Origin of the sequence: Veillonella sp. AS16, from assembly GCF_000517785.1 — a bacterium.
GTDB lineage: Bacteria > Bacillota > Negativicutes > Veillonellales > Veillonellaceae > Veillonella > Veillonella denticariosi.
The window spans coordinates 173015-230685 of sequence record NZ_AZYX01000019.1; the positions used below are offsets into that span (position 1 = coordinate 173015).

53 protein-coding genes, 1 tRNA gene and 2 riboswitches (1 of these 56 cut by a window edge) are annotated in these 57671 nt (G+C 44.9%); of the genes, 10 read left to right on the forward strand and 44 right to left on the reverse strand.

Features of this window, described 5'->3' with window-relative positions:
* Positions 1-39 precede the first annotated feature (39 nt).
* The 5 genes from HMPREF1521_RS06830 to HMPREF1521_RS06850 form a co-directional block, all read right to left on the reverse strand.
* On the reverse strand, positions 40-837 hold the full coding sequence (locus tag HMPREF1521_RS06830; protein WP_038117418.1) for a hypothetical protein: 798 nt from the start codon (positions 835-837) through the stop codon (positions 40-42).
* Between the two features lie 457 nt (positions 838-1294).
* Complete coding sequence (gene pta, locus HMPREF1521_RS06835; RefSeq protein ID WP_038117423.1) at positions 1295-2293, reverse strand: phosphate acetyltransferase; 999 nt, start codon at positions 2291-2293, stop codon at positions 1295-1297.
* Positions 2294-2351: 58 nt separating this feature from the next.
* Positions 2352-3524 (reverse strand): ATP-binding protein, encoded by a 1173-nt coding sequence (locus HMPREF1521_RS06840; RefSeq protein WP_232203205.1) that lies wholly within the window; start codon positions 3522-3524, stop codon positions 2352-2354.
* Positions 3496-3798 carry a helix-turn-helix domain-containing protein gene (locus HMPREF1521_RS06845; RefSeq protein ID WP_051435769.1) on the reverse strand — a complete coding sequence of 101 codons (303 nt, stop codon included), beginning with the start codon at positions 3796-3798 and terminating at the stop codon, positions 3496-3498. Before HMPREF1521_RS06845 ends, HMPREF1521_RS06840 begins: the two co-directional genes overlap by 29 nt.
* 412 nt (positions 3799-4210) lie before the next feature.
* Positions 4211-5560: an NAD(P)-dependent oxidoreductase gene (locus HMPREF1521_RS06850; RefSeq protein WP_038117428.1), complete on the reverse strand. Its 1350-nt coding sequence runs from the start codon at positions 5558-5560 to the stop codon at positions 4211-4213.
* 278 nt (positions 5561-5838) lie between these two features.
* Here HMPREF1521_RS06850 and HMPREF1521_RS06855 point away from each other — a divergent pair, with 278 nt between their 5' ends.
* Positions 5839-7041 carry a MalY/PatB family protein gene (locus HMPREF1521_RS06855; RefSeq protein ID WP_038117430.1) on the forward strand — a complete coding sequence of 401 codons (1203 nt, stop codon included), beginning with the start codon at positions 5839-5841 and terminating at the stop codon, positions 7039-7041.
* Here the strand turns inward: HMPREF1521_RS06855 and HMPREF1521_RS06860 are convergent.
* From HMPREF1521_RS06860 to HMPREF1521_RS06895, 8 genes are all read right to left on the reverse strand, one after another.
* Complete coding sequence (locus HMPREF1521_RS06860) at positions 7028-8674, reverse strand: DUF438 domain-containing protein (protein WP_038117432.1); 1647 nt, start codon at positions 8672-8674, stop codon at positions 7028-7030. The genes HMPREF1521_RS06855 and HMPREF1521_RS06860 overlap by 14 nt on opposite strands.
* Before the next feature lie 334 nt (positions 8675-9008).
* Positions 9009-9638 carry a superoxide dismutase gene (locus tag HMPREF1521_RS06865; protein ID WP_038117434.1) on the reverse strand — a complete coding sequence of 210 codons (630 nt, stop codon included), beginning with the start codon at positions 9636-9638 and terminating at the stop codon, positions 9009-9011.
* A 335-nt stretch (positions 9639-9973) separates the two neighbouring features.
* Positions 9974-11278 carry a phosphomethylpyrimidine synthase ThiC gene (gene thiC, locus HMPREF1521_RS06870; RefSeq protein WP_038117435.1) on the reverse strand — a complete coding sequence of 435 codons (1305 nt, stop codon included), beginning with the start codon at positions 11276-11278 and terminating at the stop codon, positions 9974-9976.
* A gap of 79 nt (positions 11279-11357) precedes the next feature.
* Positions 11358-11464, reverse strand: a riboswitch (TPP riboswitch).
* Between the two features lie 50 nt (positions 11465-11514).
* Positions 11515-11985 carry a hypothetical protein gene (locus HMPREF1521_RS08835; protein ID WP_051435770.1) on the reverse strand — a complete coding sequence of 157 codons (471 nt, stop codon included), beginning with the start codon at positions 11983-11985 and terminating at the stop codon, positions 11515-11517.
* A gap of 99 nt (positions 11986-12084) precedes the next feature.
* Entirely contained in the window at positions 12085-12624 is a 540-nt protein-coding gene (locus HMPREF1521_RS06880; protein WP_038117436.1) for a cysteine hydrolase family protein, read from the reverse strand.
* 87 nt (positions 12625-12711) lie between these two features.
* Complete coding sequence (locus tag HMPREF1521_RS06885; protein ID WP_038117437.1) at positions 12712-13224, reverse strand: phosphatidylglycerophosphatase A; 513 nt, start codon at positions 13222-13224, stop codon at positions 12712-12714.
* Positions 13225-13386: 162 nt separating this feature from the next.
* Positions 13387-13731 (reverse strand): zinc ribbon domain-containing protein YjdM, encoded by a 345-nt coding sequence (locus tag HMPREF1521_RS06890; RefSeq protein WP_038117438.1) that lies wholly within the window; start codon positions 13729-13731, stop codon positions 13387-13389.
* Complete coding sequence (locus HMPREF1521_RS06895; RefSeq protein ID WP_038117441.1) at positions 13732-14091, reverse strand: MerR family transcriptional regulator; 360 nt, start codon at positions 14089-14091, stop codon at positions 13732-13734.
* A gap of 51 nt (positions 14092-14142) precedes the next feature.
* On the opposite strand from HMPREF1521_RS06895, the gene HMPREF1521_RS06900 reads away from it, so the two are divergent.
* Together HMPREF1521_RS06900 and HMPREF1521_RS09165 are read left to right on the forward strand one after the other, a co-directional pair.
* Positions 14143-14535: a carboxymuconolactone decarboxylase family protein gene (locus HMPREF1521_RS06900; protein WP_232203200.1), complete on the forward strand. Its 393-nt coding sequence runs from the start codon at positions 14143-14145 to the stop codon at positions 14533-14535.
* 613 nt (positions 14536-15148) lie between these two features.
* Positions 15149-15220: a putative holin-like toxin gene (locus HMPREF1521_RS09165; RefSeq protein ID WP_369759715.1), complete on the forward strand. Its 72-nt coding sequence runs from the start codon at positions 15149-15151 to the stop codon at positions 15218-15220.
* 175 nt (positions 15221-15395) lie between these two features.
* Here the strand turns inward: HMPREF1521_RS09165 and HMPREF1521_RS06905 are convergent, their stop codons facing one another.
* On the reverse strand, positions 15396-15893 hold the full coding sequence (locus HMPREF1521_RS06905; protein WP_038117443.1) for an ECF transporter S component: 498 nt from the start codon (positions 15891-15893) through the stop codon (positions 15396-15398).
* A 249-nt stretch (positions 15894-16142) separates the two neighbouring features.
* Here HMPREF1521_RS06905 and HMPREF1521_RS06910 point away from each other — a divergent pair, with 249 nt between their 5' ends.
* Positions 16143-16709: an NAD(P)H-dependent oxidoreductase gene (locus HMPREF1521_RS06910; protein WP_038117444.1), complete on the forward strand. Its 567-nt coding sequence runs from the start codon at positions 16143-16145 to the stop codon at positions 16707-16709.
* Positions 16710-16760: 51 nt separating this feature from the next.
* Here the strand turns inward: HMPREF1521_RS06910 and HMPREF1521_RS09170 are convergent, their stop codons facing one another.
* The 6 genes from HMPREF1521_RS09170 to HMPREF1521_RS06935 form a co-directional block, all read right to left on the reverse strand.
* Complete coding sequence (locus tag HMPREF1521_RS09170; RefSeq protein WP_038117449.1) at positions 16761-17345, reverse strand: sugar O-acetyltransferase; 585 nt, start codon at positions 17343-17345, stop codon at positions 16761-16763.
* A 3-nt stretch (positions 17346-17348) separates the two neighbouring features.
* Positions 17349-18197: an aldo/keto reductase gene (locus HMPREF1521_RS06920; protein WP_038117450.1), complete on the reverse strand. Its 849-nt coding sequence runs from the start codon at positions 18195-18197 to the stop codon at positions 17349-17351.
* 56 nt (positions 18198-18253) lie between these two features.
* Positions 18254-18643, reverse strand: a complete 390-nt coding sequence (locus HMPREF1521_RS06925) for a MerR family transcriptional regulator (RefSeq protein WP_038117456.1) — start codon at positions 18641-18643, stop codon at positions 18254-18256.
* Positions 18644-18896: 253 nt separating this feature from the next.
* Complete coding sequence (locus HMPREF1521_RS08995) at positions 18897-19043, reverse strand: hypothetical protein (RefSeq protein ID WP_156924916.1); 147 nt, start codon at positions 19041-19043, stop codon at positions 18897-18899.
* Positions 19040-20257, reverse strand: coding sequence for an ATP-binding protein (locus HMPREF1521_RS06930; RefSeq protein ID WP_038117458.1), 1218 nt, complete (start codon positions 20255-20257; stop codon positions 19040-19042). The genes HMPREF1521_RS08995 and HMPREF1521_RS06930 overlap by 4 nt, the downstream gene beginning before the upstream one ends.
* A gap of 247 nt (positions 20258-20504) precedes the next feature.
* A tRNA-Arg gene (locus HMPREF1521_RS06935) sits at positions 20505-20581 on the reverse strand.
* Between the two features lie 110 nt (positions 20582-20691).
* Between HMPREF1521_RS06935 and HMPREF1521_RS06940 the strand changes: the two genes are divergently transcribed.
* Positions 20692-21438: a hypothetical protein gene (locus HMPREF1521_RS06940; RefSeq protein WP_038117459.1), complete on the forward strand. Its 747-nt coding sequence runs from the start codon at positions 20692-20694 to the stop codon at positions 21436-21438.
* 137 nt (positions 21439-21575) lie between these two features.
* On the opposite strand, the gene HMPREF1521_RS06945 is transcribed toward HMPREF1521_RS06940, so the two are convergent.
* The 7 genes from HMPREF1521_RS06945 to purB all read right to left on the reverse strand — a co-directional run bounded on the left by HMPREF1521_RS06945 (position 21576) and on the right by purB (position 30096).
* Positions 21576-23039, reverse strand: coding sequence for a catalase (locus HMPREF1521_RS06945; RefSeq protein ID WP_038117460.1), 1464 nt, complete (start codon positions 23037-23039; stop codon positions 21576-21578).
* A gap of 322 nt (positions 23040-23361) precedes the next feature.
* Positions 23362-23646: a hypothetical protein gene (locus tag HMPREF1521_RS06950; protein WP_038117461.1), complete on the reverse strand. Its 285-nt coding sequence runs from the start codon at positions 23644-23646 to the stop codon at positions 23362-23364.
* A gap of 124 nt (positions 23647-23770) precedes the next feature.
* Positions 23771-25177, reverse strand: a complete 1407-nt coding sequence (gene dinB, locus HMPREF1521_RS06955) for a DNA polymerase IV (protein ID WP_198014216.1) — start codon at positions 25175-25177, stop codon at positions 23771-23773.
* A 3-nt stretch (positions 25178-25180) separates the two neighbouring features.
* On the reverse strand, positions 25181-25525 hold the full coding sequence (locus tag HMPREF1521_RS06960; RefSeq protein ID WP_038117462.1) for a helix-turn-helix transcriptional regulator: 345 nt from the start codon (positions 25523-25525) through the stop codon (positions 25181-25183).
* Between the two features lie 528 nt (positions 25526-26053).
* Positions 26054-27337, reverse strand: a complete 1284-nt coding sequence (locus HMPREF1521_RS06965; RefSeq protein WP_038117464.1) for an adenylosuccinate synthase — start codon at positions 27335-27337, stop codon at positions 26054-26056.
* A gap of 71 nt (positions 27338-27408) precedes the next feature.
* Complete coding sequence (locus tag HMPREF1521_RS06970; RefSeq protein ID WP_038117466.1) at positions 27409-28554, reverse strand: MFS transporter; 1146 nt, start codon at positions 28552-28554, stop codon at positions 27409-27411.
* Between the two features lie 246 nt (positions 28555-28800).
* Positions 28801-30096, reverse strand: coding sequence for an adenylosuccinate lyase (gene purB / locus HMPREF1521_RS06975; RefSeq protein ID WP_038117469.1), 1296 nt, complete (start codon positions 30094-30096; stop codon positions 28801-28803).
* A gap of 572 nt (positions 30097-30668) precedes the next feature.
* Between purB and HMPREF1521_RS06980 the strand changes: the two genes are divergently transcribed.
* Positions 30669-31079, forward strand: a complete 411-nt coding sequence (locus tag HMPREF1521_RS06980; RefSeq protein WP_038117470.1) for a hypothetical protein — start codon at positions 30669-30671, stop codon at positions 31077-31079.
* Positions 31080-31230: 151 nt separating this feature from the next.
* Here HMPREF1521_RS06980 and HMPREF1521_RS06985 read toward each other — a convergent pair whose 3' ends face one another.
* Genes HMPREF1521_RS06985 through HMPREF1521_RS06995 form a run of 3 tightly spaced genes read right to left on the reverse strand, consistent with a single transcriptional unit; the run spans position 31231 to position 33110 of the window.
* On the reverse strand, positions 31231-32100 hold the full coding sequence (locus HMPREF1521_RS06985; RefSeq protein ID WP_038117471.1) for an energy transducer TonB: 870 nt from the start codon (positions 32098-32100) through the stop codon (positions 31231-31233).
* Positions 32101-32103: 3 nt separating this feature from the next.
* Positions 32104-32508: a biopolymer transporter ExbD gene (locus tag HMPREF1521_RS06990; protein WP_038117472.1), complete on the reverse strand. Its 405-nt coding sequence runs from the start codon at positions 32506-32508 to the stop codon at positions 32104-32106.
* A complete protein-coding gene (locus tag HMPREF1521_RS06995) occupies positions 32505-33110 on the reverse strand; it encodes a MotA/TolQ/ExbB proton channel family protein (protein ID WP_038117474.1) in 606 nt (201 codons plus the stop codon). Before HMPREF1521_RS06995 ends, HMPREF1521_RS06990 begins: the two co-directional genes overlap by 4 nt.
* 237 nt (positions 33111-33347) lie before the next feature.
* On the opposite strand from HMPREF1521_RS06995, the gene HMPREF1521_RS07000 reads away from it, so the two are divergent.
* Positions 33348-33524, forward strand: coding sequence for a type II toxin-antitoxin system HicA family toxin (locus HMPREF1521_RS07000; RefSeq protein ID WP_038117476.1), 177 nt, complete (start codon positions 33348-33350; stop codon positions 33522-33524).
* Positions 33525-33533: 9 nt separating this feature from the next.
* Complete coding sequence (locus HMPREF1521_RS07005) at positions 33534-33911, forward strand: type II toxin-antitoxin system HicB family antitoxin (protein WP_038117478.1); 378 nt, start codon at positions 33534-33536, stop codon at positions 33909-33911.
* 194 nt (positions 33912-34105) lie between these two features.
* On the opposite strand, the gene meaB is transcribed toward HMPREF1521_RS07005, so the two are convergent.
* Genes meaB through HMPREF1521_RS07020 form a run of 3 tightly spaced genes read right to left on the reverse strand, consistent with a single transcriptional unit; the run spans position 34106 to position 39708 of the window.
* Entirely contained in the window at positions 34106-35359 is a 1254-nt protein-coding gene (gene meaB / locus HMPREF1521_RS07010) for a methylmalonyl Co-A mutase-associated GTPase MeaB (RefSeq protein ID WP_038117479.1), read from the reverse strand.
* Positions 35352-37541 carry a methylmalonyl-CoA mutase gene (gene scpA / locus HMPREF1521_RS07015; protein WP_038117481.1) on the reverse strand — a complete coding sequence of 730 codons (2190 nt, stop codon included), beginning with the start codon at positions 37539-37541 and terminating at the stop codon, positions 35352-35354. Before scpA ends, meaB begins: the two co-directional genes overlap by 8 nt.
* Before the next feature lie 4 nt (positions 37542-37545).
* Positions 37546-39708, reverse strand: a complete 2163-nt coding sequence (locus HMPREF1521_RS07020) for a methylmalonyl-CoA mutase family protein (protein WP_038117485.1) — start codon at positions 39706-39708, stop codon at positions 37546-37548.
* A 257-nt stretch (positions 39709-39965) separates the two neighbouring features.
* A riboswitch (cobalamin riboswitch) is annotated at positions 39966-40141 on the reverse strand.
* A gap of 177 nt (positions 40142-40318) precedes the next feature.
* Between HMPREF1521_RS07020 and rarD the strand changes: the two genes are divergently transcribed.
* Entirely contained in the window at positions 40319-41203 is an 885-nt protein-coding gene (gene rarD, locus HMPREF1521_RS07025) for an EamA family transporter RarD (RefSeq protein WP_038117488.1), read from the forward strand.
* A 146-nt stretch (positions 41204-41349) separates the two neighbouring features.
* Here rarD and HMPREF1521_RS07030 read toward each other — a convergent pair whose 3' ends face one another.
* From HMPREF1521_RS07030 to HMPREF1521_RS07075, 10 genes are all read right to left on the reverse strand, one after another.
* Positions 41350-41964: a tetratricopeptide repeat protein gene (locus HMPREF1521_RS07030; protein ID WP_038117490.1), complete on the reverse strand. Its 615-nt coding sequence runs from the start codon at positions 41962-41964 to the stop codon at positions 41350-41352.
* Between the two features lie 116 nt (positions 41965-42080).
* Positions 42081-44903: an FAD-binding and (Fe-S)-binding domain-containing protein gene (locus HMPREF1521_RS07035; RefSeq protein WP_038117491.1), complete on the reverse strand. Its 2823-nt coding sequence runs from the start codon at positions 44901-44903 to the stop codon at positions 42081-42083.
* 462 nt (positions 44904-45365) lie between these two features.
* Positions 45366-46688 carry a hypothetical protein gene (locus HMPREF1521_RS07040; RefSeq protein ID WP_051435772.1) on the reverse strand — a complete coding sequence of 441 codons (1323 nt, stop codon included), beginning with the start codon at positions 46686-46688 and terminating at the stop codon, positions 45366-45368.
* Positions 46681-47517, reverse strand: coding sequence for a DNA adenine methylase (locus tag HMPREF1521_RS07045; protein ID WP_038117493.1), 837 nt, complete (start codon positions 47515-47517; stop codon positions 46681-46683). Before HMPREF1521_RS07045 ends, HMPREF1521_RS07040 begins: the two co-directional genes overlap by 8 nt.
* Before the next feature lie 122 nt (positions 47518-47639).
* Positions 47640-48434: a sulfite exporter TauE/SafE family protein gene (locus HMPREF1521_RS07050; protein ID WP_038117495.1), complete on the reverse strand. Its 795-nt coding sequence runs from the start codon at positions 48432-48434 to the stop codon at positions 47640-47642.
* 39 nt (positions 48435-48473) lie between these two features.
* Positions 48474-49832: a nickel pincer cofactor biosynthesis protein LarC gene (larC, locus tag HMPREF1521_RS07055; RefSeq protein WP_038117497.1), complete on the reverse strand. Its 1359-nt coding sequence runs from the start codon at positions 49830-49832 to the stop codon at positions 48474-48476.
* Positions 49833-49863: 31 nt separating this feature from the next.
* The gene (gene larB, locus HMPREF1521_RS07060) at positions 49864-50643 is read right to left on the reverse strand and encodes a nickel pincer cofactor biosynthesis protein LarB (RefSeq protein WP_038117652.1); all 780 of its coding nucleotides are present in this window, start codon (positions 50641-50643) and stop codon (positions 49864-49866) included.
* A complete protein-coding gene (gene larE, locus HMPREF1521_RS07065) occupies positions 50643-51386 on the reverse strand; it encodes an ATP-dependent sacrificial sulfur transferase LarE (RefSeq protein WP_038117499.1) in 744 nt (247 codons plus the stop codon). The genes larB and larE overlap by 1 nt, the downstream gene beginning before the upstream one ends.
* A gap of 77 nt (positions 51387-51463) precedes the next feature.
* Positions 51464-52738 carry a nickel-dependent lactate racemase gene (larA, locus tag HMPREF1521_RS07070; protein WP_038117501.1) on the reverse strand — a complete coding sequence of 425 codons (1275 nt, stop codon included), beginning with the start codon at positions 52736-52738 and terminating at the stop codon, positions 51464-51466.
* A 455-nt stretch (positions 52739-53193) separates the two neighbouring features.
* Positions 53194-54741 (reverse strand): ClC family H(+)/Cl(-) exchange transporter, encoded by a 1548-nt coding sequence (locus tag HMPREF1521_RS07075; protein ID WP_038117503.1) that lies wholly within the window; start codon positions 54739-54741, stop codon positions 53194-53196.
* Positions 54742-55078: 337 nt separating this feature from the next.
* Between HMPREF1521_RS07075 and larA (HMPREF1521_RS07080) the strand changes: the two genes are divergently transcribed.
* Positions 55079-56356, forward strand: coding sequence for a nickel-dependent lactate racemase (gene larA, locus HMPREF1521_RS07080; protein ID WP_038117505.1), 1278 nt, complete (start codon positions 55079-55081; stop codon positions 56354-56356).
* 264 nt (positions 56357-56620) lie between these two features.
* Here larA (HMPREF1521_RS07080) and fucO read toward each other — a convergent pair whose 3' ends face one another.
* Positions 56621-57671 carry the 3' portion of a lactaldehyde reductase gene (gene fucO, locus HMPREF1521_RS07085; RefSeq protein WP_038117506.1) on the reverse strand. It continues 101 nt past the right edge of the window, so only the last 1051 of its 1152 coding nucleotides appear in the window; its start codon lies beyond the right edge, outside the window — the gene reads right to left on this strand; its stop codon occupies positions 56621-56623.

The window sequence follows — 57671 nt, forward strand, 5'->3', positions numbered from 1 at the left end:
ATCTGAAACTGACAAAAGGGTCGCTTTATGCGACTCTTTTTATATTTCCACCAGGCTTTTTACATCATATCCAAAGCCTGCCGTCTTTTCAGCAGCTATTTTTTGCCATTCTGTAGGCGCTGTCCCATCTTTTTCAAGGAAGAATCCAGAGTCGAGGTAACGAATAATGATATAATTGGAATCCTTTTGATCAAAACCGTTACCACGGGAGAAATCGATGCCATGGCCTGTATTGCGCGTTACGATGGCTTCTAATAACGGTAAGGTAATGGCGTTCAACGTGATTTTCATATCAGGGGAATCAAAAATCTTTTTAAGGAAAGAGCTGGGCTTTTCTTCCTTATATACTAAAAGCTTGCTAATCGTACCATTAGAGGCACATACTACGCGACGGATTTCATTGATAGGGATATCTACCTTGCCATTTGAGATAACACCGTTTTTAATGGTAATTTCTCGTTTACCCATAATGGAATAATCCAACGGTAATTGAAGGGTATCCAAGTTTGCAGGGAAGTCCGCCGTCAATTTATGGCGAGCAAAAGCGGCAATAATCGCTTTTGTTTCGCTAATATTATGACCGGTATTATAATCTTTACGATCAGTATCTAGATCTTGGCCTTCCATATTTTTCCAATTGTGATCTCGAAACATAATCGTATAATTACAGTTTGAGTTTAAATATCTTGTAAGATACAGCTCATTTACATCATCAAAATCAATGTCAGTTATAACTGTACCATTTGCATCTTTGCAGAGCACACCATTATAACTAATTGTTAAAGTACGATCAGTGTCTTCAAAAACAACAGGATTCGTGTCGAATACAGAAATCATAGCTCTCTCCTTTTACGACTTCAAACATAACTACATTTACACATATCAAGTACATTCCATGCACATAGTAAGCCCATACAACAACTATATGTATGCATGGATATATTAATGATAAGTGTTAAGTACTCACATTAATTATATGTATCCAATACAAGCATTGATTAAATACATTAATCAAATATACTCAATCTAATAATACACCTTCTATATTGATTTACACAAATGCTATATTTCACTGACAATCAATGGCAATCAATTTTCTAAATCGATTTTTCAAACGCTCCATATGCGTTCAACAACGTGTTGATAGTAATAAAGATATTTACATAAACAAAAAAGCTGATTCCGAAGAATCAGCTTTCAGTATTTCGTTGAAAGTGTTGAACTCATTGAAAGATATGAACTCATTAAAAACTTTGAACTCGTTGAAATCTTTCAAATAAAGTTATCGTTGAAATCAGATGCTTTCAACAGCAGCAATAGCCGCAACGTCTACAACGTCCTGAGCGGAGCAACCGCGGGAAAGGTCATGAACCGGTTTAGCCAAGCCTTGAATCAATGGTCCAAGAGCATCAGCGCCGGCAAAGCGTTGTACCAATTTGTAACCGATGTTAGCAGCTTGAAGATCAGGGAAAATCAAGATGTTAGCTTTACCTGCTACATGAGAACCGGGCGCTTTCTTTTCTGCTACGGAAGGAACGATGGAAGCGTCCAACTGTAATTCACCGTCGAATTTAAAGTCAACATTGCGTTCTTTCAAAATATTAACGGCTTCAACCACTTTGTCTACTTCCGGAGTGGACGCGGAACCTTTAGTGGAGAAGGACAACATGGATACGCGAGGGTCAGCCATACCGACAACTTTGCGGGCTTTTTCTACAGTGGATTCCGCGATATCGGCCAATTGTTCGCTAGTCGGATTAGGCAACACGCCGCAATCGGAGAATACGAGCATACCGTCATCGCCATATTCTTTTTTGCTTGTAAACATGAACATGGAAGAAGATACAGTTTTAAGACCCGGTTTAGTGCCCACAACCTGCAATGCAGCACGCAATACGTTTGCAGTCGGAGATGCGGAGCCGGCCACCATGCCGTCAACAACACCGAGACGAACGAGCATAGCACCGAAGAACAGGCAGTCGCCTTTTAAAGTTGCGTCAGCTTTTTCAGGTGTCATACCTTTTTTAGCGCGCAATTCTACGAATGTATCAACCATTTTCTGGTAACGATCGTAGCCCGCAGGATCGATGATTTCAGCACCTTCGATGGATGCGCCTACGGCTTTAGCAGCTGCAGCGATTTCAGCAGGATTACCTACGAGCACCGGTGTGCAGAAACCTTCCTTCAAGATGATTTCAGTCGCTTTCAATACGCGTTCATCCTTGTATTCCGGCAAGACGATTTTTTTACCTAACGGTTTAACTTTGTTTTTCAAATTTTGAATCAAATCCACGATTTTGCCTCCTTAACATTGGCTATTTATGCCATATCAATACTATTATTATAGCAATTTACGGTTCCTCTAACAACCATTCTAATACATTTCGTTGTTGAATTCCGTCATAATTAGCATTTTTATTCAATTCGTCTAAGGTCAGCAAAAATTTAGGATATTGATCCTGCACGGCTTTGAGAGATGCCAATTCACGATGCAACGTATTCGGATCAAGTACGGTCTCACAGACTTGATAATATTCGGTGATTCCCGGTTTCTGTGCCACAAAATCGATTTCCCCCTTCGCCAGCTGTCCTACATACACGGTATAGCCCCGACGAAGAAGTTCAAGGAATACAATATTTTCAAGAATATATCCCGTATCACGACCCGTCTGCCCAACCAGCAAATTCCGCAACGCCACGTCGACACTGTAATACTTCGCATTGATGCGCAGTAACTCCTTGCCTCGCACATCGTATCGATTGACCTTGTATAGCAGCAAGCTATCCTGTAGACCCTGTAGATACCGTTCCACCGTTTTATTATCGATCTTCCGCCCCGCGCTGACGAGAGAATTCGCAATTTTGTTTGGTGAAAGCAGGCTTCCCACATTCGCCATCATATATCGAACGATATCCTGAAGTATAGTTACATCATTTATCTTAAGGCGGGCCACCACATCATATAGCAGCAACGTATTATAAAGTCCGCGTAAATATTCCTGCACATCAAAGTCCTCACCGCCCAGCTGTTGCGCATAAGGAAAGGAGCTTTCACGAACATATGCCTCATAAGCGGGAATCAGCGAGTACTGAGGGCTGTCATATTTACTGTCATAAAATTCTCTGAAAGATAGCGGCAACATTTGAATTTCCACATAGCGCCCCGTCAGTAATGTGGCGATATCCGATGACATAAAGTATGCATTGGAGCCCGTAATATAAAGGTCCGTGTTATTTTTTACAAACAAACTGTCAACGACGCGATGAAACTGATCGACATGCTGAATCTCATCAAGGAAAATATAGTTCATCTGATCCGGCTGCATACGTTCCAAAATGTAATTGTACAGCGCACGATAATCACATAGGTGTTCGTATTCCAGTTCCTCAAAATTAATGGAGATAATCTGCTCCGGTGCAATGCCTTCCGTCAATAACTCATCTCTAAAGAGGCGAAACAAGGTCGACTTGCCACAACGGCGAATCCCCCCTCCTCTAATGCAGCCCCTGTTTCCTATCCGCATCGGCAACACCGCACGAATACAGCTCACAAGGTCCATGCAGAAATTCCTGTATTGTCAGATTTCCTAAACCGTATACGATTTTATAGATGGTTGACCATCTGGGGTCAATGGATCCGCTTTCAAGGTCGCTGATATAGGACTGAGCGACCCCGGACTGATATGCCAGCTGGTATTGAGTCATACCCAGTCGCCTACGCCACAACAGTATTAACATACCGAGTCTATGTGCTTCTTGCCGGGCCCGAACGTCCCGAGAACATATGATAGGATCCATACCAGCCTCTCTCTACTCTCATTCACAACACATGCCCGTATGTCTCCACAATACATCTACCGAAAGACCACGCCCAGCATGTATTGAATGGCAATGGCAGAAAAAGCCCCTATACCATCGCGGATAAATCCGATAGATATAGGGACTTTTATCATTTTAAACGTTATATGCTCACATTTTCATCATTTTGTGAAAGTTTGCATATATTTCACTATATTATTATGATTATGCATCAAAGAGACTCTGTAAATGCAGATATTATATGCACATATAAACATATATACATCGCGATAAGCCATTGAATCGCAATATTAATTACTTCGCACCTACCTGAACGCTTAGTATTAATCACGCCATGCTCTTGAGGGTCCGCTATTAAGTATTCCTCACGATTCTACATCTTTAATAGCAATTACTCCGCGCTTTCTTGAGCCTTTTTGATTTCCATGTATTTTACCATGCCGTCAACGGCGCGTTTTGCTTCGCGCATGGCGAGTACTACGGTGGCCGGCTTATGTACAACGTCGCCGCCCGCAAATACACCTTCGCGACTCGTCATGCCGTATGGATCTTGAGAGGTGATGATATAGCCTTTTTCATCGACTTTAAGATTGTTCCCTTCGCCGACGAGGCGTGCATTCGGTTTATGCCCCGCAGCGATGATGATTTTATCTACAGGCATCACCTGATACGTGCCTGTGCCGTGAATACCTGCACCGTCTTCATTGAGCGCCATCACTTCGTACTTGAAGCCTTCCACCTTATCTTTGCCTTCTACGCCCACAGGGGATGCGAACCATTGGAACTGAACGCCTTCGGCGCGTGCTTCTTCATATTCCGAAAGCAAGGCCGGCATCTGTTCCTGACTGCGGCGGTATGCTACGGTAACCGCTTCACAGCCGAGGCGCACGCACGTACGGGCCGCATCCATCGCTACGTTGCCGCCGCCGATGATAACGACGCGGTCCCCCTTCTTAACGGGGATCTGTGCTTCATCAAGCTCGCCATTGTCTACTAATTGTACATTAGTCAACAGATACATGGCCTGGAATACGCCGGTAATCTCATCGTTTTCCATCCGCACTTCCTGCGGAATATGCGTACCGGTACCGATGAAGATGGAATCAAAGCCTTCCTCAAAAAGCTGATCCAATGTTTTATCCTGACCGATGAATGTGTTGCATACAAATTTAACGCCTAAACCTTCCAAACGTGCGATTTCACGGCGCACAACGGATTTGGACAGGCGGAACTCGGGAATACCGAATAACAATACGCCGCCCGGTTCGGACTGACCTTCAAAGACGGTCACTTCATAGCCTAATTTTGCAATGTCACCCGCTACGGACAAGCCTGCAGGGCCGGAGCCGACAACAGCCACACGACCGTGGTCCTGTTTGATTTTTTTAGGTTTCCGCAATTCATTGATGCTTTCAAAATCGGCCGCAAAGCGTTCCAATTTACCGATGTTAATAGGCGGTTTCTTAGCCTTATTCATGATACAGTTGCCTTCGCATTGATTTTCACGAGGACAAACACGTCCGCAAATAGCCGGCAAATTCGTCCGTTCCGCCAGAATATCGTTCGCTTCGCCGAAATTGCCGCGTGCGATAGCCTGAATGAAGCGGGGAATCTCGTTCTCAATAGGACACCCCATGCGACACAACGGCTTAGGACAATTCAAACAACGCTTCGCCTCCGCAAGCGCCTCCTCCATCGTGTAATCCGCATCAAAATGTAATGGTTTTAATTCGTTACTCATGGCACATGCCTCCTAACAAGGATCCAGTACTGTACTTATATTAACAATTCTATATAGACGCGCAGCTCGATGAACCACTTTCACATATGAACGTATTGCCCCCATATAACGTTAAGAATTTATCAGTTGTAACCATTCGATATGCGTGTGCCACTGGTCATGCACACACTATTCTACAGTATATTTTAAATTGTGAAAGTCATTACCGTCAAGCGAATAGGCTACGATTTGATTATGTTATTATAATAATACGTAACACTCTAAATAGGAGGATTTCTATGAACACAGCAGAATTCACTCAAAAATACTATACCGAACGCCGAGGTTCTCATTCCCGCAAATGGGACGGCGAGCACTTAAAATTCAGCCGCACCGACCTGTTGCCGCTCTGGGTGGCGGACATGGACTTCATGCCCCCTCAATGCATTCAAAATGCGATTTGTAACTATGTGAAAGCGGTGCCGCTCGGCTATACGATGACAAATCCCGCCTACATAGAGGCCGTGATGAGCTGGTATATACGCCGTCACAGCTGTACGCTTTCAGCGGACTGGCTCACCGGCGCGCCGAATGTGATTACGGGTCTCATGTGGTACATCGGGGCTTTCACAGAACCAAACGATGCCGTCGCCGTTCTGACCCCCGTATACGGCGCATTCGATACGAGTGCAAACGATGCTCAGCGGCATATCATTTCGGTCCCGATGCATCGCACCGCGGACAATCGTTATACCGTCGATTACGACGCTTTCGAATCGGCCATCGTCAAAAACGATGTGAAGCTGTTCATTCACTGCAATCCGCACAATCCGGTGGGTCACGTATGGACCGGCGAGGAGATGGAGCAGCTGTTCAGCATCTGTAAACATCATCATGTGCTCATCATCAGCGACGAAATCCATCAGGATCTCATTACGGGACCGACGCCGTTTACACCGGCACTGTCGGTATCGGGCGGGGCCTATGCGGACAATATGATCGCCATATCCTCCGTGTCTAAATCGTTTAACATGGCGAGTCTTCACCAGGCCGAGGTCATCATTCCTGATGAAAGCTTACGCAGCCGCTACAATGCGTACAGATCGCACGTGTACCATACGGATTCAGACGTCATCGCCGAGGCGGCCATCACGGCGGCTTACACACATCCGAATGCCGAAGCATGGCTCAATGATCTGCTCGTCGTCGTCAGAGAAAACTACGATTATATGTATAAAGAACTTCGTGTAGCCCTTCCTGAGCTGCGCATCAGCCCCATGGACGGCACCTATTTAGCGTGGATCGATTTCAGCGCTTATATCAAACCTGAAAGTATGCACGATGTCTTTGAAAATCAGTGCCGCATCGCCCCAAGTTTCGGCGAATGGTTCGGAGGCGCGGATTACGCCGGCTTCGTCCGATTGAATCTGGCAACGAGTCCGGAGAACATAAAAATCGCCACCGAGCGTATTATTTCATGTTGCTCTGTTAAGATCTCTTGAAATGGTCTTTTGCAAATTGCATGTCCTGTACGAGTTCCAACGTACCAAGGTAATTCTTGTGCCCGTCGCGTACAGCCATATAATTGACGTAGAACGGACGGCCCTGCTTTTCGAGCCATACCGCTACATTGTCGCGTTCACCCTTGCGGAAGGAGTCAATAATACCGCGCACGATCGGTTCCACCTTCGGAGGATGGCAGGAGAATACATCTCTACCGATAGCCGTGGTAGGACGTTTAAACACCTTTTCTCCGTCGTTGAAGTACCGGTTGATATCTTCATGATCAACAAAGGTAATCTCCATCGGCATGGTGCTGAGCATGGCATCTAACTGATCAAGGGTCAAGTTGCCGCCAATGAGGGCGATGGTATGACTGTCTCCGTTTGTTCCTGCATCCCGTTCAGCTGCGCTTGCCTTTGTAGTGCTTTCAGCCAAAGCAGATTCCGCCTCCGCCCAAACAGCCGGTTCCACGCCGAAGATAACGTCGTAGTCTTTAGCATCCTTGTAAATTCGATACCATTCTCCAGCGGTAAAGTTCTCCGCACAAATCGGGAACAGAATATTCTGTTCCTTGTAAATCATCTCCTGAGCGCGCGTAAGGAGTGCATCAAAGTCGTCATACCACGCCCGGTCAAAGGTATTCGCCTTAGCTAAACGGCCAAAGCCGTCGCGAATATCCCCATCGACGGTCCACATAACCATGGACGGACCGGAAATATCATAGGCTACCTTTAGATGCGGGTATAAAAGGTCTCCCTTCTTCGCGTAATGAACCGATACCCGGCGCACCGCGTTCACGTCCTCTACGGTAACAGTCTTATCGGCGATTTTGACCTTTGTCGCTTCAATCAAAGCATCAAGCGCCTTATTCTCTTCCGTCAACTGACTGAGGGGATGACCGACTGTCTCGATTAAGGACACTACGCTTTTACTCTGTTCCTGAGCCTCTAAAACGGCCTCCACCTTGGCGTGTTCAGCCTCCATCTGTTCATGGATGGTAGAGCCGTGGAACAATGCGGAGTGAAGATCACATAACTGCTGTACCTCCGCCAATGGTGTGCCTTCGCGCATGAGCCCTTGTTCGGCTTTCATGATTTCACTGGCCTCAACATGTGCAAATTGACTTGCAAAATCTTCACGAACGGAGCCGAGGTCTTCGCCGGTCCCCAACCGCTTCAAATAACCTTTCAGCTGCTCCACGCGTTCACTGTCGTTAACTGTATCATCGGTGTCAGCTTCTGCGTTACTGTCGTTAGCGCCATGAGTTTCATCGTTATTGCTATGAATCGCGGTTTTATCCGATTTTGCCGTGCCCACTGTCTCGGTTGCAGTCTGTGGCGCATCTATAGATGAACGGCTTTCAGCTGTAGATTCCGCCGATACATCGCCGTGCAAGTCCGGCATCTGCCCTTCCAGCACGAATCCAGCTTTCATAAAAGCCCCCACGATATCGATCATGGAGACACCTTTCATCTTGGCCCCTTTCGGAATCGTCATAATCTTACCGACGGAATTCAGCATAATCTTATTCGTAATCTCGCTGAACCCCAGTTCCTTCATGATATCCGCCACTTCCGGATATGCTTTCACCAAATCATAAACGGATTTGGATAAATCTAATTTCTTTTCCATGTTAATTACCTCGTTATCAATTTCTATATAATACGTATTTCGCAATATTTTACATCTTATGGTCCTATGATAAACGATATCGATTATAATTTCTGTATCCATGGATATACTTTTGAAAGTTATAACAAATACTATCAAAAAATAGCGGACAGTTGACCCTCGCATCGAACCGCACACCAGAACCGTATCCGGTTTGGCATGCAGTTCACGGATCAACTACCCGCTATATTTATTTTCTGTTATATTTCTATTACGATTCTACAATATACTATTACATAACCGCTTCGTAAGTACTACGTAATTGCTACATTTCCAGGATACAGCTGAGAACCATTTATTTATGATGAGGATTCAACGCCCTTGTATAATTTTCAGAGACCTTATCCCAGTTGATAACACAGAAAAATTCCTTGATATAATCCGGTCGACGATTCTGATAGTGCAGGTAATACGCATGTTCCCACACATCAAGACCGAGAATACCCGTTTTACCTTCCAACAACGGATTGTCCTGATTTGCCGTGGACGTAACTTCGAGTTTCCTGTCTTTATTAACTACAAGCCATGCCCAACCGGAGCCGAAGCGCGTTGCCGCCGCATTGGAAAAAGCCTCTACGAATGCATCATAACCGCCCAGATCACGGTCGATTGCATCTTTCAAATCGCCGGACAATGTGCTGGAATCAGGTTTCGTCATGATTTCCCAAAACAGCGTATGATTTTTATGACCGCCGCCGTTATTGATAACAGCTTGACGAATATCTTCCGGCACATTGGCAATATCGCCGAGAATGCAGTCTACACAACCATACGGGAGATCCGGATATTTCGCAATCGCCGCGTTCAAATTATTCACATACGCTTGATGATGCTTATCATGATGAATCTGCATGGTTTCTTTATCGATAACAGGCTCTAAAAAATCATAAGCATACGGTAACGGTGCAAGTTCAAAAGGTTTCATAATGGTCCTCCTTATAATCAGGGCGTGGAACGACATCACTATAACGTTAATCTGTCCTATCGTTCCTGTGAAAGCGATTCGATGCACCTGCATCACTACTATATAATCAATCATCAAGACATATGATTAGAAACTATCTCATCTGCATGATTTGCATGTCGTATATCTGCATAAGCTTCATACCGTATATGGATAATATTCTTTACTATGCGTCAATAAATTGATATGAATTATCATTTGATACTTATTGTACTATTTATATAGAAAATCGTCAATATAATATGATGTATAGCTAAAAAATATCCCCATATAACGATTCGTCTTGAAAAATATCATTATAGGATATCTATATATTCGCTATTCAACGCCTTGTTCATACTTCGCACGGCACAGAACTTGCCGCACATGCTGCAGGTTTCGCCGTGATCTTCCTCCGGCGCACGACTGTCGCGGATGCTTCGCGCTCTTTCAGGGTCAATAGCACATGCATATTGCTGCTCCCAGTCGAGATCCTTTCTCGCGTCCGCCATCGCATCATCCCGATTGCGTGCTCCGGGAATACCTCGCGCGATATCGGCCGCATGGGCTGCAATTTTAAAGGCCATGATGCCCTCTTTCACATCATCAGCATTAGGCAGCGCCAAATGTTCCGCAGGTGTCACATAACACAGGAACGATGCACCGTGCATTCCCGCCACGGCTCCGCCAATAGCAGCCGTAATATGATCATAACCGGGTGCAATATCCGTAACCAAGGGTCCCAACACATAAAATGGGGCGCCGCCGCACAAAGAATCCTCCAGTTCCATATTCGCCTGAATCTGGTTGAGCGGCACATGTCCGGGGCCTTCCACGATAACCTGCACGCCTTTTTCGCGAGCCCGTTTAGTCAATTCACCTAATCGCACCAGCTCCTCTATCTGGCACACATCCGTAGCATCCGCAAGACATCCGGGTCGACAGGCATCCCCCAGGGATATCGTCACGTCATAAAGTCGACAAATCTCCAATATATCATCAAAGTATTCATTGAATGGATTTTCCTTGCCGGTCATACTCATCCACGCAAATAACAGACTGCCGCCGCGGCTTACAATGTTTAATCTGCGCTTATACTTTCTGATTTGATCGATGGTCTGCCGCGTTATGCCGCAGTGCAGTGTCACAAAGTCGACACCGTCCTCCGCATGTAAGCGTATGGTATCCAAAAAGTCCTCCGCCGTGAGCTCCGCCAAATCCTTTTTATGATGAATAACGCTGTCATATACGGGAACCGTACCGATCATGGCTTTACACTCACCGGTCAGCTTGCGTCTGAAAATTCTGGTATCTCCATGCGTCGATAGATCCATAATCGATTCGGCCCCCAATTGAATGGCCCAATTTACCTTTTCCATTTCACTGTCATAATCCGTTACATCCCTTGATGTCCCCAAATTGACATTGATCTTCGTCCGCAAAGCTTTGCCGATTCCCTCAGGGTCGATAGAGGTGTGGTTCCGATTACACGGAATCACGACCTGTCCGGCGGCGACCAAATCCCGCAACCGCTCTTCAGGAATATCTTCCTTTCGGGCGACGACTTTCATTTCATCTGTAACAAAGCCTTTTTTAGCGGCTTCCAATTGAGTATAAAACATTTTACATTTCCTCCTCTTGAATATAACCATTCAGCTTTGTATACAAGAAAAAGGGCATCGATACTCGATCGATACCCTTTTATGGTGTCTGCGTGCTTCCTACGCGGGCATGATCCCGATCAGGTCAAAGGTCAGGTGCTGATAGCCCTTTCTCAGCCTATTCCATAGGCTCCCTTGCATACTCTGCTATGTAATTCTTCTACAGCATATCATTCTTTAAATAATAATTCAATCCATCAACGAACCAGATTAGGATACGGACCGCCGGTTAATACCCTCCAGGATTCCGCAACAATACCTAAAAAGCCCTGATTATAACCGAATGTATTATTCAAATCCTGTTCTTTCCAGGTTTGGTCTTCCTGATCGTATGTATACACCACATTCCACGGATCATCATATATACGCATGATAACCATGCTGCCGGGTTTCATATCCTGCGCCGGAACGATCCACTCGTCGCCATCGTCCAGCACCAGACCGGACACGGTTTTAACGGAATACACAATTCTATCCGGACTTTCAGAGATTACTTTCACAGAGGACTTGTCCAGATACGTACCATAGTTCATGTGCCCATAGGTTAAAATATAATTCGGATCGCCATTCAGATGTTTAGGATATACATAGGCAAAGGTATTTCTTAGCCCTCCGAAGAAGAATAAAAGTACTAATGCAATAGCCCCTAATAATGCTATCTTTTTCATGCGCAACCCTCCTTTATATTGACCTACGCGGACAACAACTGCGTCCATCATGACAAATGTCAATTATGTATACAGCAATACCCCCCGCCACAATGAGGTTCAGTCAATAATGCACTGACAGGCCTGCATCGTTTTGAGCGCCGCATCATGCGATTCCCGGGTAACCCCCGCACAACTGGACGCGTCCACATGAATCGGGACCTCCGGCAACCCCGCTTTCAGAATAAGCGCATTCGATACGACGCAGATGTCCGTACAGAGGCCCACAAGCGTAATCGATTCAATGGGGTTAACCGTATGCATACCTTCCAAACGGCTCAACAGCTCAAAGGACGCAAAATTCGGCTTATCTATGAATGACACGGGACTCATGATTTTACGGCTTTCAGCGGCCTCAATCAGCCCGTCCATGATATGCCAGCCGTCTGTTCCTTTTATGCAGTGCGGCACCGGTAAAAGCTGCCCCTCCTGGCTTTCAAGGTAATGACTGTCATGAGTATCTCGCGTAAATATGATAGGTCCATGAAAGGATTCTATTTTTTTACGCACATTGGCGACGATGGCCTCCGCCTGAGGCGAACCGAGGGCCCCGTCCACAAAATCATGTTGCATATCGATAACTACAAGAACGCTCTGCATATGACCTCCTGTACATTAAGTGTACTAATATATCTGCCGTTAATTATTTCTATACCCGTACTTCTTCAAACCGACCGCACCATCTGTTTACTCTTCCGCCAACGCATGCTGCACGCGATGTGGTTCATTATGAGCAATGCGACCCGCCGCCGCAGCGGCTACGGCGCCTACCAGATCATCGAGGAATGTATTACAACGGCCGCCGACTTCACTGTCTAAGTCCTTGATGATGCCCGGCTTCACCTTATCCAAGTAGCCGTAATTCGTAAAGCCGATAGATCCGTACAGATTAACGATGGAAAACGCCAGAATTTCATCGATGCCGTAAAGGCTTTCATCATGGGTCACGATACGTTGTAGCGGCTGAGACAACTTGTTCTGCTCGGCCAGTTTATCGAGTTCCACGCCCGTAATAATCGCATTATGCACCTCGCGCTTAGCCAGTACGGAGGCCACACTGTCACGACACTCGTCAATGCTTAGATTCGGCATATATGGTTTCTGCACGTACAGCACCAACTCGGCGATGTCTTCCAACGTAACGCCTCGCTCCGCTAACAGCTCATATGTGTATCTTTCCAAGTCCTTTGTCGATTCCATAACGTCTCCTTTCATCAAGTATTAAAGAGATTAAAAATCCACCTTTAAAACGGTAAACACTAACATTATCCGCGCTTTATGGACAGCAATATATAAATAATTATACCATGAAAAAATCCCTGCCGATGATTAGTCGGTAGGGATTCTCTACAGCCGTTCAAATTAAATTTTCTTAACCATTTCAGATTTCAACGCCATCGCTCCGAAGCCGTCAATTTTGCAATCGATATCATGACCGTCGCTTGCATCGGTGATGAGGCGAATGTTTTTAACGCGCGTTCCCTGTTTCAATACGCCCGCACCTTTTATTTTGAGATCTTTCACGACCACAACGGTATCGCCATCCTGCAGTTCATTCCCGTTCGCATCGCGGATAATCTCCGCCTCAGCGGCAGCCTCCGTATCGGCAGCAGTCCATTCATTGCCGCACATAGGACAGATAAACATATGCCCGTCTTCGTATGTGTACTCGTTGCCACACTTTGGGCAGTTAGGTAAATTTGCCATTTAGATCTCCTTTTTCTTTACTAAAGTTTCATACAACTCCAACTTATCTTCTAGATTATTCTTATAGCCTTCCAATCGTTTGATTTCGGCATCAATAAATCGATAATGGTCTTGTAACAGTGTCATTCTTTCACGGGCCGTATGAGATCCGGCATACCGCAAGTCCGCATATCGCTTGATATTCGCAAGCGGCATTCCCATATCTTTCAAGCGTTTAATAAACTGCACAAAGCCCACATCCTCCGCACGGTAATTGCGAATGCCGTTCTGTCGCTCGATGTGAAGGAACCCTTGATCCTCGTAATATCGCAATGTAGAAATGGGCAGTCCCACCAATTTTGAAAATTCACCGATTTTCATGCTTTCACCACCTTGACCTCAAGTATACTCGAGCATATATCATACGTCTAGATGGAGGTAATAATTATGAAAGAAACACGTTTTAACATCGGTATGAACACATTGAAACAGATTGACGGACTGCACGGCGAGGAGGTGTATAACACAATTCAAGAGATTTCACCGTCCATCGCCGATTTATTGGTCGAACTGTTCGGCGACATCTACACGCGCCCCAACCTGGATTTCAAGGAACGGGAACTGATTACGCTCGCGTCCCTGTTAACGCTGGGCGGTTGCGAGGCGCAGCTGAAAGTACACACCAATGCGGCGCTCAATGTCGGTATCGCGCCCGAGCAAATCATAGAGGTCTGCACCCACTGCATCCCCTATGCGGGATTTCCACGCGTACTGAACGCACTGTTTACGGTGAAAGCGGTCTTTGAAGAACGAAACGTACTGTAATTAAGGAACGACGGCAACAAAAATAGAGGATCTCGGCGGACCCTCTCAACAGCATTATATTATATTATGTACATTACACGACGCATCCAGATTGACGATATACGCCAATATCATTATAATGTAATAAAGAGATAGTCGACGAGTGGTTCCGTCAGGCTCATCCCTGAACACAATTAAACATGTAGAAATGGCCTTTCGTTTTCAGCTACCGGTTGGTAACGAAGGGCTATTTATCGTTATTACGACAAATCAGCACTATCAATGCGCCAAAGGAAATAATCACCGTTAATATCCCGAGGACAATCATAATGACTTCATAAGCATTCATAGGCTTTCACCCCCTTCAAAGAAAAAGGGCGACCCAACCTCGTTCGACTATCTTACGTTCATTATAAACCGAACTTATGTTCTATGCAATAAAAATCTATTAATAAATATTAGCCTATTTATAACTAACAAAGGGAGCCTCTTGATGGAGTCTCCCTTTTATTTGTGTACAAGTTGTACGAAATTAATTCATATTTTTCAATCAATAATTTCTGCTATATACTAATAACGAAAGAGCCATTAACGTGAGTTGGGTTCATCTCCGTCTTTTGAGGGAGGTGACATTATGACTGTATACGAAGCATTATCATTAATGATTTTATTCGTTACCCTCGTAGTGTTAATTCTTAAGAAATAATCAATATATTGATTATAAAATAAGATAAACCTAACGTTCAAGACTAAGTACGGCAATACTTAGACACGTTAGGTTTATCAAATTCACAATTCTTTGATGAGCCTAACACCTAGAACACGTTAATTGGCTCTTTTGTACTTATAGTATAGTCTGAATTCTAAAGACTGTCAATTTACTATCCAAGTCGTTTGCGCAAAATCGCATAGAGTATCATGCTAATAATAACGCTCATAACCGCTTGAATAGTATTAGTCAAAATACTTGCAACGGCTACGCCCGGATCAAACACAAAGTATTCAGCGATAAAGTAGCCTACGACGATAACGATACCGCCTACGACGGTCGCCACCAGTGCGGATGTGACGGACGTTTTATTATATAGTGTACCCACAAGATAGCCTTCGATGCCTTTCACAACAAAGGTAATCGGCACGAATATGGTATAGCCGAGAAATAAATCGGCTAAGGCCGGCCCGATGGCACCGATATAGGCCCCCTGTTTAGGCCCCAGTAACAGAGCGGATGTCATGATAACGACATCACCTACGTTGAAATAGCCGCGAATGCCGGGCACCGGAACTTTGGTGTACATTGTGAGCAATGTGGCGAGGGCAATCAATACGGCTGTGAGTACTAACGTAAACGTAGCACTGCGGGTTGGAACGTGTTGCATAGCGTCCTCCTTATACAATTAAAATAGACATATGAATAAAACATATCACATATCTATATCATATAACTTTATGTCAACAGCCGCAAATGAAATGCTCTTCACCAAGCCTTAACCGAGTACAGATATCATCATATTATTCATACAGTATACTATCATTTTTGCTATTCGTTAATCCCGGTCGATTGATTTAATACCTTCAATCACCCGATTCCAGGCAGCTGATGTTACCCCGACAGGAAGGAACTAGCCATGAATATCTTAATCATTTACACCTATCCCAACCATCAGAGTTTTAATTACGCCATTTTGAAAGCAGTGCAAGAAAATCTTTCAAAGAACCACAATGTGAACACCTTGGATTTATATGAGGAACAGTTCGACCCCGTATTGCGATTTGATGACACGCACAAACGGCGAGATCTAAGCACCGTGCCGGACATGGAAAAATATCGCAATTTAATTACTTGGGCGGACCATATCATCTTTATCTACCCGATCTGGTGGAGCGGTATGCCGGCTATGCTCAAAGGCTTTATCGATCGTGTATTTACAGCGGGCTTTGCCTATTCATACGGTAAAAGAGGTCTTATAGGCCATTTACAGGGAAAATCCGCCTGGATTATCACCACCCATAACACCCCCGCCTTTCTGACGCCGTTTATCCAGGACTATGGCAAGGTATTGAAAAATCAGGTTCTGAAATCCTGCGGTATCAAACCGGTTACACATACCCAATTGGCGGGCACGGAAAACAGCTCAGACGAAAAACGCCGGCGCTTCTTAGAGAAAATCGCTAATATCGCCGGCAGTATTTAAAATTCTTTTGTAGACTATATTTTTAGTTATTCAGACTCATGCTGCAAGAAATCATTCTTTTTGATTTTTTTCATCCTGATATTTAATAATCTTTGCAGGAACACCGGCAACAACAGCATAGTCAGGCACATCTTTTGTAACTACTGCACCGGCACCTACAACGGCATAATCTCCTATTGTAACGCCTGGACATATAGTGACATTCATGCCAATCCATGCATTTTTACCAATTGTCACCTTTCCATAAACATACTTAGTATGTCTTTCATTTAAATCATGATTAATCGTCGCAATCCTAACACAGGGTGCCAGCATGGCACCATCTTTAAATTCTATTCCACCTGATGCGGATAAAACAACGGAATGATTAATGAACACATTTTTACCAAAGGTTACACGATTGCCGAAATCACAGATGAACGGAGTTAATATCCTCACATCATCTAATTTACGGTTAAATAATTCTTCTAAATACGATACATATGATGAATCATCTGGCATAACAGCATTAGCCTTAGCACATAATGTTCTTGAACGCATCATCTCGTCAATAGCTTCTGCAAAATATGGCTCTCTCACATCTGTAGGCCCGCCTTGATCCATTAAGTCATACACATAACCTTTTGTATAATCCATAATTTACTCCTTTTCAAAAGATGGCTTCCATTTTGCGAAGTCATCTAATGCCTTTTCGGTTCTTATGTACCGTCTCTTTCCGATATTTAATGTTTCCATATTTTCCATATCTTCTTTTGAAAGTTCGAAATCAAATATTCTAGCATTTGCTTTGATGTGCTCCGGATTTTTACTGCCGGGAATTGTAATGAATCCCATTTGTATATGCCATCTAAGAACAACCTGGGCACTACTTTTATTATATTTTTCAGCAATATCCTTTATAATCTGACTGTCCAAAAGATCCGCCGTCATGCCTTTTCCACCAAGTGGGTACCAGGACATAATCCTTATATTCTCTTTATCTGTTATTTTTCTAAGATCTGTCTGCGGATAAAACGGATGACATTCCACCTGTATAACCTGTGGTTTAATTTCACACATGTTAAACAGTTCTTCAATATACTTTCCTTCAAAATTCGATACGCCTATAGCCTTTACCTTTCCCGCTTTATAGGCCGCTTCAATCATCTTATATCCCTTTTCCCAATTGCCTGTCGGCTGATGCAAAAATAATAAATCTATATAATCAAGATCTAAACGTTCCAAGGTTTCATCGACCGCATTTTCATTCTCATATTCAGTAGGCCAAAGTTTAGTAGATACAAATACTTCTTCTCTGTTCATACCGGAGAGTTTTATGCCTCGCCCAACGGCTCTCTCATTACAGTACGCATTCGCAGTATCTACCATATGGTATCCATTTTCGAGCGCAAATTTTACACTATTTTCTGCATCTTTAGGTTCGAGCAAAAATGTTCCTATTCCAATTTTCGGCATTTCTACGCCATTGTTCAATTTAAATGTTTCCATTACGGTTCTCCTTATGTAATTTAATATTGTTATTACTCATCCGTGATAGCTCTTTACTATTTTATGGTTTCTTGATCCCATATTAAAATACCGGTTTTACATGCCTCTTCATATTTATCAATTTTGTAATTCAAACGATTAAGCGCATCATCGTACTTTTTTCTTGCCTCTAATACCTTTTTTCTAGCGTCTTTCAGCAAGTTACATCTCATCTCAAATGTTTCATCCCCCAGTTGAAACAACCGCACATATTCTGCAACCATTTCTACAGGAACGCCTGCACTTCTCATACATATTGCATTCTCAACCCATTTAAGATCTTCCTCAGAAAAATCGCGAATACCTCCACTTGTACGTGATACCTTAGGAATTGCTCCCACGTGTTCATAGTATCTCAATGCATCTGCCGTTATGTTGTACTTTTTGCATACTTCTTTTATAAGCATTTTGACTCCTATATATGATAATCACACTCTCTATATATAGCATACAACTTAGAGTTCGCTCTAAATCAAGAGCAAATTATATGTAAAAAATCTTCGGCCATCAATGGTAAATACTTGCCTCGATACAGCATATGTCGTATCTGCTTGATTAATCTGCGCCATTATGCCAACACCTCTTAACACAGTCTTTTATTACTTACCTTCATCATACCAAATATACTGCTCTCTTTACACAAAACGCCCTAGTAAATTACTAGGGCGCTCTTTGTAGTATAGTAGCCAAATTTTTATCAGTAGCAATATCTAGTTCCTTAACACCAGATTCGCGAATAGGACTTTTCATATGCCATTCTTCATAGGTGTCGAAGAATTTTTTTTGAATCCAATTGTAAATGCTCATAAAAACTCACCTAACAGCCAGTCCAGCACATTATATTGCTGAATACCGTTATAATTATTAGTCTTATAAATTTCATCCATCGTAAGTAAATATTTAGGATATTGATCTCTAATGGCCTCCAGTGGTGCTAATTCTCGCTCTCGCGTATTCGGATCTAATACGGTTTCCGATACTTGATAGTACTCTAATATGCCGCCAGGTTTTTGTGCAACAAAATCAACTTCACCCTTTGCTAATTGTCCGACATAAACATTATAACCTCGGCGACGCAATTCAAGATAAACGATATTTTCTAAAATATGCCCCGTATCACGATCGACTTCAGGTAAAAGAAATTGCTTAAAAGCTGTATCCACTACATAATACTTAGGACGCAGCCGCAATAATTCCTTACCACGTACGTCAAAACGCTCCACTTCATATAATAACAAACTGTCCTCTAGCCCTCTAAGATAACGTTCCACAGTTTTATTATCCACCTTACGTCCGGCACTCGTTAAAGAGTTCGCAATCTTTGTAGGATTAATCAGGCTCCCTATATTGGCCAGAATATATCTCACAATACTTTCAAGTAATTTAATATCTGCAATTTTTAATCGATCAACGATATCTTTTAAAATAACAGTATTAAATAAACCTTGTAAATAATCCTGCCGTCCCTGCCAATCATCAGACATATGCAAAAGCCCCGGAAATGAACCTTCGCTTACATATTTTTTATATAATGCTATTCGTGAAAGCCCACTTTCACTATAAGCATCAACATATTCCTTATAAGATAGAGGCATCATTTCAATTTGTACATAACGCCCCGTAAGTAATGTGGCCATATCAGAAGACATAAAATACGCATTGGAACCAGTAATATATATATCTATATTATCTTGTACGAAGAAATTATCCACTACACGTTCAAACTGCGACACATGCTGAATCTCATCAAGAAAAATATACATTCTTGTATCAGAAATAATACGTTCATTAATGTACTCGTATAAAGCCCGATAATCTCGTAAATTATCATATTCAATCAACTCAAAATTAATATCAATAATCTGTTCTGCCGTTACACCGTCAGATAATAACTCATCTTGAAATAGTTTAAATAATGTAGATTTACCACAACGTCGTATACCTGAAACAACCTTAATAATCGGTCTATCCCGGTGACGCCGTAAAAAATCTAAATAGTGTGGACGTGATATCAAAGACATCTTACCCCTCCTTATAAAATAGGTTTTAAAACCTAATATCATATATAGTATATCATAAATTAGGTTTCAAAACCTAATTTATGCATTATATTATTAACTTTAGGTTTTAAAACTTAAAATAAGACATTCCACAAAAATTTTAGATCTCTTCAATTTTATCTAAAATCGAATTAAAAAATAATACAAAAGTAATGATGACAAAATAGGCATAAGGTTATACAAAACCTTATGCCTACTAAATCTCTACTGGTGCGCCTAACCGGAATCGAACCAGTGACACGCAGTTTAGGAAACTGCTGCTCTATCCTACTGAGCTATAGACGCATGTATACTCTATTATATCGTTTTTAAATCTATATACGCAAGGATTGTGATATAATACGACTATTAGTAGAGTGATATTAGATGTCCCCCATTTTGAAAGAGGTTACATAATGAAAGCATTTACATATTCTGTTATCACCGGTTCACTATTAGCCGCATTAAGCATACTTTCAGTATATGCAGATCCCCCTGTACAGGCAGATGACCCGATCTATTCAACCCTGACGATCGAAGGCAACCGCGTTGTATCTGTCCAAACTTTCAAGACGAGAGAGGAACAGGAAAAGGCGGCGCTGAAAGAACAGGAACGCTTAAACAGAATCACTGAAAAACACCGTGCCAAACGGAAGAATCAAACTCGTGCAGAGATGTTAAAAGGCTTGACGCCGATACCATACTATCCTCCTGTCAGTGAGACACGCAAATTACAAAGTGAAATGTTCTCCGGACCATTGGGTAGAGAACTCGATTTGCGTATGGTAGAGGCCTATACACGGGATTACGACAAGGCAAAGTCGGGTGATATCTATGTATATGCGGATTACGCAGATTACACATCTAAACAGTTGTTAGGTGAGAAAGATGGTACCACGGCCATTTCAGTCATGATTCTGCAAACCATCATGCGCAAGGGCGAAACGAAAGCTTTCAGCCCGGATGTGAACGTATATTATATTAATCCCGCGACCCACACCATTTCCATGAGTCGTTCCGATGACATGAAGGGTATACACGCAGACAAAAACGAAACGGATTATGTATTCAAACTCCCGAAACATCAACTCCAGCCGGGTAATCCACATTATGAACTGGCTAAATTGATGTATCATGATCTGACCGGTAAGGAATTCAATTAATAACACAGATACAGAGTTTGATTAATAACATAAGTAAAGAATTTAATAGCACAAAAAGGGCCCTTATGAACTGCATCCCCAAAAATGAACACATTTTCTGGGATGCAGATCATTAGGCCCTTTTTTATTTGCATTATTTATTTTACATCACTGAAATCGATGTTCATGCCCAAGGCTTTAGCGACGCCTTCACCATAAGCAGGATCACATTGATAGCAATGTTTTGCATGACGTTCTTTGATAAAATCAGGTACGCCGTCCATAGCCGCTGCCGTATTTTCAAACAGGATTTGCTGTTTTTCAGGGCTCATGAGGCGGAACAATTTACCCGGTTGTGTATAGAAGTCAGAGTCGTCTTCATAAAAATCATATTGATAAGCCGCACCGGATACATCAAGAGGAGGATTTTTGAATTCCGGTTGTTCAGCCCATTCACCAAAGCTATTAGGTGCATAGCCGATAGTAGATCCATGATTACCATCTACACGTCCTTGACCATCACGATGATAGCTGTTTACAGGACATTTTGGGGCATTAACAGGAATTTGATGGTAGTTGGCACCGAGACGATAGCGTTGTGCATCCGCATAGGAAAACAAGCGGCCTTGAAGCATTCTATCAGGGGAGAAGGAAATCCCCGGTACAATAGTGGACGGTGCAAATGCAGCCTGCTCCACATCCTGGAAGTAGTTTTCCGGATTGCGGTTAAGTTCCATCACACCCACTTCAATCAATGGGAATTCATCGTGATACCATACCTTTGTTAAGTCAAACGGATTGTATGGCATGTTATTAGCCTGTTCTTCCGTCATCACTTGAATGCATAATTTCCATTTAGGGAAATCGCCGCGTTCGATAGCATCGAAAAGATCCCGCTGATGGCTTTCACGGTCATTAGCCACAAGATCAGCCGCCTCAGCATTGGAAAGGTTTTCGATAGGTTGTTGGCAAACCCAATGGAATTTAACCCATACGCGCTCATCGTTTTCGTTGATAAGGCTATATGTATGACTGCCAAAACCATGCATTGTGCGATAAGACTTAGGAATGCCGCGGTCACTCATAACAATGGTAACTTGATGAATCGCTTCCGGCAAGCTGGACCAGAAGTCCCAGTTTGCTGTCGCATCGCGAAGGTTTGTTTTAGGATTGCGTTTTACAGCACGGTTCAAATCAGGGAATTGCAATGGATCGCGGATAAAGAATACAGGTGTATTGTTACCTACGAGGTCCCAGTTGCCTTCTTCTGTATAGAATTTTACGGCAAAGCCACGAATATCGCGTTCCGCATCGGCCGCACCGCGTTCGCCTGCAACTGTGGAAAAACGTACGAATAACGGCGTCTGTTTACCCACTTCAGAGAAAATTTTCGCTTTCGTATATTTCGTAATGTCATTGGTGACTGTGAAAGTACCGAATGCGCCGGAACCTTTCGCATGCATACGACGTTCAGGAATCACTTCACGCGCAAAGTGGCCCAGTTTCTCCATCAACCAGACATCCTGCATCAATACAGGACCACGTTTACCTGCTGTAGCGGAATTGCGATTGTCGGGTACAGGTGCCCCAAAGGCTGTTGTTAATTTCTTTTCATCACTCATAGTATAACTCCTACTTAGAAATAACCGGATACTTTAATACATATTTGCTCATCAAACACTATAAAAAATAACTTATAATAACTCATTTAGTATAATTAATCTCTATAATGAATAATGATTATCCAAATTCGACTTAATGATAACATACTTTTATGAAGCATACAAATTATTTTGTGAAATTATCGTGTATACATGCTCTCATTTACATTTTATATTGATAATTTATAAGAAACATTAACTCCTACATACCCTATCGTATATAGCCAAAATTATATATAACAAAAAGCTCCCGCAACTATAATAGTTGCGAGAGCTTTCATTACTATGCCGGGCGACTCCAGTCGACCTGCACATCGATGGCTTCCCACATACGGGTCAGCGCCAATTTCAAATTCTCCAGGGAATCAAGGGGTCTTACGTTCAATCGTTCATACGTATCAAGCCCCGTTGCATTCTCAATGGCATGTTCTTCGTTCAGATAGGCTAACACCTTATTAACCCATTCCTGTTCCGGCAGATCAACGGCTACCGTCTTCGTATCCGTATCGTAAGATAGAACCCCATTGCTGTTATTGCCATAATGGATGGCTACGCGAAATATACTCATATCTTTACCTCTCTTGCGGTAATTTATTAATTCTATATTCATATTGTATCATGAATGATTATATTCGTGAAAGTATTCAATATAAACAATCTATAAAGGATAGAGACCTGGACTATCAAGACTTTTAATCAGGATCTTCGTCGAGCGGTAATTTGTCATCCGCTGTGCCCGCATCTGTTGCGGATTTCAATTCTGACCGCTTCCGACGTGCCCCCGCCTCTCCGTGAAAGCGTCGCCACAGGGCTCCGCTCATAACGGCGGTCTCGCCGAACTTCGATTCCAGCGCATCCAGAACACCTGCCAGTTTATTCTCCGTTGTATCCTGCGTCGATACGAAGAGACTGTCCTGTACAGGAACCTCCTCATCGAGGCCGCTCACGGATAAGCCCAACAGACGAACCGGCTTCGGAGGGTTAATAAACTCTGCGGCACCTGCCGTATGTGAGCCTCCGCCTCGAGCAACCGTTGCAACCGGTCCGCCGGCGGTAGTCCTTGACGCATCCCTGATATTGCCGGCCTTACCGGCGAGGTCCCCGCATCCCGAAGTATGGTCCGCCATCAATTTATTCCACAGCAGCTGCGCCGTTTCGTAGAATATATGCTCATGATCCGTCGGCGTATCGAGCCGTTTCTGCCTGGATACGGTGCTGAAGTCGCCATAACGGACCTTAATCGATACGGTATGGGCCTGCAGATTCCGTTTGCGTAAACGTTTTGACAGGCGGTTCGCAAAATACCGAAACTCAAGAGCGATGCTGTTGCCGTCCGACAAGTCTTCCTCATATGTTTCTTCGGCCCCGACGGACTGTATTTTGCGGTCCGTTTCAACGGGCCGATTATCGATGCCGTTCGCCAGTTCCCAAATACGCCGCGCCTGATTTCCCACGAGAGGTATAAGCGCGCTTTCATCAGTCAGGGACTGAATATCCCGCATAACGTGAAAGCCGCCCTTTCTAAGGCATTTTTCCGTATGAGGGCCTACGCCCCAGATGCGCTTGATCGGCAGCGGCGCCAACACCTGTTTCTCACGGCCGTAAGGAATGACAACGAGACCGTCCGGCTTGTCCAGATCGGATGCGAGCTTGGCGAGAAATTTATTCGGCGCAAGTCCGGCGGAAATGATGAGCCCCGTCTCTTTGTAAACACGGTCTTTAATGGTGCGGCCTAACTCCTTGGGCTCTTTGTACATGGTGGACATACCGCTCACCTCGAGAAAGGCTTCATCGATAGAAAGCGGCTCTATATAGGGCGTGAATTCTTTCATAATCGAAAAAATCTGATGGGACACCTCTTTATAGCGATCCATCCGAGGATATACATAAATACCGTCGGGGCAAAGCTTCTTGGCCCGCGATATGGGCATCGCCGAATGAACCCCGAATTTACGAGCCTCATAGGAACAGGTCGCCACGACACCACGTGAAGAAAGGCCACCCACGATGACGGGATGACCTTGATAGTCCGGATGATCCAGTTGTTCTATGGACGCGAAGAATGCATCCATGTCAACATGCATAATCCAACGTCTCATAAATTACACTTCTTTTTCGTGATCCGAAATACGGCAGTATTTAATTTGTGCACAAATACATTCATCCTTCGTTTTGTACAGTTGAGGAATGATCTCCAGAATATCTTCGAATGTCGCTTCATTGATGGAGTAACGGGTCCACAAACCGTTGCGCTGGGAATTTACCACACCCGCATCGATTAAGATCTTCATGTGATAGCTCAATGTCGATTGAGACAAGTTAAAGCTGGCCAAGATATCTGCGGCACATAATTCGTTACAGGACAACATATCGATGATATGCAATCTCGTTTCATCACTAAGGGCTTTAAAAATTGTCGCTAAGCGTTCGTAGGAAACTTCAACCATATCTATAAACTCCTCAAAATCCATATCAAATAATATCTATCTACTTATTTCTTTTATTATATACTATTTTTAAAAGTAAATCTATTTTTTTTCTGTTTATCCGTATGTTAATAATTTCTTTTGAATACACAACTTTTATTTATGTAGTAAAATTTAACCACAAAATTATTGAAAATATCCACGTATATTGGCATCCTCACAGAATATACCGAATAAATTTACAATATATAGACACATTTTGTTATGCTCATCTATGCATATATACTGATTTTACAAAAAATTTTTTCTATAGAATATTCGGTTAAGAATATAAAAATACATTCTATTTATGGATTAAAACCTACACGAATCTTACGCGGTTCGTTCTACCAATTTTAATGAAATTGAAGAGCGTACCCCGAAGGATACGCTCAATTAAACGTCAATTAAGTTTTAATTAACAAGACATCGTTACAAGTATTATAATTAATCAAATATCTTTAACTCACCGGATATCATCCGGAATATTTTTTACTAATTATATATCGTTTAGAATATCTTTACTAAATCAATTGTCTGATTCCGGTTAGGACCGACGGATACGATCCCCAAAGGCACACCTGTTACCGCTGCAATGCGTTCAACGTATTTGCGGGCATTTTCAGGCAATTTATCGTATTCACGAATGCCGGAAATATCCGTTTCCCAGCCCGGTAATGTTTCATACACGGGTTCGCAAGCTTCCAAATCTTTCAAATCAGCCGGGAAGCCTTCCACGTCTTTACCGTTTAGTTTATAGCCCACACAGATTTTCAATTCCTTGAACGAATCGAGAATATCGAGGCGCGTAATAGCGAGATAATCCAAGCTGTTAAGACCGGCCGCATATTTAACAACCATGAGATCGAGCCACCCCGTACGACGTGGACGACCTGTTACGGTGCCGAATTCATGACCGAGATTACGAAGATTTTCACCGATTTCATTGAGCTGTTCCGTAGGGAACGGACCTGCACCGACGCGCGTAGCGTAGGCTTTCACAACGCCGAAAATATTTTTCAGATAGTTAGGACCGATGCCGGCACCGGTGGATGCACCGCCTGCAATCGGATGAGAAGACGTTACAAACGGATATGTGCCGTGGTCGAGGTCGAGCATCGTCGCCTGCGCACCTTCAAACAAAACCTTTTTGTCGGCTTTCACGGCCTTCAGCAAGGCGATATTCGTATCCGTCACATATGGTTTCAACGCCTCCGCATAGTTGATGTAATCCACGAGGATTTCGTCATAATTTACGCCTTCCGCGCCATATACGTTGCGAAGAATTTTATTTTTAAATTCCACATTGTACGCCAATTTTTCCTTGAACACGTCCATATCATACAAATCGCAGACGCGAATGCCGATGCGGTTGATTTTATCCGCATAGCAGGGACCGATACCGTTTTTAGTCGTACCGATTTTCGCATCCCCTTTGGACGCTTCCTCAGCCGTATCAAGAGCGATATGATATGGCATAATCAAGTGAGCACGGTCGGAAATTTTAAGAGTTTTCGCGGATTTCCCCTCTTTTTCAAGGCCTGCAATCTCCCCTAACAACACCTTAGGATCGATAACGACACCGGTGCCGATGATATTCGTTTTATTATCATACAGGATACCGCTCGGTAACAAGCGAAGTGCAAATGCTTTATCATCCACCACCACAGTGTGCCCTGCATTGTTCCCGCCTTGGCTACGAACAACAACATCAGCCCGTTCTGCAAGACAGTCAACGATTTTACCTTTACCCTCGTCACCCCATTGAGTGCCGATAACCATACTTGTTGCCATGTATATATCCTCCATGTGAAAGTCTAATTATTCCACTAACATTATACAACAATGTTCGGACTCTGTGAAAGCTATATTTCCGGTTCCCTCAATAAGAAACTCATAATCAGTCCCACGAGCCCTACCGGGATCAAGACCTCTAATGCGGTCTGTACGCCGTAGATATCCGCCAGATGTCCCACATACGGCGCTACGAGGCCGCCCAACGTAATGCCTAGACCGAGTGTAATCCCCGAAGCGAATCCCGCATTTTTCGCCAAGTATTTTTGACCCAGCACCGTTACGGGACCATATTGACTAAAGACGCCGAACGCCATGGGAATCATGGCACCGAAGAAGCCCCAGATATTGGGAATAAAAATAAAGGCGAGTACGGATGGCAGGAACACGATATACCCGAGTTTAATGGTTTTCAAAAATCCGATGCGGTCGGATAACCACCCGCCCACATAGGTAAGAATGCCGCCGAGGCCGAAGTATGCGGTCAATGCCAAGCTGGATGTTTCCGGCGTGCCATTGATTACCGTAATGTACAAAATCGGAATAAAAATGGATAGCACGGAAAACAAGATGGACCGCGATGAGATGATAAAAAACAGTTTACCGAAGCTGAGCCAGTCATTGGTGGCATCACGGTCATCCTTCGTCATTTTTTCCTCTGTTACCGTACTTTCACCATCGCCGGTGAAAGCATAGTAATAAAGGGCCACCCCGATGGCCGCCGCCACCGTAAATATCCACAGATAATTCGCACCGAAGATATAGGTGCCGCCCGCAATGAGAGGTCCCAAGGCAAAGCCCGCACTGCCGCCAACCGCGAAACGCCCCATGGCATTGCCGATTTCGTTAGACTGCATACGCTTGACGAGAAGCGCCGCCTCGGGATGAAACAAGGCAGCCCCGATTCCGGCTATAAGAGACAAAAGCAAAATCATCTCATAGCTGGTAGCCAGAGAAATGGCGCTGAGTGACACGAGACAGATCGTAAAGCCAAGCGGAATAAACCAGGGCACACGCCACCGATCGGCCACATATCCCAAGACGGGTTGGGCCACGGACGCCACTATGGTATTGCAGAAAATAACGGTCGCCGCCTGATAATAATTGAGCCCGTAGTTCGCAATAAAAAACGGAATCAACGCCGCAAGGGAGCCTTGACCGAAATCGTTGATGCAATGAAAAATGGGAGGTGCATATTTTCGTACAATACGTTTCATACAAAAACTCCTATAAAATAAAAGGTAGGCATAGACCAAAAGCCTCCAATGGCCATCTCTGCCCTAGCGGGCAGCGCCAAGTCGTTATTTATCTATCCCCACCCTATTCCTTCATGTGTTATATGTAAGTACTATACAAGAATATAGCACCATACAAAGAAGAGAAAGCCGATCCCATTTCAAGCATTAGCTTAATTCATAATTTATATAAGTATATTAAATCGCGTTCGGCCTTTACCGTTAAAATTATAATCCGAACCGAGCCATGATAGTATCAACATGTTTTAACAATTTATAAGGATCGAAGCACGCGTCGATTTCTTCATCAGTCATATATTTCTTGATGTTTTCATCGGATTTTAAACCGGTGGCGAAGTCTTTACCTTCAAGCCAGCGTTCCATCGCGTGTTTTTGAACCCAACGGTACGCTTCATCACGAACGGCGCCTTTATCGACAAGGTGCGTCAAAATCGTTTGACTGAACACGAGTCCACCCGTAAGGTTCAGGTTTTTGAGCATCGTTTCAGGGTATACCAATAATTTATCGATGGTACGGGTCGTCAAATGAAGCATATAATTTAATGTAATCGTCGCATCCGGCAGGATAACACGTTCTACAGAGCTGTGAGAAATGTCGCGTTCATGCCACAATGCCTGGTCTTCGTAGGCGGATTGAGCATATCCGCGAAGCAAACGGGCCAAACCGCAGATTCTTTCACAGGTAATCGGATTGCGTTTATGCGGCATCGCAGAGGATCCCTTTTGTTTCGGGCTGAAGTATTCCTCCGCCTCGCGAACCTCCGTGCGTTGCAAATGACGAATTTCCAACGCGATTTTATCCAATGTGCCGCCGATGACAGCGATCGTGGAAATCAGTTCCGCATGGCGATCGCGCTGCACCACCTGCGTCGCGATTTTTACAGGTTCAAGGCCCAGTTTTTCGCACACATACTGTTCCACGAACGGATCGATATTGGAGTACGTTCCGACCGCACCGGACAACTTGCCGACCGCTACATTCTTACGGGCATGTTCCAGGCGCTCCATATCGCGTTCCACCTCCGCCATCCACAACGTCAGTTTCAAACCGAACGTGGTAGGCTCACCGTGAATGCCGTGAGTACGACCGATCATCGGCGTATGTTTAAATTCCGCGGCGCGACGGCGCAATACATCGTGCAATTTCTGTAAATCGGCGAGCAAAATATCGCATGCCTGCTTCATCATGTAACCGAGCGCCGTATCTTTCACGTCTGTAGAGGTAAGCCCGAGATGGATATACTTAGCCGCCTCAGGACCGACGTATTCGCCCACTGCCGTCACGAAGGAAATGATATCATGGTTCGTTTCCTTCTCGATTTCATGAATACGCTCAACGTCGAAATTGCCCTTTTCCCGAATGATTTTCGCCGCTTCTTTAGGGATAACGCCGAGCTCCGCCTGCGCTTCGGATGCCAGTGTCTCCACCAGTAACATCGTATCGAACTCGTTGCGTTCACTCCAAATATGGCCCATTTCTTCTCGTGTATAACGTGGTATCATGATGTCTCCTTTGCATGATAAAAGCTAGTATTGATAGGCTTATTGTACCATATGTGCAAGGGGCATTCAATCAATTCGGCCTCAATTTCCGAATGATAAATATATTAAATTTTTTAATTGTTCGTATTTTACAAAAATAGATATTTTTTAAGCTATACTATCCACAAGTTTGCTTCAAAAAATATCTATTGCTACTATGCATATAAAATTCTACTTTATTAATCAGCTATATTCCGGACTTCTCGATTCTCTTTGAGTCTACATTTAAGCTCATGTAATTCTATAGCCTCATCAAGCCGATGAATACGGTTAATCAAGTACATGTGAAAGCCAGCGAAAAGGCGGCAGGAAAAATCCAATCGCCACAATAAGGGGCAACGCCATAGAACAAATTAATTGGTACAAATTAATTTATAGTATATCATAGCAATACATTGTGAGATATAATAATCATACAGACTCTTTGTACCATGGTATGATTCCATCGTCGCAAAAGAGGGCCTATCATAAGTCTATTATAACTACAATAATACACTTGAATACCTGAGTAATTTCACTTAATGGAGGATCGCATGTCAAATTTAAACAGAAAAGAACGTCGTGCTCAGCGCAGCGAGTCAAATATTATGGGCACTATCTTGCGTTTATTCTTCGGACTCAGTTTTATCGGCTTAGCCGTTGTGCTCTTTGGCGAGTTCGATATAAATTATAGTTTCTCTATCTTTACAGCGGATATTCTCGTGTCCTTGCTCTACGTTCTGTTGAATAAATCACGCATCAACACATCTCTTGCGGTACACACGAATGTGCGCGTTATCATCGCTTTTCTCATCATGCTGATCACCATGTTCTTTTACGCATTCGCATTGTGGCGCGCAGATCAGTTCAGCACACCAATGCAGGTGACGCTCTTTATCGGCGGCGCCATCGTATACACGGCGGTATACAATTCAACTAAGACGATATTTACCGACAGAGACTAATTTACCGTATAATCTAAATAACATAGTGAATGTATTCTACACGTTCATACCAAACCTACACATTCAAATCCACTGAAATAAATATAATCCTCAAAACAATTTCACATCAATAGCAAAAGGCTGTACTCGATGTTCATCATCAGTACAGCCTTTATTCGCCTAATACGACGGGTATGGTCAACGTCGTAGGGTGTCCTAAATTGTTTTCAATGGTGCCGCTGTGCTTCACGATGCGAAGCGCCTCGTCTTTGATGGCCGGCGCCACCTTATCGTCGATAATTCGCGTGCCCACCACTTCGCCGGACTCGCCGAAATGCACTTTCACCGCCACGGCGCCCTGCAAATGCGATTGACGGGCCTGTTCCTGCACGCGTTTCAAAAAGCTCGTCGCATTTCGTTCCGGTGTAGGCTTCAATTCCTCCTGTAACCCTCGTGAAAGCAGTCCTAATGCCACAGGGCTCATAAAGGATAGATCGGATTCCTGATCGGGTAAATTATTCCCGTTCGTACCGTCATAAATTCCTGAATTTGGATTTTTCTTATTCCGGGAAAATGAACCGAAAGACTTTTGTTCAGGCTCCCCTTCTTTCGATTTCGCAAGCCCGTCCTGCATCTCCGCTACAGGCTCATCCGACTGATTCACGGAATCCGGATTGCGCACATAACCCCATTCCATATGTTTCGGCGTATTAACGTCCGGCGTCGAATAGAGATTGTTCGCTGCGGTCTGTTTCGGCTCAACCGCTTCCAGATGTTTTTCCTCCTGTGCCGACTTGTCATTATCGGTATTGCCCTTTGCCGCATCGGTAGCCGCCGGATCCGCATGATGAATCTCCACCTTGCCGGTTTCCGTACCGAAGCTTTCACCATCACTGTCGATATCAAAGGTGATTTCCGTCATGATGTCCCCGCCGAAGCCCGTACCGCCCATCTGCTGCAGAGACAGGCCGAACGCAAAGGTCCACAGGGAACTGATAATGACGGCGATGACGAACGGTTTTTTATAATTCGTATCCAGCATAGCCTATTTACGCTCCGTCGCTACACTAATATACTTGGCGCCGTTCACCTTGAGCAGATCAAGCAACGTAATGACATCGTTATACACGACATCCTTGGCGGCACGAACGACAAAAGCCTGCCGCGGATTTTCCGTCACAATCTGTTGTACCGCACCGGCCAGCGCCTCTCCGTCAAGCTCGCGGTCATCGAGGAATAGCCGATGATTCGAGGTGAGCGTAACCGTTTTCGGCTCGATGGACTTCGCCGATGAAGTCGAAGTACTCGGTAAACTGATCGGAATCTGCTGCTCCGAATTCATGTACAGCGTGCCGATCATGAAAAATACGAGCAGGAAAAACACGATATCGATCATGGGAATAATCATGATGGCCGGTTCTTTTTTTACACCTAATGTACGTCGTCTCATACGGATGAATCCTCGTTATATACGTCTAAAATGGCCCCGCACGCATGCTCCAGTTCATTGATAAAATCATTTACGCGCGCCGCACAGTAACTGTGAAAGCCGAGCGCTATGATGGCAACCGTAAGGCCCGTCGCCGTCGCAATGAGCGCCTCCGATACGCCGCCGGTAATCACCGTAGGCGCCCCGATGTCGCCACCTACAACGGCAAAGGCGCGAATCATGCCGAGCACGGTGCCCAACAAGCCAAGCAGCGGCGCCATCGTTACAATCATGCTGAGCCATCCGAGACCGCGCTTCAAACGCTCATCCACATAGCCGATAACATCCTGTAATCGATTTTCAAGCGCCGTATAATTACGGGCGCGGCGCATCGGCGTCGCCAATAATTCACCGAGTTCTTTGGCGTCGCGTTCCACCACGGTCGGCAACATCACCCACGACGGCTGATTATCCATAGACTTCGTGAATGCGTTCAAATCCCTCCGAAAGCGGCGATACAACAAAACACGCTCCACGCCGATCATCCACGTTGCAATAAGAAAAATAAATAGCGGAACCATGACAAATCCGCCGGCTGAAAATAAATGAATAATACTGTCCATGCTAAACCTCCAAAAGTCCATATATATCGGACTCTATTGGAAATAATTATATCATGTTTTTCCATATCCCATAAGAAAAATATACACGCAAAAATGTCAAGTGACCATTAAGAACCTCCGTGATTATCAGTCACCGCACTTTCACCGAAAAGAATGCTACACTACAAATAAAATCAAGAAAGTCCAATGTAATAATTGTTAAACACGTGTACACGTGCTATCATATAAGGAGAGTATATGAAGGACAAAGATTTACTTAAGCTACTTCAGAAAAACGGTTGGAAGGATGTACGGCAACGCGGCAGTCATCACCGATTAAAGAAAGGTGATAAAGTGGAAGTAATCGCGGTTCACGGAAGAGATGTGCCTGCCGGATTATTAAACGCTATTTTAAAACGTACAGGACTGAAATGAGGAGGACCTATGAAATTTATATATCCTGCTGTTATCCATGATGATGGCGACGGTTTATGGGCTGAATTTCCCGACTTGGAATACACCAGCAGCACAGGGGCAACGCTGACAGAGTTATTAACAAATGCTCAGGAAGCAATGGAATTATTCATCTTAGGTGCACTTGAGGATGGCGGAACTCTGCCTGAAGCCACTTCCATTCGCAATTTACCGTGTACAAAATCCACCTATCCTACACTCGTGCAAACGGATATCGATTTAGCTAAAAATAGCAGATCTGTAAAGAAAACCCTGACCATTCCGGCATGGTTGAATGAACGCGCATTAGCCAAAAACCTTAACTTTTCACAAATTCTACAGGAGGCGCTCGTAGAAAAAACAATGTAAAATTACAGTACATCTTCTACGAAATCAGCCTGTTATACTTATCCGCCACTAACTATAGGGCACATAAAGATACTCTTAAAAATCACATAATCACGCAAATGAAAAAGACCCGATGTCTCTATACAGCAGCTTCACCTTTACATGGTAAAGCGATCAAATGCCGTATAGATGTCGGGCCTCTTTTCGTTATTTTTTTATTTAATCGATTTATCAAAGATTCCGATCAGTTCTTCTACGGCCTGCGACTCGCTCATTTTACCGTTCAGTACGGCCGCTTCCACTTCGCCCATGCGCCCTTGAATGACAACATTATTAAAGAACAGGTTGTGCAAGTGTTCATCAATCATGTCGCGCACCCATTGTAAGGACTGTTCCTGACGTCGTTTGAGGAACACTCCGTTTTCCTTGCATTGTTCGGCGAACTCTTCAATAACCTCCCATAGCTCGGGCAGGCCGTCTTTAGTAACGGCCGAGCAAGTATAGGCCCGAGTCTTCCATTTTTCCGTAGCCGGACGGATGTAATGCAGCATCCGGTCATAATCGCTGCGCGCAATGAGGGCCCGTTTAAGGTTGTCCCCATCCGCCTTATTGACTACGATGGCATCCGCCAGTTCCATAACGCCTTTTTTGATGCCCTGCAGTTCATCACCGGCACCGGTGAGAACGATAAGCATAAAGAAGTCCACCATGGAGCGGACGGTGACCTCACTTTGACCGACACCTACGGTTTCCACGAGGATAATATCATATCCCGCCGCTTCACACAGCAGCATAGTTTCTCTACTTTTACGAGCTACGCCGCCCAATGTGCCTCCCGCAGGGGACGGACGAATATACGCATTCGGATGTTTCGTCAACGTTTCCATGCGCGTCTTATCGCCCAGAATACTGCCCTTCGTGACCTGACTCGTCGGATCCACCGCAAGAACCGCCACCTTGTAACCCGCTTCAATGAGCATGTTACCGAAGGCTTCAATGACGGTACTTTTACCGGCTCCCGGCACACCTGTGATGCCGATGCGCAATGCCTTGCCCGTACGGGGCAACACAGCCTGCAGCACCTGCTGTGCCGTTTGAAAATGCATTGTATTGTTACTTTCAACCAATGTTATGGCCCGTGAAAGTATGACGCGATCACCCTGCTCGATACCGCGCACATAATCAGCAACGGTCAGCTTTTTACGTCGCTGCACGGGTCGTGACGACGGGGCCAGATGAGCGGAGCTCGTCACGAGACCGTCATGCATTTCCTTGACGCCCTTCATCACGTGACACGCGTACGTGTCATCCGCTTTCGCTTCCTCCGGCACCCAGTCGGGACGATAGGTACTGCCCTCGGCGCTTGCGTTTTTTACACCCAGTTCAGGGGCGTTACTTTCACCGGAGGTGAAAGCGGCATCCTGCGTGTTACGCAATTCATCCGGAGCAGTCCGTTTCTTATCAGTCATTAGACTCTTCCTGAACGTGGCTGCTCAAGGTTTCCAATAATTTTTTCGCCGCTACCGGCAAAACTGTACCAGGTCCAAAGATAGCCACTGCGCCATGTTCGCGTAGGAATTCATAGTCCTGAGCAGGGATTACGCCACCGATGGCAACCAAAATATCTCCGCGGCCCCGCTTGTTGAGTTCCTCTACAAGTTGAGGCAACAATGTTTTATGCCCCGCCGCAAGAGAACTGAATCCGACAATATGAACGTCATTATCCACCGCATCTTGAGCTGTTTCTTCCGGAGTTTGGAACAAAGGTCCGATATCCACGTCAAAGCCCATATCCGCGAAGGATGTAGCAATTACTTTCGCACCGCGATCATGACCGTCCTGACCCATCTTGGCAATCATGATACGAGGACGACGACCTTCGATTTCTTCAAAGTCATCCGCCATCTGACGTACTTCCTTGATAACATCGTCATCTTCAAATTCGCTGGAGTATACGCCGGAAATGGAGCGGATAACCGCTTTATGACGGCCGCATACCTTTTCAACGGCAAAGGAAATTTCACCCAGGGATGCACGGGCACGAGCCGCTTCAAGCGCAAGGGCGAGCAAGTTGCCTTCGCCCGATTCCGTAGCGTTCGTAATCGCTTCGAGACAGGATTGAACCTTTTCTTCATCGCGGTTAGCGCGCAATTGTTCAAGGCGACGAATTTGCGCCTCACGTACCGCCGTATTATCTACGTCGAGGATATCCAACGGATCTTCCTTATCTAAGCGATATTTGTTGATGCCGATAATGGCTTCACGACCGGAGTCGATACGAGCCTGACGACGTGCAGCGGCTTCTTCGATACGCATCTTAGGAAGCCCTGTATCGATAGCTTTCGCCATACCGCCAAGAGATTCGATTTCCTGAATGTGACCCCAGGCGCGACGAATCAATTCGTCTGTCAATGCTTCTACATAGTAGGAACCGCCCCATGGGTCGATAACCTTACATACCTTCGTTTCATCCTGGATGTAAAGTTGAGTATTACGCGCAATACGCGCCGAGAAGTCCGTAGGCAACGCGATCGCTTCGTCAAGCGCATTCGTATGAAGAGATTGGGTATGACCCAATGCGGCCCCCATCGCTTCCATACATGTACGAGCCACGTTGTTGAACGGATCCTGTTCCGTAAGAGACCAGCCGGATGTCTGGCTATGTGTACGAAGAGCCATGGATTTAGGGTTTTCAGAGCCGAAGCTTTTAATAATCTTAGCCCACAACATACGAGCCGCACGCATCTTCGCCACTTCCATGAAGTAGTTTTTGCCGATAGCCCAGAAGAAGGACAAGCGCGGTGCGAACTGGTCAACGTGAAGGCCCGCATTAACACCGGTACGGATGTATTCGAGACCGTCGGCCAATGTATAACCTAATTCGATATCCGCCGTAGCGCCCGCTTCCTGCATATGGTAACCGGAGATGGAGATACTGTTAAACTTAGGCATATTCTGCGATGTATACGCGAAGATATCTCCGATGATACGCATCGATGTAGCCGGAGGATAGATATATGTATTACGCACCATGAATTCTTTCAAAATATCATTTTGAATTGTGCCGGCCATAACCTTTTTATCTACGCCCTGTTCTTCACCGGCTAAGATGTAGAACGCCATTACCGGCAAGACGGCGCCGTTCATTGTCATGGATACGGACATCTGGTCAAGAGGAATACCGGAGAACAGAATTTCCATATCGAGGATGGAATCTACCGCAACACCCGCTTTACCAACGTCGCCCACAACGCGTGGATGGTCGGAGTCATAGCCGCGGTGAGTGGCAAGGTCAAAGGCGATAGACAGACCCTTTTGACCGGCTGCCAGGTTACGGCGATAGAACGCATTGGATTCTTCCGCGGTGGAGAAACCGGCGTACTGACGAACCGTCCAAGGACGCGTTACATACATCGTGGAATAAGGTCCGCGCAAATACGGAGGCACACCGGCCATGTAGTCAAGGTGTGTCATTCCTTCATAATCCATCTCCGTATAAAGCGGTTTCACCTGGATCTGTTCCATCGTCGTATTGTATAACTCTTCAAAGCTTTTTCCCGTTTCCTTTTGGAGTTCAGCAAGCCATGCATCGCGAGATGTGGCCGTCTGGGTTCCCAAGCCAAGAGAGGAGAAGTCTGGATTTTTAAACATGAGCTCACATCCCTTTCTTATCTTGTAACGTATGTAAGATTTCGTAACAATTTGCACGAACAGAAATGAAATCATCTACGCCCGCTTCGCGGTAGGTAGGTTCCAGGTCCTTCGGAGGTGCCCCTGCCAGGATAACCGTCACATTCGGCATAGTTTCCTTCAACTCCTTGGCGAGCGGCGGAACCAGTTCAGGATAGGTGGCATCCGTAGAACAGATAACCACTACATCGGCGCCGCTTTCACGAGCCGCCTTCGCCGCATCAGCCGTCGTTTCATGACCGTCGTTCTTGATAACCTCGAACGCCGCCACTTCAAAGAAGCCTGTAGAGAAATCGGCGCGCGGTTTATGTTGCGGTATAGGGCCCATATTCGCCAGGAATACCTTCACATTGTCCTTCGTCCGTTGTTTGTATTCTTCCGTACGCATTCTGAGGGCTTCAAATTGTTCCGTCCAGCGATGAGGCGCGATGGCTTCGATCGTTTCCGATGAGATATCGCCCGCATCCAAAGCCTTACGGATTTGACGCATCGTCAATTTCTGTAACGCCCCCAGTTCGATGAGGCCGATCAATGCGCCCGGTTCCGTCGTACTCGCCTCCAGCGCCGCCTGAGCTTTCACAACCGCGTCAGGATCGGCTCCGGCCAAGTACGCCTCGATTTGCGCCGTCCGTTTTTGACGCAACGTATCCTGGTTTTCAGGCTTAGGATTCAGGAGTTCTTCGGTCATGTTCGCATACATGTTGTTACCTACGGCAACGTCTTTACGGTATGCCAAGTTCTTGAACCGCTCTGCCAACACAGCTTTCACCTGTGCCTGCGGATACCCTTCCTTCAATGCGGCGACAATGCCGCCTTTTGCTTCAATAGCCTGGAATTCGGCCCAGATTTTTTCGCACAGTTCGGCCGCCAAGGTTTCCACATACCAAGAACCGCCTACAGGGTCCACAGGTTGACGCAATTCGAATTCCGTCTGCAACATGACCTGAATATTACGCGCAATCCGACGGGAAAAATCGTCGGATTTGCGAATCGGCTGGTCAAACGGCGATACCTCCATGCTGTCCAAACCGCCCACAACGCCGGAGAATGCCTGTGTCGTGTTACGCAACAGATTTACATACGGATCGTATACGGTCTTTGTGAAAGCCGATGTTCTGCCGTGAACATGCACCGCACGATCGCTTTCATCAGCACCGAAAGCCTCCATGATACGCGCCCAGATCACACGCAAAGCGCGTAATTTCGCGATTTCCATGAAGAAGTTAGCTCCTAAGGAGAATGTGAACATCATGCTGTTTGCAATGGTGTGAATATCCACGTTGCGTTGCGCCAGCTGACGAACATAACAAGCCGCCGTCGCCAAAGCGTAAGCCACTTCCTGCACGTCATTAGCACCGCCGTTTGCATAGGCATCGCCGGAAATGAGGACGGTCTTGAGCTGTGGCGCCTGTTCGGAAGCCCAGATCACACTATGTGCCATTTCATCAAACGCCGTGTCCAGGGACATATGCAGCGCACCGTCTTTCACCCATACACCGATAGGATCCGCACCTACGAGACCTTTTAGGTCGGACGTCTGTTTTTTCGTCGCTTTCACAGTGGCGGAAATCATCCCCAACAGGATGGCAGATGATGCACCGGCCTCGATGTAGAGAGGATTTTCCTTGAAGTTAAACCGTTCCAATAATTGCGTGCAATCTTCAACAGTCGATAACGATGTACCGCCCACGCCTACAGCGGCTCCGACCTGCACATCCTGATCATGACGCGTCGCTTCATCCAGCCGGATGTTATGAATCGTACTGCCCTTGACAATCTCGTACAGGCTCGCATGATTTGCGTCCTTCGGTAACGACTCATCTACGTATTGCGACACACCCCAGGAATCCTTAATATAGCCGCTCGCCTTGGTGCCTCTCAAAAATTGACCCGCACCGGGATACACGCCCTTCGGAATTTTTTCCTGATGCAACGCTGGCGTATAAATCGGCTGTAAAGTAATTCCTTCATAGGTTTTCGTGAACATCTTTTTATGAAAGTCCCCGCCCTTTAAAGCCTTTTCAACCTCAGCCTGCCATTTTTCATACGTAGGTTTCTCAAATTCATCAAATGACACAGGAGCTAGCAGTTCGCTATTTGCGGCATTTGAAGCCATTTTATCAGACATATATGTGCCTCCTTTTCAACTCGAAACCATACTAGGAACAGCGAATCCGTCATCGTACCTATAAACTGTTCGGGATATATCCGACTCGAGCAAATCCGGCATTATCAAGTCGTAATACAAAGCTCCTAATACGCCCCTCCCGAATGGCAACAAAAAACGTGCCACCCTGGAGTGACACGTTAGGTTTCTTGTTGAAAGGTACACAAAAACCTCTAAGCAGTATACCTCAATCCCCTTCCTATCGCTCGTAGGTACATAACGGTGATTATCAAATAGGCAGTTCTCCTGGCTCGGGGTCATCGCCTCGCTTTCGCCTTCCCAGATTGCTCCAGTGGCATTATGAAAGCAGGCTCGTCCTTACAGTGGCGGGACCGCATCGGCTTATACCGATTTCTCTATTAAGTCTTGTGACACCTATTCTCAATATTTTGTTGTTCTCCCTTAAATATAGTGTAAAACACTGCATTCAGTCAACATTTATAAAATCAATTCATAAGTACCTAATTTTATATTATATGTAAAAAGCATATAGCATAACTTAAAGTAATATATTCGCATCACACATGAATAATGCTATAATAAATCATATTTATCAGGAGGCATCTATTCTATGGAACATACAAATAAAAAAGGGCTGCTTATGGCTCTCAGCTGTTATATCATATGGGGATTACTCCCTATTTACTGGGCACTCTTACAGCATATTTCCCCTTATACCGTGCTGGCCCATCGCATCATATGGTCCGGCATCTTTATGGCTTTCATCGTTATAGGCATAAATTTTACACAATTTAAAAAGGACTGCCACCATTTATGGACACATCGCTCGCAAATCGTGCTGCTCCTATGTGCCGCACTACTGGTCAGCCTCAACTGGGGCACCTATATCTGGGCCATCGCGAATAATCATGTTATGGACACCAGTCTCGGCTACTATATCAACCCGCTCCTCAATGTCCTGCTGGGCGTCATCATTTTTAAAGAGGTCCTCACGTTTCCGAAAAAGCTCAGTGTCGCTATCGCCGCCTTGGGCATCGCTTTTCTTACGTGGCAACTGGGCTCTCTGCCGTGGATTTCCGTGGCCCTCGCCGTCTCATTCGGCCTCTACGGCGCGGTAAAGAAAAAACTAATCATCCATCCGTTCACGAGCATCGCCCTCGAAGCATGGATTGTAACCCCTCTCGCCGTATTGTACACGATGTTTATCGACACATCGTCATGGTCCTATTTCGGCACGGACTGGAATACGACCTTGCTGTTCATCGGATCCGGCCTGACCACATCGGCTCCGCTCATACTGTTTTCGTATGGCGCCCGCCTGTTGCCGCTTAATGTACTCGGCTTTCTGCAATACGTATCGCCTACCATCGCTTTACTCTTGGCAATCTTCTACTTCGGTGAAAGCTTCACTACGACGAACATCATCGCCTTCTCCTGTATCTGGCTCGCCCTCATCATCTTTACGATGTCGAATCAGTTGCAACGGAACAGGTAAAATATATATTCCACATATAAACAATATAGCCCCTCCGCTATGAGAGATTAACATCTGTTGTACGCCCCGATATCAGATTGAACTTGATCTGATATCGGGGCGTACTTCATAGTGAAAAGGCTATTTTACTATATAAATTGAGTAACTTATTTTATCAGTGCTTCAAAGCGGGGCTGACCGTGATATTTCATAAAATGATCCTGCTCCGCCGCCACGGCTTTCACGGACGGGTCGATTTTAATCGCCTGTTCCAGCCAGTCGAGGGCTTTTACATCATTCCCCTGATCCGCATAAATGGTGGCGATACCATAAACGGACCATGTATTGCGAGGATCCTTTTCCAGTACCCGCTCAAACCATTCCTTGGACTCGTTCAAGCGGCCCTGCAGTTTATAGACCATCGCCATATTGTAATAATTGGCCACGTTATCGGAATCTAAATCGTAAGCTTTCCTGGTATCCTGCAGGCCCTTGTCCGTATCCCCCTGTAACGCCTCCGCCATGCCGCGCACAGAGTACGCCTCCGCATTACCCGCATGAGCCGCTATCGATGCGGTCGCCTCCTGTACGGCCTTGTTGTAATCGCCCGCTGAAAGAGCCGCCTTGGCCGCCGTTACATGCGAATCGGAGTCCTCATGCACCTTGGACTTCTCTACCGCTGTGTCCGCACCGGTCGCCTGCGTCCTGTCCGTATCGACGCCACACCCCCAGACACCAAGCAAACTTACAAACAAACCTATACATAATAGAGTAGATCTCATAAAACACCTCGCTTATCAATTCTATCGATTTAGGCACAATTTTTGGAGATGCAGTTCAGGTAACTCATCCTTTTCGTTATATCTCGGAGAATTTAAATGTGTAACTCATTAACTTATTACTTTTTACTTGTAGAGCACCGGTCTAACAGATACGCAATACCGACGAACGGGATGCCCGAATTTTCACCGAGCCCGATTTCACAAGTCGAACTGGAGCTGACGCCAAGGGTCACACCGTATTCGGCCACTTCGCCGGACAAGTCTTTCGTAGCGCATTTATTGAGTTCCGGCGTAAAGAACCCCTTTTGTCCCGCGAAGCCGTCACAAGCGAACGATTTGATATTGAATACATGATCGGAGCAAAGATTTGCGAGCCGTTCAATATATTCGGACTTGCCTGCGGATTTAATCTTACATTGTTTATGTACGAGAACGCGTTCATCGCATTTACGGATACCAAGGCGCGGCACCACGTGATTATACAAGTATTCGGAAATATCATTAATTTCCAAATCCGTAATATGTTTGAAAGCATGGCTGAAACATGCACTGTGGTCAATTACGATAGGATATTTACCGTTTTCCGAGGCAGTCATCAATGCATCGTGAAGATCCTTGAGCGCCCGTTTATCGATGTCTTCATAATTTTCAAAGCTGAGACCGCAGCAGAGGTTTTCAATATGCGGCGGATACACCACATCGATATGCGCTTTGCTGCATAAGCTTTCAAAAACCTGTTGCAAACTCCGTTCATCGTTATAGCCCTGGTTCGGACGGAATGCGCGGTTTGCACAGGTACTGAAGTATACGACCCGTTCAAAATTGCCCGGCTTGATACGGTTCTTCAATTTATAACGGTTCGCCTTAGGTGTCGTCTTCGGCAAGTACGGCGTCATCCCGGTCACGCCATGTAAGCCATCCGTGATTTTTGAAATCGCCTTCTTCGTCACGATAGCGCCGGCAATGCCTTCAAGGCTCACGCCGGCACGGCACATATCAAGGGTAGTCGCGAAATTATCGTAAATTGTCTTCGCGAGACTCGGTGCAGGCGGATCGATTTTACGCATGGACAATGCAATCTGCGCCGTATCGATACTGAGCGGACATAGACCTTTACACATGGAACATGCCGCACAGGTGTCCACACCATAGTACTGATAGCCTTTTTTAAGTTCAGCGGCAAGCGTAAACTTGCCTTCCGCTTCAAGTCGTTTCGTTTCACGCAATAACGCGATACGTTGACGCGGTGTCAATGTTAAATTGCGGCTCGGACAATGCTTTTCACAGAAACCGCATTCCATACAAATGGTGAAAGCATCATCAATAACGCATTGCGCTTTCAGATTTTTCTTGTACACATCAGGATCATCGGTAATGATAACATCAGGATTCAGGATGCCCGTAGGGTCGAAGATAGCCTTGATACGACGATTGATTTCGTACGCCTTCTTGCCCCATTCCATTTCAACAAACGGAGCAACCATGCGACCTGTACCATGTTCCGCCTTCAAGGAACCCCCGAATCCGGATACGCGCTCGGACATTTCTTTCACCAAATCGGCGAAATTCTTGGTATCCTTAGGATTGCTGAAATCAGGGGTGATATTAAAATGCACGTTCCCGCTCAAAGCATGACCGAAAATAACGCCGCCGTCCACAAAGTCGTATTTATGGAATAGCTCCGTAATCATTTCGATGCCCTTGGTGAAGTCCTCGATTTTGAAGCACACATCCTCGGTGATAACCGTTGTGCCTTTCTTGCGCTGCCCGCCGACAATCGGCAGGATGCCCTTGCGGATAGCCCACCACGAATCATATTCCTTCGGATCTTGGGAATATAGGCTCGGCATAGCCGTCGGAATATCCTTCAACCGGTCTTTAATAAACGCTAAGTTCGCATCCACCGTTTCCTTTGAATAGCTTTCGGTTTGGAACAGAATCGCACTGGTACCTTCCGGCACTTCGCTAAGAAAAGCCGGCACATTTTCAAGACTTTGTACCGCACAGAGCGATTGATAGTCCATCATTTCCGCAGCGACCACCTTCTCGCGGCCCATGTTGGCAAGGGCGACAACCGCAAGAGACGCGTCGTTCAACGTGCGGAAGAACATGAGACCGCAACCCTTATGAGGCACGTCCTCAACGGTATTGTACACGATTTCAGACACGAAGCCTAACGTGCCTTCGGAGCCGATAAACAGATGATTGATGATGTCAATAATATCTTCAAAATCAACAAGCGAATTCAAGCCGTAACCGGTAGTATTTTTAATCTTGTATTTATGATAAATCATGTGCGTCAATTCTTCATCCGCTAAGATATCCCTGCGCAATTGCAAAATATCCTCCACCATTTGCGGTTTTTCCTTGAGGAACTGCTTGACGCTCTTCGGATCCGATGTATCGAGAATCGTTCCGTCCAACAATACGACGCGAATGGAACGGATCGTCTTGTATGAGTTCTGTGCCGTACCGCAGCACATGCCGGATGAGTTGTTATTCAAAATACCGCCAATCAAAGCGGTCGCAATGGTTGCCGGATCAGGTCCGATTTTGCGGTTATACGGTTGTAGCATATCATTCGCATCAGAACCGATTACACCGCAATCACATTTTAATGCAAGGCCGTTATCCAGAACCTCCATCTTTTTAAAACCGTCATTACATACGATGAGCACATCTTCACAGGAACACTGCCCGGATAAGGACGACCCAGCAGCTCTGAATGCGAATGGCGTACCGCATTGTTGACCCAGACGAATCAAGCGGCGCACCTCTGATTCATCCTGCGCTTTCACCACGACCTTCGGCAAATAGCTGTAACAGGATGCATCCACGCCATATGCATAACGTCTCAGATAATCTGTATACACACGATCTTTACAAATCTCCTGCGCCTCTTTGGCAAAACGGTCATAATCTCTTACTAATGAATTCACTTGAATAACCTCCAATCCCAGCTTAAGGAAATCTTTATAAATTTAGTATACGCCGTTCTCATTATGCCTACCACAATTATGCATAAATTATATCTCTTCCAATAATTATCGATATCGATGCGCCTTTTAAATTATATGTTGAAAGTACATCTCATTCGCATTATCATGTACCGATTTCTCCACATGTAAAGCAAAAAGGCCCCTATCCATTCGGACTAGACATACACGAATTAAAAAGTATCTCTAAATCCACATAGATAGGGACCTGAACATATGTAGTTCCGCAAGAATCAGATTGCAATATATATACATAAAACCTTCATCTATATATATTTTAATTTATCCATTCTCAATTAAAGGCACATATGAGTTTTTAGCATAATATAATAAATCGATCTAATGTTAATTTTAAATATTAAACAACTAAACATCATATGTATTTATAAATATACCTAAATATATTCAATAATTAATAGTATTTACAATCCAACGAATCCACGAAATCACCGTACTTGCACGACGTTTATTAGTAGTATCGCTATAAGCTAAACCTGAATGCGGATCTACAACACCTACACGATTCATAAATTGTATAATATCCTTTTTTGAAGGTATTTCTCCAAATTCATCATAATATTTATATGTAAAATAAAACGTTTTAAAAGACAAAATTGTTTCTACCAGTTTTAATTGTCGCTGCTTGTAAGACATAGAAAACAATGAATTACCTAATTTTGTCAGACAATAAGAACGATGTCCAGCTGTATCAACCTGCTTCTGAACAAGCCCTAAATACCGCGCTGCATCTAAATAATATGAGGACTGACGTGTATCAAAAGAATACTCCTCTGTAATCGAATCTTTTTCCATATCATTAATATAAAGTAATTCACAAATATTGATTACTCGTTCAAAAGAATCAGCTTGAGGAAATGGAATTCGAGGTTCCTTATTGAAATTTAACTTATCCATTACATCTCGTATATTATCTCGTGAAATCTGTGTATTCTCCAAACAATATCGCTTATGCTTCACTAGTTCCAAAGAATTATAATATTGCAAGTCATTAAATTTATATTCGTATAAATAAAAAATACTATTCGAATAAATCAAAAATACCAATCGTACAGGCTTAGATCCCATTTTACGTTGCCAAGTACGAAATGGATAATATAACTGTCTAATCAAAAAGTTATCAGCTAAATCACGCTTAGCTTCCATTAACGTAAGGCTATTAATTCCCTCATAAGCTGCATCAATTTCAATCTGAGAGTTCTCCACCCGTACAACAGGACTAATGGATTTTCCATCACTAAATACAGCTGCTTGAAAAACAAATCCTTCCGAACTCATACGACCTGATACTGTAGGTACTAATTTCTCGTCATCTAAAAAATCTGTAAGAATACCAGATATATATGCCATATTTAATGCTTTGCTCTCACTATTAATAGAATTTACATTAAGACTTTTAATATATTCCGGAACCTTTAAATATGTAATATCAGATGAAATCGATTCAAAATTATGATAAGCCTTGATACGAGATACATAATAATCGCCTCGAGTAATAGGCAAAATTGACAAATCATTTTCTATAAAAAGCTTTGGTCGATCATCAGAATGATCAAATTTGACAGCTAGCCGAGGCTCTTGAAACTCCTTAATCTCATCAGCTGAAATCTTAAAATATCCCTCATTATCAATAGCTTCTACTATATTATATTTATTATTTAAGTTATTCCAAGTTACATCAATTTTTCGAGCCTTTATCGGTTTACTCATAATTTCTAACTACAACCTCATCTACGCATCCTCGTTTTGCCCCCACAGAATTGATAGCACGCTTTGCAGGAACAATAGTGATATTAAACTCTTGATAAATATCTTGTATAAATTCTGTTGCCGAATTTGAAAGCATAAATTTAATGCCTGCCGCATCTAATTGGCGACAACAATCACGCAAAACGACTTGATCTTCACAACTAAATCCCCCTGCATTATAACCAGTAAAACTAGCCGTAACAGATATAGGATCATATGGAGGATCCAAATAGACAAAACTATCTTCTGGCAAATCTTGTACTGCCTCATAATAGCTACCATTTAAAATAGTTACATTCGCCGCATTAAAATAATCATGTACAGCACGAAGCATACTTTCATTAACAATATTCGGATTTTTATAACGTCCGAACGGCGTATTGAACTCACCTGCACTATTCACACGATAAAGACCATTATAACAAGTTTTATTCAAAAAAATAACTCGTGCCGCTTTGTCAATATCACTTAATTGATTATAGATGCTTGCATCACGATCCCAACTACGTACAGTATAAAAACACTCTTTCGTATTTTCAAACTTAGCAAGTCGTTTAATAAGAGCATCTATATCATCTCTAATAGCCCGATACACCCCTATAAGTTCACTATTAATATCATTGATAACCGCATTTGTTGGCTGCAGTGCAAATAAAACAGCACCGCCACCAACAAACGGCTCGCAATAGCTAGTATACGTAGCAGGTAATAACGGCATTAAACGATCCAATAACTGCCGCTTGCCACCAACCCATTTCACTATCGGTGACGCTAAATTTATCTTTCTCATGCATGCAACCCCTTTCTAAATACTCATATTATTGTAACCTATATGAGTAAAAGAAAGCTATAAATTTATGTATTCAAATTTAATATAACAAGAGCGCATCTACTTTCATCATTTCAAAAATATTAGAATATGATCCCCGATCCGATGATCAGCCGCACCGCCAGTGCGAATACGCAGACACTCATCAATGCCAGAATGACCTTTGCTTTCAGACGTTTTGCAATCTGCGCGCCCGCCTGGGCCCCAAACAGAGCGCCGAAACTGGCAGGAATGGCAATGCTGAATACGATATGGTTCGACAGGAAGTGTGTAATAACGCCCACCGTGGTGGATACCGCCAAAATGGCCTGACTCGTAGCCGTCGCCAGATGTGTAGGAAAGCTCATCAGATAGATAAGCGCAGGCACGTGAATAAGTCCGCCGCCGATACCGAAGATGCTGGAGATAAAGCCGACCACAATGCTGATAGCGATGCCTAGCGGCTTATTATAGGTAACCTCATCGAGCGTGAGGGACTCCGCTTGGCGCTCGCCTTTACGGAAATTTTTAAATCCGATCAAAATAGATACACAGGCCAGGAAACACCCGAAGGCAAACATAAATTCAGGGCCTGAGAACCAGGCGGACATACGCGCCCCTAAAATGGCGCCCGGAAAGGTAGCCAGGCTGAAAATTAGAGCGGCGCTGATAAACACCTTTTTCTGCCTGATGTACGCCAGCGAACCGGAAATAGCATTACACATAACGGCAAATAAAGACGTGCCCACAATCATCGACGGCGACCACTGAGGAAACCAGTACATGAATAAAGGCACAAAAATGAGACCCCCGCCGGCGCCGATAATCGTCCCTAACATGGCCGTAAAAAAACCGACGACGATAAAAAATAGATAGAATACAAACGGATTATCAATCACAATACAACCTCCCTGATGTGTCGAGGATACAATAGGCTCCTACAGCTGCCGTTTCAATTCCAATAAGCTCATATCCAAAGCCTCGGACGCCGTTACAAGATCATCATGCTCATATTTGATCGATGTCCCATCAGCCCCATAGGCCTTTTTATACCTGATAACCTGCCCCTTATACGTAATAGAACCGGACTCTCTATGTAAAATGTGTCGTTCCTTTTTCTGAAAGCGGAGCCCCAACGTTGTGGTATGTTTCAATAACAGCTGTTCTATCTCGGCGCGATGTTCTTCATGACATAACACGGTAATCATCGTGCCGGGACGCTGCTTTTTCATCATAACGGATGTCGTAAAGACATCGAGCGCCGGAGATGTTATCAGTTTCTCCACCGCATATCCGATTTCCTCCGCCGTCATATCATCAATATTACATTGAATCTCTATGATTTCATCAGACTTGTAGACGACATCGGTAACATCGCGTACATTCGCCTGCTCAGGATTCTCGACAGAATGTTCAACCTTGTCTTCTTCTAATGTAATCGTATCCACAAAAGCTCGTACACAGTTAGGTCGATTATATGTCTTCGTCCCGAATCCATACGACACAGATTCAACGTGCATCACGGGCATCGGTCCGAAGTCCGTTCCGAAATATCGCAATAAAGCGACCCCTGTAGGCGTACAAAGTTCGCCTTCCACCTGATAATCCGTATAACACGGCAAGCCTTGTAACAGTTTCATCGTAGCCGGTGCCGGTACATTCAAAGTGCCGTGAGCACAATGCACCGTACCGTATCCCATGTGAATGGGCGACACCATAATCCGATCGAACGCAAGATGATGCAATACATAACATACCGCCACTACATCGGCGATGGCATCATAGGCACCGACCTCGTGAAAGTGAATCATATTCACATCCCTTTGATGCACTGCGGCCTCCGCATCGGCAATTAACCGATACACTGCCGACGCATCGCGTTTGACCTCATCCGGTAAGGACAATCCATTAATAATTTGCTGAACATCTAACAATGTATGATGAGAATGTGAGTGATGGGGATGTAAGTGATGATAATCCTGTTTATGTTGCTTCTGACTATCATGTCGCTCATGACCATAAGCCTGCTGATCGTGATTGTGCTGATTATAATTATGATGATCGTGATAATCAGGAATTACATCTTCACCCTCTATATAACCGTCAACGGCAACCGTACAATGATATCCCTGTAAGCTGCATTCTTCCTTCGGTTCCAATCGATAAGTCACCTTGGGGATGCCGACAGCATTTAATCTTTCAACCCATCGAAAAGGATCGTCCGTCAGGCCCAACAACGTCGCCGTCAGCATATCACCGGCAACACCCATCTGACAGTCTAAAAATAACCGCTTCATTATCGTTACCCTTTACTCATAACCCATGCAATCACTTGCTTTCACCGATATGATTAATCATATTCGCCATATATGCGGCACCGAATCCGTTGTCGATATTCACCACGGAAACGCCGCTGGCACAGGAATTAAGCATGGACAACAACGCCGTTACGCCGCCGAAAGCCGTTCCGTAACCGACACTGGTAGGCACGGCAATCACCGGAACATCTACGAGCCCGCCCACAACACTGGCAAGAGCGCCCTCCATACCGGCGATAACGACGATAACCTTGGCACTCATAAGCTCATCCAGATGATGAAGGAGACGATGAATGCCGGCCACGCCCACATCATAGATGCGCTGTACCGAATTTCCATAAAATTCCGCTGTCAAAGCACATTCCTCTGCCACATTATAGTCACTGGTACCGCCCGTCACAACCGCAATATGACTGCTTGTCGTTTCAACGGGCATATCACCGACGATGCCGATACGTCCGGCCTCATAATAATGTAGCGATACATGCATTTGCATGGTCTGTGATATCTGTGTTTGAATAGTCTCCGCCATCGCTTTCGGCAATCGTGTCACCAATATATTATCGATTCCGTTGGCTTTCATGGATTGGATAATGCCGACGACTTGTTCAACGCTTTTCCCTTCACCGTAAATAACCTCGGGTACGCCTTGGCGCACGGTGCGATGCAGGTCCACATGAGCGTAACCCAGATCCTGAAACGGTGCCTGCTTCAAGGTCATCAATGCCGTGTCGATATCGACAGTTCCATTTTTAACAGCCTCTAACAAAGTACGTACATCCTGATTCATCATCGCACCTCTAAATCTAATAACACCGCATCAAACAAAGGACTCAACTGTTTTATTATGAGCTCCCTATATTGCAATACCTTTTCCAACTGCGATTGAGGCACCTGAATTTTAGCTATATTGCCGAGTAATCGTACGCGAAAGTCGGAAAATCCCAACGAAAAAAGATATCCTTCCGCCTCTTCCACCTTACGAAGCCCGTCCTCTGTAATTCTCTGTCCCACAGGAAATCGCGTAGCAAGGCACGCATACGCCGGTTTATGCCACGTAAATAAACCCGCCTCACGTGATGCGTTTCGAATCATGGGCTTTGTCAGCCCGCACGCCCTAAGAGGAGAATATATGCGGAGTTCCTGAATCGCCTTCATGCCCGGACGGTCATCATACTCATCACTCGCATTGGTACCGTCCGCCACATGGTGAAAGCCGTCATGATTCGCCGCCTCGATAATTGCATTAAATACATGCTGTTTACAGTAATAACAGCGATTATCCGGATTGGCGACAATCCTTTCATCCTTCAACGGGTCAACTGTTATTTCCTGTACCGAAACGCCCAGAGACGCGGCCAAACGCAATGCATCGGATCTTTCAAAATCCGGAACGAACGGAGATTTCACAAAATAAGGCTGCACCGTAAGACCCGCTTTCACAGCCGCATATAACAGATACGATGAATCGACGCCGCCGGAGAATGCGATAGCTAACCGCTCAAAGCGTTTTAAATAATCAACCAGCTCCATCGACATCCTCCTCAAACCGTACAGATTCCAACATACACAATAAGATATGATTCATACTGAAGTTTCTAAACCATTTTCTACTCTACAATAACCGTGATTCCGTTCGGAATAATCGTAATCGATGCATCCTCACCTTTAATTCCCCTCGCAATGGATACCGCTTCATCCAGCGTGGAGGCCGGTATCATATGCATATCCCGTATCACCTGATGATCACAATCGGTCGTCACCACGATAACAGAATAATGATTCAAAATTCTTGCAAGAATCTGAATTTTCCATTGATACGGCTTTGTCTCATTCCTCGGAACACCGTGAATATCATCTAATATCTGCTGTGCACTGTCCATGCCCTTAATCGCATCGTACAAAGCCTGTCCGCCATGTCCTTCTTTACAGGAAGCCGCCAGAATGATGACACCCCCGTCATTACAGGATGCCTCGGCCGCTGTCATCCCCTTTACGGATTGATAAATATTCTGATCCGACGGATAGCCGCCATTACTGGTAATGACGATATCCGCAGGGATACGCTGCACCGACGATAAAGAACGGATAAATTCATACCCTTCTTTGTGAGCATCTACGCAATCACCGGCAACAGCTTTGATGATTTCCTTTTTACTGTCGATGACGACATTGAGAATAAACTGTAAATCGGCTTTTCTCGCGGCATACAGCATGTCTTTATGAATCGGGTTTTCATCGATGATACCGGTCCGCGAAAATTCACTTTCAATAAATTCGGCACAATGATTGGCAAGAACAGTCACCTTAGATGCCACACCGGGCAGTACCGATTTACGTCCGCCGGAAAATCCCGCAAAGAAATGAGGATTGATGAGCCCTTCCGCAATCAATAACTCCGTCTCTACAGCCAATCTGTTGATCATACATTTGCCCCCTGACGGTAATGTACCGATTTCAACCATATTCGCATCATCCTCGGAATCATGATTGATCAACTTCTCATGGTTAACGATATCCTCGCCGAAACGGGCGACCATTTCCTCATGAGTCATAGGCCTGTGAAAGCCTGTGGCAATCAGAATCGTAATATCAATTTCGGGATTCACGGCGCGGATACAACGAAGCAAAATAGGCAATGTCACCTTGCTTGGCATCGGCCGCGTATGATCACTCGTGATAATCACCATATTCTTCCTGCCTTTTACCAAAGTTTCCAACGAAGGACTGTTAACAGGATGGTCCAAAGCATACTCTACCAACTCGCTCTGACTCAACTCAGCCTGATACGAAGCCGCATTGGACTCCAACACGCCCGAAACGAAACGCTCATCAAGAGACACATCCAGCTTTTTATAATCATAAGGAAAAGTATACGTTTTCATGATTAACCCTCCGTAGCCGCTAGAACTCATATATGTTAAGTATAGCACCGAACCGTATAATCAATCTATAAAATCCACGTGAAAACAAACAGCTTTGGAGCCTTTCCCCTCCCGGTTTCATGTGAAATGAGGCACCCTCTATTAGAGGTTCATCATTTATTGCGTGCATTTCAATAAAAAACTCTTCGAAAAACGACTTAGCGCCGCAAGGGTAGCTTTAAATCCCCTCTTGGTTTCATGCAAGGAGAGGCGCCATTAGAGACATTAACAATCGTTTTTTGTAAACAGTATTAGGACAATTGGCGCCTCTGTAGCCGAAGTTTTATAAATAAATAAAATACACCGGCAGGAAAACGACTTAGCGCCGTAAGGGGTGGCTTTGGAGGCTTTCCTGCCGGTGTATTTTTCAATATATTAAGTTCATATCAATAAAACTTCGGCTACAGCCAACAATCTTACATACTGGACGCAAAAAACGATTTAGCCTCCTTGAGGCGCCCTCGTTCGCATGAAACCTGCAACTCATCACCGGCCTCAATCACCACATCTCGCAACGGCACGATATATGTCCCGTTTCGTCTGATGCTGACAATCAAAACCCCGTCCGGTACGCCCAGGTCCTGCAGTTGTTTGCCGATATACGGTGCCACTACAGGTACCTTTGTCTGAAAGAAGGTTTGTACCGCTTCCAGATTGCTTTGTCCGCTCATAGCCCGCAATAAGGAGTCGTAAATTGGCGGTTCTTTCAACAATTCCGCTACCAGATAGGCAACAATGGTCACGATACCGATGGCATAAATATTTGAAAAGCTGTTCGTCATTTCAAGAACCAGCAGAATTGCTAAAATCGGGGTTCGCATTGCCGCCGCCAGCATACCGCCCATCGCACAAATGACGAACTGCGGCACATAATCACCGGAAATAAGTTGAAGTGACGACAGGAGGCTTTCACAAAAAGCACCGGTCGCCGCACCGATAACGAGCATGGGCAAAAAGATGCCCCCCTGCGCACCGCTGCCATAGCAGAACGTGGTCAACAAAATCTTGCCCATGACGATGCCCGCAAGGAGCCACACCCCATGCGACTGAAATGCCAAATGCCCCACCAGATCATTGCCGCCGCCCAGCAACAGCTGCGAATCAAAGCCGATAGCCGCCACGGCGACAAATGTAATGACTAATTTCAAAAACCGGGAACATTTGAGCCAGTCAAAGAAACTTTTAAACGCGAAAATCATTCGGCAGAAAAAGACGCCGCACAATCCCGTCAGCACGCCCACACCGAGAAGGGACGGGAAATATTCCAGAGGCATCCCCGTCGTCACGGAAAATCCCAGCGCCGGCTCGAGGCCGAAGATACTGACCGTAATGTAATTGGAAATCAACGCCGCCACAAAGGTAGGAATGACGAGGTACGGATAAAAACTCTTATGCACCTCTTCAAAAACGAACATCGCCCCCGACACGGGAGCGCTGAAGGCGGCAGTCAAGCCGGCCGCAGCACCGGCGGAGGTGAGTATACGCTGTTCCCGTAAACCTGAATTCATCCAATAAGACACGATTTTACCGGCAGAGCCGCCGATTTGTACGGCCGGACCTTCCCGCCCCACGGAGAACCCCGCAAAGCCCGTCAACACACCGCCAATCATCTTGGATACAAACGTACGATACGGTTTCATATCGAACAAGCCCAGCATTTCCCCTTCAATTTGAGGAATACCGGATCCGCCGGACAACGGCGCCCACTGTAGCAGGCGATCCACGATAAAGGCAAATAAAATCATCCCTGCGAGCCAAATGAGCGCCCATTCGAGTGAAATTCCATCCATCAGTCCCCAACGCACATGCTCCGATTCAAGGATTAAATAGCGATACGTGGCGCCGCCGAACCCGGCGATAACACCGACCAAGGCGCCTTTCAGAATCAATTCGGATAACAGAATGCGATTCATGGACATATCCGCTAAGGTGGAACTGCGTTTATTCAATTTCCATAATTTCATACTATGTCCCTCCGCCTCGAACTATTTCGGTCCGCACGCTCCATACAGATTAATACTATGCCGCATTATAATACCTTAATATATTTATAGCATATATTTATAACGACCTGAAAATAACTGAATATCTCAATTTATATTGAATGCATATATATTAGTTATATTCATAACTAGTATACTTGTCCGTATTCACTTTTTCAAGAATATTGATTGTGAAAGTATATCTACGAGTTTGTACACTTGTGAAAGATTTTTGTCCTCTTTAAGCGGATTTTCATTTCTATAGAATATAATAAAAGTATATCGTTCTGTAGTTTGATATACGTAAGGAGCAACACCAATGAAAACGTTTCACCTTCCCTATTCTAAAAGCACCGTTGATATTCAAATTCCAGAAGCACGGATTGCAGGCGTACTGGAATCCAGGGCACACTCATACAAACCTGAGCTTTCACAGGAAGAGCTCGTCGAAAGTGCATTGGATCATCCTATAGGGAGTAAATCATTAGAAGAGCTGGTAAAAGGAAAGTCAAATATGGTCATCATTACAAGCGACCATACGAGACCCGTTCCCAGCAAAGTCACGATGCCGATTCTGTTACGCCGTATCCGCAACGCAAATCCGTCCATAGACATCACGATTTTATTGGCAACAGGATTTCATAGACCGACCACAAAAGAGGAAATGATCGATAAATTCGGTGAAGATATCGTGGCCCATGAAAAAATTGTAAATCATATTTCGGGAGATGCGTCCCAAATGGTCAAAATCGGGGTTCTCCCATCCGGTGGAGATTGCATTATCAATAAAATCGCCGTCGAAACGGAACTGTTAATCGCCGAAGGCTTCATTGAACCTCACTTCTTTGCAGGCTTCTCGGGCGGTCGTAAATCGGTACTTCCGGGCATAGCATCGGAGGTGACGGTCATGGCGAACCATTGCGCGGAATTCATCAACAGCGCCTATGCACGAACCGGTATCATTGAAAACAACCCGATTCATAAAGATATGGTCTACGCAGCGCGTACGGCTAAACTCGCCTTTATTTTAAATGTTGTCATCGATGCCGATAAACACATCATCAACGCCTTTGCGGGTGATATGGAGGAAGCCCACGAAAAAGGGTGTGCCTTTGTATCCGATTTAGCCAGTGTGAAAGCCGTACCTGCCGATATCGTTGTCACTACTAACGGCGGCTATCCGTTAGATCAAAATATTTATCAATCCGTAAAAGGCATGACAGCGGCCGAAGCTACCTGTAAGAAAAACGGCGTCATTATCATACTTGCCGCATGTAATGACGGTCATGGAGGCCAATCCTTATACGAAAATCTGAAAAATGCGACCACACCGAAAGAATTACTCGACAGAATCGCCAAAGTACCGCGAAACGAGACGATTCCCGATCAATGGGAAATGCAGATTCTGGCTAGGATCTTAGATCAGTGCACGGTTATTGTCGTAACAGATCAATGCGATCCGCAAATGTTAACGGATATGCATTTAGAACACGCCTATAACTTTGACCAGGCATTACAAACAGCAATGAAAAAGGTCGGTGAAGATGCCACAATCACGGTTATCCCTGACGGTGTATCCGTGATTGTGAAACAATAACCCCCTTTAAGGTTGTCTGCCACAATGGCGCCTATAGGAACAAATCGGAATTTTTATAGTTAACATCTATACATTTCAAACAGTTCCATGTGAAAGCACTTTCACTCGAACTCCGACTTATAAAACATATATAATCACATAGAAAAAGGCTATACATAATCGCTCGGAACAGCCCTTTATTACAAAGTCCTGTTCATATAAATACGATTATGTATAGCCTTCTTTTTCTTAACCTGCAGATTTCATTAAAACCTTGAGATCTTATTAGAAAATGGATTGATAAATGCCCACAATATCTTCCAATGTCACATCCCTAGGATTTCCCGGCGTACACGCATCATATAAGGCCGATTCGGCAAGGAACGGAATATCTTCACGTTTCACCCCCGCTTCACCGAGTGATTTAGGAATACCTACATCATCGGCTAATTGTTGAATAGCATCGATAGCGGCCTGGCGATACGTGCTTTCATCCATATCATCCACATCGGCAACGCCCATAACACGGGCAATCTCGCGATATTTATGTCCCGTTTCGGGAGCATTGAATGTAAGGACCGCCGTTAACAGCATTGCACAAGCCTTGCCATGCGGAATATCATATAATGCGCTTAACGGATGCGCCATGGAGTGAACGATACCGAGCCCTACATTAGAAAAGCCCATACCCGCAATATATTGCCCCACAGACATGGCTTCCCGACCTGCGTAATCACCGGCCACTGCGCTGCGCAACGATCGGCTGATAATTTCAATCGCTTTTAAATGGAGCATATCCGTCAATTCCCAAGCACCGCGCGTAATATATCCTTCGATGGCATGCACAAGCGCATCCATCCCTGTCGCGGCGCATAGACCGGTCGGCATCGATGCGGACATATCGGGATCCACGATGGCCACAATAGGAATATCATGCGGATCGACGCAGACGAACTTGCGATTCTTTTCAACATCTGTAATGACATAGTTAATAGTCACCTCAGCCGCCGTGCCGGACGTAGTCGTGACGGCGATAATCGGCAAGCACGGATTCTTAGTGGGTGCCAGCCCTTCAAGACTACGCACATCAGCAAACTCCGGATTTGTCATAATCGTAGCGATAGCCTTGCTCGTGTCGATCGGGCTGCCTCCGCCGACAGCGACGATAACATCTGCACCGGCCGTTTTGCAGGCTTCGACACCGGCTGTCACATTTTCTATGGTCGGATTCGGTTTGATACCGTCATAAACAGCGTACTCAATACCTGCGGCATCAAGTAAATCCGTTACCTTCGTCGCCACCTTGAACTCAAATAAATCAGGTGTGGATGTAACA

What these genes read in the sequence shown, in the direction of transcription:
- HMPREF1521_RS06830 (WP_038117418.1), bottom strand. Translation starts at nt 837, where the DNA reads ATGATTTCTGTATTCGACACGAATCCTGTTGTTTTTGAAGACACTGAT.
- HMPREF1521_RS06840 (WP_232203205.1), bottom strand. Translation starts at nt 3,524, where the DNA reads ATGCGGATAGGAAACAGGGGCTGCATTAGAGGAGGGGGGATTCGCCGT.
- HMPREF1521_RS06845 (WP_051435769.1), bottom strand. Translation starts at nt 3,798, where the DNA reads ATGGATCCTATCATATGTTCTCGGGACGTTCGGGCCCGGCAAGAAGCA.
- HMPREF1521_RS06850 (WP_038117428.1), bottom strand. Translation starts at nt 5,560, where the DNA reads ATGAGTAACGAATTAAAACCATTACATTTTGATGCGGATTACACGATG.
- HMPREF1521_RS06855 (WP_038117430.1), top strand. Translation starts at nt 5,839, where the DNA reads ATGAACACAGCAGAATTCACTCAAAAATACTATACCGAACGCCGAGGT.
- HMPREF1521_RS06860 (WP_038117432.1), bottom strand. Translation starts at nt 8,674, where the DNA reads ATGGAAAAGAAATTAGATTTATCCAAATCCGTTTATGATTTGGTGAAA.
- HMPREF1521_RS06865 (WP_038117434.1), bottom strand. Translation starts at nt 9,638, where the DNA reads ATGAAACCTTTTGAACTTGCACCGTTACCGTATGCTTATGATTTTTTA.
- thiC (WP_038117435.1), bottom strand. Translation starts at nt 11,278, where the DNA reads ATGTTTTATACTCAATTGGAAGCCGCTAAAAAAGGCTTTGTTACAGAT.
- HMPREF1521_RS08835 (WP_051435770.1), bottom strand. Translation starts at nt 11,985, where the DNA reads ATGAAAAAGATAGCATTATTAGGGGCTATTGCATTAGTACTTTTATTC.
- HMPREF1521_RS06880 (WP_038117436.1), bottom strand. Translation starts at nt 12,624, where the DNA reads ATGCAGAGCGTTCTTGTAGTTATCGATATGCAACATGATTTTGTGGAC.
- HMPREF1521_RS06885 (WP_038117437.1), bottom strand. Translation starts at nt 13,224, where the DNA reads ATGGAATCGACAAAGGACTTGGAAAGATACACATATGAGCTGTTAGCG.
- HMPREF1521_RS06890 (WP_038117438.1), bottom strand. Translation starts at nt 13,731, where the DNA reads ATGGCAAATTTACCTAACTGCCCAAAGTGTGGCAACGAGTACACATAC.
- HMPREF1521_RS06895 (WP_038117441.1), bottom strand. Translation starts at nt 14,091, where the DNA reads ATGAAAATCGGTGAATTTTCAAAATTGGTGGGACTGCCCATTTCTACA.
- HMPREF1521_RS06900 (WP_232203200.1), top strand. Translation starts at nt 14,143, where the DNA reads ATGGAGGTAATAATTATGAAAGAAACACGTTTTAACATCGGTATGAAC.
- HMPREF1521_RS06905 (WP_038117443.1), bottom strand. Translation starts at nt 15,893, where the DNA reads ATGCAACACGTTCCAACCCGCAGTGCTACGTTTACGTTAGTACTCACA.
- HMPREF1521_RS06910 (WP_038117444.1), top strand. Translation starts at nt 16,143, where the DNA reads ATGAATATCTTAATCATTTACACCTATCCCAACCATCAGAGTTTTAAT.
- HMPREF1521_RS09170 (WP_038117449.1), bottom strand. Translation starts at nt 17,345, where the DNA reads ATGGATTATACAAAAGGTTATGTGTATGACTTAATGGATCAAGGCGGG.
- HMPREF1521_RS06920 (WP_038117450.1), bottom strand. Translation starts at nt 18,197, where the DNA reads ATGGAAACATTTAAATTGAACAATGGCGTAGAAATGCCGAAAATTGGA.
- HMPREF1521_RS06925 (WP_038117456.1), bottom strand. Translation starts at nt 18,643, where the DNA reads ATGCTTATAAAAGAAGTATGCAAAAAGTACAACATAACGGCAGATGCA.
- HMPREF1521_RS08995 (WP_156924916.1), bottom strand. Translation starts at nt 19,043, where the DNA reads ATGAGCATTTACAATTGGATTCAAAAAAAATTCTTCGACACCTATGAA.
- HMPREF1521_RS06930 (WP_038117458.1), bottom strand. Translation starts at nt 20,257, where the DNA reads ATGTCTTTGATATCACGTCCACACTATTTAGATTTTTTACGGCGTCAC.
- HMPREF1521_RS06940 (WP_038117459.1), top strand. Translation starts at nt 20,692, where the DNA reads ATGAAAGCATTTACATATTCTGTTATCACCGGTTCACTATTAGCCGCA.
- HMPREF1521_RS06945 (WP_038117460.1), bottom strand. Translation starts at nt 23,039, where the DNA reads ATGAGTGATGAAAAGAAATTAACAACAGCCTTTGGGGCACCTGTACCC.
- HMPREF1521_RS06950 (WP_038117461.1), bottom strand. Translation starts at nt 23,646, where the DNA reads ATGAGTATATTTCGCGTAGCCATCCATTATGGCAATAACAGCAATGGG.
- dinB (WP_198014216.1), bottom strand. Translation starts at nt 25,177, where the DNA reads ATGAGACGTTGGATTATGCATGTTGACATGGATGCATTCTTCGCGTCC.
- HMPREF1521_RS06960 (WP_038117462.1), bottom strand. Translation starts at nt 25,525, where the DNA reads ATGGTTGAAGTTTCCTACGAACGCTTAGCGACAATTTTTAAAGCCCTT.
- HMPREF1521_RS06965 (WP_038117464.1), bottom strand. Translation starts at nt 27,337, where the DNA reads ATGGCAACAAGTATGGTTATCGGCACTCAATGGGGTGACGAGGGTAAA.
- HMPREF1521_RS06970 (WP_038117466.1), bottom strand. Translation starts at nt 28,554, where the DNA reads ATGAAACGTATTGTACGAAAATATGCACCTCCCATTTTTCATTGCATC.
- purB (WP_038117469.1), bottom strand. Translation starts at nt 30,096, where the DNA reads ATGATACCACGTTATACACGAGAAGAAATGGGCCATATTTGGAGTGAA.
- HMPREF1521_RS06980 (WP_038117470.1), top strand. Translation starts at nt 30,669, where the DNA reads ATGTCAAATTTAAACAGAAAAGAACGTCGTGCTCAGCGCAGCGAGTCA.
- HMPREF1521_RS06985 (WP_038117471.1), bottom strand. Translation starts at nt 32,100, where the DNA reads ATGCTGGATACGAATTATAAAAAACCGTTCGTCATCGCCGTCATTATC.
- HMPREF1521_RS06990 (WP_038117472.1), bottom strand. Translation starts at nt 32,508, where the DNA reads ATGAGACGACGTACATTAGGTGTAAAAAAAGAACCGGCCATCATGATT.
- HMPREF1521_RS06995 (WP_038117474.1), bottom strand. Translation starts at nt 33,110, where the DNA reads ATGGACAGTATTATTCATTTATTTTCAGCCGGCGGATTTGTCATGGTT.
- HMPREF1521_RS07000 (WP_038117476.1), top strand. Translation starts at nt 33,348, where the DNA reads ATGAAGGACAAAGATTTACTTAAGCTACTTCAGAAAAACGGTTGGAAG.
- HMPREF1521_RS07005 (WP_038117478.1), top strand. Translation starts at nt 33,534, where the DNA reads ATGAAATTTATATATCCTGCTGTTATCCATGATGATGGCGACGGTTTA.
- meaB (WP_038117479.1), bottom strand. Translation starts at nt 35,359, where the DNA reads ATGACTGATAAGAAACGGACTGCTCCGGATGAATTGCGTAACACGCAG.
- scpA (WP_038117481.1), bottom strand. Translation starts at nt 37,541, where the DNA reads ATGTTTAAAAATCCAGACTTCTCCTCTCTTGGCTTGGGAACCCAGACG.
- HMPREF1521_RS07020 (WP_038117485.1), bottom strand. Translation starts at nt 39,708, where the DNA reads ATGTCTGATAAAATGGCTTCAAATGCCGCAAATAGCGAACTGCTAGCT.
- rarD (WP_038117488.1), top strand. Translation starts at nt 40,319, where the DNA reads ATGGAACATACAAATAAAAAAGGGCTGCTTATGGCTCTCAGCTGTTAT.
- HMPREF1521_RS07030 (WP_038117490.1), bottom strand. Translation starts at nt 41,964, where the DNA reads ATGAGATCTACTCTATTATGTATAGGTTTGTTTGTAAGTTTGCTTGGT.
- HMPREF1521_RS07040 (WP_051435772.1), bottom strand. Translation starts at nt 46,688, where the DNA reads ATGAGTAAACCGATAAAGGCTCGAAAAATTGATGTAACTTGGAATAAC.
- HMPREF1521_RS07045 (WP_038117493.1), bottom strand. Translation starts at nt 47,517, where the DNA reads ATGAGAAAGATAAATTTAGCGTCACCGATAGTGAAATGGGTTGGTGGC.
- larC (WP_038117497.1), bottom strand. Translation starts at nt 49,832, where the DNA reads ATGAAGCGGTTATTTTTAGACTGTCAGATGGGTGTTGCCGGTGATATG.
- larB (WP_038117652.1), bottom strand. Translation starts at nt 50,643, where the DNA reads ATGAATCAGGATGTACGTACTTTGTTAGAGGCTGTTAAAAATGGAACT.
- larE (WP_038117499.1), bottom strand. Translation starts at nt 51,386, where the DNA reads ATGGAGCTGGTTGATTATTTAAAACGCTTTGAGCGGTTAGCTATCGCA.
- larA (WP_038117501.1), bottom strand. Translation starts at nt 52,738, where the DNA reads ATGAAAACGTATACTTTTCCTTATGATTATAAAAAGCTGGATGTGTCT.
- HMPREF1521_RS07075 (WP_038117503.1), bottom strand. Translation starts at nt 54,741, where the DNA reads ATGAAATTATGGAAATTGAATAAACGCAGTTCCACCTTAGCGGATATG.
- larA (WP_038117505.1), top strand. Translation starts at nt 55,079, where the DNA reads ATGAAAACGTTTCACCTTCCCTATTCTAAAAGCACCGTTGATATTCAA.